The following is a 55,562-nucleotide window of genomic DNA, read 5'->3' as shown; positions in this document are numbered from 1 at the left end:
GCACCAGTGCAAATGCGGCGACAAGCGCCGTCATCAACACCGGCGTCAAGCGCTCCAGTGAGCCGCGAATAATCATCTTCGTGCCGAAGGTTTCGCCTTCAAATTTGCACAGGTTGATGTAGTGGCTGACCTTCAGGATGCCGTTACGTGTCGCGATGCCGGTCAAGGTAATGAAACCCACCATTGACGCGACCGACAAGGAAATGCCCGCGATCCACATCGCGGCGACGCTGCCGATCAACGCGAACGGGATATTTCCCATGATGACCAGTGCCAGGGCAGTTGAACGGTATCGTGAATACAGCACCAGGAAAATCATCATCAATGACACCAGCGACAAGCCGATAATCAGCCTGGTTGCCTGCTCCTGCGCCTGGAACTGCCCTTCAATGCTGATGAAGTAGCTGCCGGGCAGCGCAGTTGACGCGATAACCCTGCGGATATCTCCGATCACCCGCGACATGTCCGAGCCATCGGTATTCGCGTACACGACGATCCGGCGACGACCGTTTTCTCGGCCAATCTGGTTCGGCCCGTCGCTTTCCTCGACCGCCGCGATCTCCGACAGGGGAATCCGGCCGGCCGGCGTGTCCAGCATGACGCGCGACAAGTCCTGCGGTGAACGATTCTGGTCCGGCAGTCGGACCATCAGGTCAAACCGGCGAGGCCCGTCGACAACCTGCGTTACCCGGTCGCCTTCCGACAACGTTTCCAGTGCCTGCAGTACCTGGCCCGGCGCCAGGCCGTACTGCGCCGCCCTCCGGTAATCGACCCGGACTTTGATTTGCGGGATAAGCACTTGTCGTTCAACGGACAAGTCGACCAGCCCCGGCACAGCTGTCAGCTTTCCGCGCAGTCCCTCGGCGAGCCCGCGCAGGGTATCGAGGTCGTCTCCGTAGATTTTGAGAGCAATCTGCGCGCGAACACCGGACAACAGGTGGTCAAGGCGATGCGAGATGGGCTGCCCGATCGCAATCGACGCAGGTATGACGGACAGCTTGCTGCGCAAGTCGGCCATGACCTCTTCGCGGTTCCGCTCTGAGCGCTTCAGGTCGATATCGATTTCCGAGGAATGAACGCCTTCCGCATGCTCGTCGAGCTCCGCGCGCCCGGTTCGGCGGCCGACTTTCGACACCTCCGGCACTTCCCTGATGAGCGTCTCCGCCAGTGCGCCCATGCGGTTTGCCTCCCCGAGCGAAGTGCCGGGTGTGAACGTCATGCCCATGACCAGGGAGCCCTCGTTAAACGGAGGCAAAAAGGCGCGTGGGAAGAACGGGACCGTGGCTGCAGCGCCGATCACAACCAATGCGGCACCGGCAAGGATGCCTTTCACGCGCGGAAACGACCACTCCAGAATTCGCGTATCCCACGCCTTCAGTCGTCGGACGACAGGGCTGTCGCCGTGTGCAAGCTGCTTCATTTGCGGCAACAGGAAGTACGACAGCACGGGTGTCACGGTCATCGACACGAGCATCGACGCCAATATGGATACGATATAGGCCACACCGAGCGGCGCGAAGAGCCTGCCCTCGATGCCAGGCAATGCAAACAGCGGCACAAACACCAATACGACAATGACAGTCGCGTAGACGATACCGGACCTGACCTCGACCGAAGCCTGCCAGATGACGTGCATGACGGACGGCGGGCCTTCGCCAGCCTTGCGCTGCTTGAGTCGGCGCAGGATGTTTTCCACGTCAACCACCGCGTCGTCGACCAGCTCGCCGATTGCAATGGCCAGCCCTCCGAGGGTCATCACGTTGATGGACTGCCCGAGAAGGTGAAACACGACCGCGGTAACGGCAAGCGACAACGGGATGGCAATGAGGGAGATTGCAGTGGTCCGGAAGTTCAACAGGAACGCGAACAGTACGATGGCAACCATGATGGCGCCGTCTCGCAATGCTTCGGCCACATTGCCGATGGACGCCTCGATGAAATCGGCCTGTCGGAACAGGACTTCGGGCGTGGACAGCCCTGCGGGCAGGCCCTGCTTCAGTTCCTTCAGTGCGTTTTCAATTTCCCGCGTCAGCTTGACCGTATCGGCGGCCGGCTGCTTCTGCACGCTTACGATAACCGCGGGCAGGCCGTTCATGCCGCCATCACCTCGCTTGAACGCTGGCGCATATCTGACGGAGGCCACTTGTTCCAGCAGAACCGGAGTACCGTTCCGGAAGGCGACGGCAAGGCCTTTCATATCCTCCACCCGGGTGGTCCGGCCAAGGTTGCGGATCAAGTATTCTCGACTGTGCAGGTCGATAAAGCCGCCGCTGGTGTTGGTCGCAAATCCCTGGAGGACCGTTGCTATCTGGTCGAGGGTGACATTGAACTGCGCCATTCGCGCCGTATCGGGTTCGACGCGAAGCTGGCGCACCTCGCCGCCAATCGGAATGACCTGGGAGACACCAGGAATCGACAGCAAGCGCGGGCGCAGGACGAAGTCGGCATACTCCCGTGCCTGCATCGGGCTTGCTTTTGAAACGTCGATTGGCAGGGCAATCAACATGATTTCGCCCATGATGGACGACACCGGCCCCATGATCGGGGTGATTCCGCCCGGCAGCTGCTCCTTCACCAAGGCAAGGCGCTCGGCCACAAGCTGGCGGTTGCGGTAGAGGTCCGTCCCCCAGTCAAACTCCGCGTACACAATAGAGAGTCCGACGCCGGATACCGAGCGAACCCGCGTCACGCCCGGCATGCCATTGAGTGACGTCTCAATCGGGAATGACACAAGCTGTTCGACCTCCTCCGGGGCCATGCCGCCTGCTTCCGTCATGACCGTGACCACCGGTTTATTCAAGTCCGGAAAGACATCCACAGGAGTACGGGAAGCCATCAGGGTGCCGTACACCACCAGGAGTAATGCGGCAACCAGCACGAATAACCGGTTACTCAGACTGAATCGAACAATCGAGTTAAACATTTGTTCGACCTCACCTGATCTGGTTGATTAGTGCCGCGCCAGAGCTCACAACACGGTTCTCGGCGGACAGCCCCTTCACCACAACAACGGTCTTTGCATCAAGCGGGCGCATTTCCACGGGCTGGGCGACGAAGCGCTCTGCGCCCGCCTTAATCCATACAACCGGTTCGTTTGAAGGATTGCGAACAACGGACTCGGCAGGCAACGCAATTCCCTTCACCTTCTCGGTCAGTTTCGCCACAACTGTCACCGGCTGGCCAACGGCCAGCGCCGCATCTTTAACGGAAGCACGAAAGTTAAGAGGTAATGCTCCCTCGCGAAGGCTTCGACCTCCGCCTAACAAGCTGAGGCCGACGCCAGGGATACCGGCAAGCGTGGCACTATCGATACGTCCAGCGAGTGCCGGGTCCGTCGTGAGTGCCTCAACCATCATCCGGCTGGGGTCGACGATTTCAAAAAGGACATCGCGTGCCTCGACAATCTGGCCTGCGAGGACGTTTGCGGCAGCAATGACTCCAGAGGCGGGCGACGTGATAGCCTCGTTGCCCCCAATACTGCTTGCAACTGCCTTTTCCCGCCCCGTCAGGCTTGTCAGCTCGGCTTTTGCCGCCTCGATTTCCTTTTGGGGAACGGTACCTTCAAGCGACTCGAGCCGCCTTACTCGTTGCTCAGCCAACTGACGGTTGGACCGAAGTTCGACGAGCTGGGCCTGCTGATTGCTGCGCTCGATGGCGCCCGCCACTGGTCGAACATGTACGAGAACCTGACCTTTCTCCACGCGCTCGCCAGCTACCGGCAGCCCCTTTGGTCCGGCCTCAACCCGGCCGGCAAACGGTGCTTGCACCCGGCCACCGGCATTGGGGTCGATGCTGATGCGGCCGTTCAGTTCGACGGTGCGCGGATGCTCGGCTTCGCCCGCCATGACGGTGCGAATTGCCATTCTCCGTTGTGCGAGTTTGGGCACATTCACGCTCCCGTCCGGCAAACGCGCCAATCCGGTTACGCTTGATGCCGCCGGGCCGTCCAAATGCTCGCCATTCGGCCCGTGGGCCCCTGGCCCCGCGATTGCTGCCGACGAGAGTGCGGAAACGATCAAACCAATGATTGAATATGAAATCTTGTCAAGCATGTTTATTTCCCCGTCGGATGTGTGGAACGGCGGCGCTTTGCGGCCAGGGCTATCAAAGCAAGCGCAGCAAGCAGTCCTGCGCCTGCCCATGCCAACGGAAACTGTGTGTTTGTTTCATGCTCGACGGCCGGTTGGACTTCAAGTGTGCCCTCCAGAAGGTCAGTTTCCTCCGCCGCCGACAGTGTGAAGACAAGTGCATGCTTGCCTGGCGCAGCCAGCGCTTTGATGAATCCCTCGTCGGCAATGACATAGTCACCACGCTCCGGCCGATACTTTCCCACCGACTTCAGGCCGTTCAACTCGACTTCGAGCTTGCCGTTCAAGACGGGCTCGTTCGTCTCGTATTTATCAATAAAGACAGATAGCTCTTTTCCCTGCAGTTGGCCCACCAGTTCAAAGGCCTCGGTAAACGTTTCGACACGCGGCTGTCCCGCACTTTGTGCTTGGGCGGCCGGCGTGCCGTCCTTGGAGTGGTCCTCGTCACCATGGGCATATGCAGTAGAAGTCAGGGCAAAGAAGAGCCAGATGATGTTCAGGATTTTCATGGTGAGATTCCTAATGCCTGATTCAGGCGAGCGTGTGCAAGACCAACGGCCACGCGCTGCTGGCGCTCCGCAACTTCGGCTTCGTGCACGGCGGTCCGGGCACGGAGCATCTCTGCAAGTCCTCGCTCGCCGACCCTGAACGCTTTTTCTATCAGGCGCGCATGTTCACGGGCCAATGCGGCGCGCGAGGACGCGGTTTCCAGTGTCTGTTGCGATGCCAGCACTTTTCGGCGCGCAAGGTCGACTTCATCCCGCAGTGATGCTTCTACCTGGGCATATTCCGCCGACGCTGTTGCGATCAGGGTTCGAGCAGCGGCTTCCAAAGGCCGGTTTCGGGCATTCGTCCCAATCGGAATCTCTACTGCAAACGTAATGCTTGAAGCGGCATCGACTGCAGCTCCGTCCCGTTCCCTTCGCATTGCCACGCCAACCGTCGGTGGCTCGCTGCGTGACTTGCTCACCACGTTCATTGACGCCTGCGCGTGCCGGACAGCTGTTTTCGCCGCGAGCAGCCTTGGATGCGGGTCTCGCATTTCGGCGCCGATTCGTTCTGGCTCGAGCTGCGGAACGTCGCTCAGGCCGGTCAACGTCGTGTAGTGCGTCAAGGCTTCCTGCAGCTTCACTTGGGCTTCAACGACGGCAGCCTTCCCGGCAAGCGCTTCTTGCTGCGCGAGCATTCCGTCTGTTCTTGCCAGGTCGCCTGCATTAACACGTCGCATGACCTCCTCAGTCATTGCTTCCAAATGTTCTTGGTGGGATTTCGCCTCGTCCAATGTTTCCCTGGCAGCCGCTACTGCCCAAAGCCGCTCCCGTACTTCGCCTGCCAGCGAAAGTCGTGCATTGGCTATCTGCGCCTCCAGGTCTTCGGTGCCTATGTCGGCCTGGGCGCGGCGGACAGCCTTTTGAGAGGGCAGCCAAATAGGTGTTGAAAGGGAAACCTCCGTTTCGCGCACCCCTTCGCGCTTCGTCCAACGGTCGGTTCTTTGGGAAAGGCCAACTGCAGGCGAACCCGCTATCCAGGACTGCGCGGCTTCTCTGCCCGCCGCTGCTTCGTCCCGTCGCGCTTCCAGTGTCCTGGCTTGCGGTGACCGTTGCCATGCAGCTTCCAGTACCGCCTTCAGGTCAGCCGGTCGGCTCTGCGCCAGCGCCGGCGCCGACGCTGCGCCCAGTGCAAGTGCTAGCGCAAAGCACAGATGATGCTTTGTTAATTCTTTACGCATATGTTCTCCATTCGGGATCCAGAAAAACTGGCCGAAGGCAAACGGACTAAGCGCGTACTAAGCGCGTACTAAGCGCGAAAACGCCCAGCGACGCTCAACGGGTAAAACTCGGAAAGTGCGGAATGCCCTCGGTGAATTAACCGAGGGATTTTGGGGGGCGCTGCAAGCGCTCGGGAATGGGATCCGGGATGAACTGACGGGCTTCGGGAACAGCTGCGCTGGACAACGCAATGGCCAGGGGCGGGCAAACCGTGCTCGGCAGCGCCGCGCACGAATGACCTGCAGAGTGTTCGGCGAAATGACTGCTGGAGTCGCTCGAATTATCGTAATGAACCGAACCATGGTGGTCATCATGGTGATGCGCGGCACCTGTCAGGTGGTCCACCTCATGGCTGATGTCAAATGCACTTGCGGACGAATACCAGCCGCCCTGCATAGCAAAACTATGCAGCGGCAGCAGCAACATCATCAAAATGCAAAAAAAACGTCGCATATAAATCGAACGAGAAACTTCCAATAGGTTACACCGAGAAGGGCCAGCACGCCAGCTTTGGGGGACAAGTCAAGGAGCGCCCGGATTCTTCTTGACCTTCCCCCCGTAGCAAGGTTTATTCTTTTCGGAAAAGCTGACCGACGCTTTCGTTGCAGCCACTTGCCCGGTAATGAACCGCATATTCAAAACACTGTTGATTCTGCTCGTCATTGCTTCTCTCCCATTGAGAGGGATGGCGGCTGGCGACATGTTTTGTGCGACCGGTCCTCACTCGCCGTCAGAAATGACTGCCGAGATGAAACATCATCAGGACCGTTCCCATCATCTTCAAGCCCATGATGAATTATCGGCAAGCGGCAGTGACCACTGCAGCAATAAAGGGCAGGCCGATGGACAAAGCCACCTGAAGGGCACTGGCTGCGGTACTTCGGCATGTTTTATCGGCGCTGTTGCGCCGCCGTCAAGTCTTCTCCGGGCAGAGCGTTTCGCCGGCTCTGAGGCAGTGACCTCTCGCCCTCCGATCGCGTTTACCGGCCATATCCCGGCCGGCTTGGAACGGCCTCCTCGGTACTTCCACGGTTAAAGCCAGCTTGTGCGGGATGCGTTCGCGCATCCCGGCAACCTAGCTCGACGCCCCAGCTTCACCCGTCACCGACATTCCCGCTATAGCCAGCGCATGGTCTGCCGGTGGTTCCATACCCCGGGTGGCGACTGCATTCGCAGCGAATCGCGCCCGAGTACCAATATGACCAGGAAGGACTTCTGATGACTCAAACGAATACCGTTGCCGCTGTGATTTCGCCTGTCGTAATCGCTTTCAGCTTTGCCTCGACCAATGCCCTTGCCGTCGCCGGGTCTCACGGCCAAGGCACGTCTCATAACGCTGCGCATGCCCCGGAAGCCGACATGTTCGGCAAGCCGGGAAATGCGAGGAAAGTTAGCCGCACGCTTCCTGTCGAGATGACTGATGACATGCGCTTTGGTCCGGCCGCCGTAAGCGTGAAGCAAGGAGAAACCATCCGCTTCGTTGTGACGAACAAGGGAAAGCTTTTGCATGAAATGGTGCTCGGCACGATGGACGAGTTAAAGGCTCACGGCAAGGCAATGTCCCAGCAGCGTCAACTTCGACACGATGACCCGTCATCCGCGCATGTAGAGCCAGGTCAAAAGGGTGACATTGTCTGGCAGTTCACGAAGGCGGGCGATTTCTACTTCGCATGCCTTATTCCCGGGCATTTTGAAGCCGGGATGTTTGGAAAAATCAAAGTGTTGAAAGGTTAAATCATGAAATCGCAACTTCTACTGAAAGCCGCAATGGCTGCGCTACTCACCGCCCCGGTACTTGCAAGTGCCGCCGCACCTGTTATCGACGTCTACAAGAGCGCGTACTGCGGTTGCTGCGGCGATTGGGTTAAGCATCTGGAAAGTAACGGCTTCACCGTGAGAACCCATAATGTCGCGAATCCTTCTGACTATCGTGAAAAGCACGGCATCCCCAATGATTTGGGGTCGTGCCACACCGGTGTGGTCGCGGGTTATGCCATTGAAGGGCACGTTCCCGCAGCCGATATCAAGCGCCTCCTTGCAGAAAGGCCCAACGCAAAGGGCCTTGCCGCTCCTGGCATGCCAATGGGCTCTCCAGGCATGGAAGGATCCCGAAAAGACTCGTACGACGTCTTGCTGGTTGACGGAAACCGCCGGACCCGTGTCTTCAGCCATCACGACTAAAGAGGGGAATCTAGATGAGAACGCTCGTCAGTCTCGCGGCCGCGGTTGCATTTGGACTTTCCTTTGTACTGCCGGCTGGTGCCCAGCATCATAACCACGACTCGCACCGTTCCAAGCCAAGCGGACCAGTCTCCGAGGGTGTTGTGCGGAAGGTCGACAAGGCTGCAAAGAAAGTCACCATCAAGCATGGCGACTTGAAGAACCTCGGGATGGGGCCAATGACAATGGCATTCAGTGTTTTGGACCCCACACAACTCGAACGGCTGGCGGTTAGCGACAAGGTGAACTTCGTCGCCGAGATGGTGGGCGGCAAGCTCACCGTGACGATGATAGAGGTAGTCAATTAAAGGCGAACCGAGGTGCGCTGCCATCCCGGCGCCCTCCCCTCGCCTCTTTTTGCAGACTAACCGTGGTTAGTGGCGAGTGCGAACAAAACCCCGCACTCGCACTCCTGCCGCTCGATGTCTCTTTAACCACTTTCACAACGGAAGAAGCATGAAAGCCGGCACTCCGGCATACTTTCCATCGTACGAGTTCATGGCGGCGCGCAAGTAAGACAGCCCCTCGTCACGGCCTTGCCTGCGCCTCGACCACGCTCCTGGAAGCAGACATCGTTGATTGCTAGTCCTGAGAAGGATGCTGCTTGTCCCGTTGCGGGACGCCCCACAGCGCATCCAGTTCCGGCAGGATGCGGGCGAGCGCGCCGCAGTCGCGCAGCACGCCGAACATGCGCGACGGTTTCGCTTCCATCAGCCCGCGCGACAATTCCTGCCACACGCGCTCCGGCACCAGCGCATCGACCTCGCCGTCTTCGACCATGCGGCGCATGAGCGCATTGGTCTCGGGTGCAACGCTGAAATCGGTGAAGCGCGCCGCAAAGCGCGCCACGCGCAGGATCCGCACCGGGTCTTCGATGAAGGCGTCGGACACGTGGCGGAACAGCCGCGCCTGCAAATCCTTCTGGCCGCCGAAAGGATCGACAATGCTGCCGTCCTCGGCCTGGGCCATCGCATTGATGGTGAGGTCGCGCCGCACCAGGTCCTGCTCCAGCGTCACGTCGGCCGCCGCATGGAACACGAACCCCTTGTAGCCGGGCGCGGTCTTGCGTTCGGTGCGCGCGAGCGCGTATTCCTCCTGGGTGTCGGGGTGCAGGAATACCGGGAAGTCCTTGCCGACGGCGCGAAAGCCGAGCGCCGCCATCTGCTCGGGCGTGGCGCCGACGACCACGTGGTCGCGGTCCTGCACCGGCAAGCCGAGCATCGCATCGCGCACCGCGCCGCCGACGACATAGGTCTTCATCGCATTCCCGCCATTTCAGTCCGGATAGACGTCGTACTTTTCCAGCCGCTCGGTTTCCTTCAGCGCCTCGTCGATCCACTGCGCCACCGCCGGATGCGCGACCACGCGGTCCACATAAGCCTGCAGCACCGGCGGCAGCCACACGCCGTAGGTACGGAAGCGCATCACCACCGGCGCGTAATAGGCATCGGCGATCGAAAAATCACCGAACAGGAAGGTACGCGTTCCCGGCCCCGACAGGCAGTCTTCCCAGATCTCGCACACGCGCGCGATGTCTGCCTGCGACTCCGGTGTGCGCCCCTTGCCGGGGAAACTGGCGCGGATGTTCATCCACATCGCCGAGCGCAAGCCGGTGAAGCCGGAATGCATCTCCGCGCAGATCGAGCGCGCGTGCGCGCGGGCGACCACGTCATGCGGCCACAATCCCTTGTCGGGGAACTGCTCGGCCAGGTATTCGCAGATCGCCAGCGAATCCCAGACCCTGGTTTCGCCGGCGACCAGCACCGGCACGCGCCCGGCCGACGAATGCCGCGCGATCAGGGACGACGTCTCGGGACGGCCCAGAGCAATGCGCACTTCCTCGAACGGAATGCCGAACGCTTTCATCGCCACCCAGGGGCGCATCGACCAGGATGAATAATTCTTGTTGCCGATGACGAGCTTGTAACCGGCGCGGCCGGCGGCGTCGAGGGTTTGCTCCAGGGTCGGGTCGAGTTCGGTGCTTTGCATGCTTCCAGTCCTGTGAAGATTGAGTGGCCTTCGCACGGCAGCGCCGCGCGGTCTTCGAGGATAAAGCTTTTGCGCCGGTTTGCAAACCGGCATGCGGGGCCGGAGCGTTCACTGCGCCGCCTGGCCCCGCCGGGGCGTGCGCCCGCTCAGATAGCCTGGCGCGACCGCTTCCAATGCGGTCCAGCGTATCCCGAGTTCGTCGGCCGATGCGTCCTGCCGGATATTGTCCACCTTCATCGAATCGAGGTTGTCACGGCTCATCAACGTCTCGCCCGGCAAGTGCTCCATCACGAAGGCCTGCATGCGCGCGAGCGCGCCGGGCAGCCCGATCACCGGGCGCCGGTGGCCGGCATAGCTGCCGGCCAGCGCGACCAGTTCGCGCAGCGTGTAGACCTGCGGCCCGGCCAGCTCGTACACCTTGCCGACCGTGCGCCTGTCGCGCAGCGCGGTGACGAAGGCCTGCGCGACATCTTCCACATACACCGGCTGGAATTTCGCGTCGGCGCCGGCCAGCAGCATCACGGGCAGCACCCTTTGCAGGGATGCGAACAGGTTGAGGAAACGGTCGTTGTCGCCGAACACCACTGACGGCCGGAATACGGTCACCCCGACTTCCGGTCTGGAAAAAGCCGCCGCTTCGCCATCCGCCTTGGAGCGCTGGTACATCGAGGGACCATTGCGGTCGGCGCCGAGCGCGCTCATGTGCAGGAAGCGCGGCACGCGGTGCCGGGCGCAGGCATTGGCGATGCGCCGCGGCAGCGCCACGTGCGCGCGTGCGAAATCGGGACCGTAGGGCTGTCCCTGTTTCCCGTGGAGAATGCCGACCAGGTTGATGACGGCATCGCGGCCCTGGACCAGCCGGTCCAGCACCGCATCGTCATGCACATCCGCCTGCACCACCTGCTCGACGTTCGGAAGCAGCCTCAGATGCGCCGCGCGGGATGCGCTGCGGGTAGGCACGGCGATGCGGTACTCCGCATCCGCCAGCCTGGCGACAAGGTGGGAACCGATGAAGCCGGAACCGCCGATGACGAGGACAGTACGGGTTACCATGCCAGCACTCCTTTTCAGCTTATGTCGCCATGATACGACCATCAGGCCCCGCCGTCGCCCTGCCGCGACGCTTACCTCAAGGCAGCAGCAACCTGAACACGCCGCTGCGGTCCGGCACCGCGAAGGCGTTGGCGGCGGCCCGGACAATGCCTTCGGCGCGCGCAAGAGCAGCGGCTGCTCGCCCGCCTGCGCTTCGGAAGGCGCCGGCGCGCCGCAAGCTGTAAACAATCCGGACATTTTCCAGCCGCGCAAACGACAAAGCCACGTCCGTGGACGTGGCTTTGACTCTGTTGCATCTTAGGCCCGCATCCAGGCCGTAAGGCTCAGGGCAGCTCGCTCGGAACGAATCCTTTCGGCGCCACCATGCCGAGCCGGCTTTTCAGCGACTGCGGCTTGTTCTCGAACAGCGCCGCATAATACGTCGCGTTCGACAGCACCTTCTTCACGTAATCCCGCGTCTCGGTAAACGGGATCGACTCCGCGAAGATCGCGCCCTCCACCGCCCGCGAGAGCGTCGAGCGCCAGGCGCGCGGCCTGCCGGGGCCGGCATTGTAGGCCGCGGTCGCCATTGCCTGCGATCCTTCGAGGTCGTGGAGCACCATGTTCAGGTAGTTGGTGCCGAGCGTGATGTTGGTGCCGAGATCGTTCATCTGCTGCTGCGAGTAGCCGCTCAGCCCGATCTTGCGCGCGACGAACTGCGCGGTGGCCGGCATGACCTGCATCAGGCCGGAGGCGCCGACGTGCGAGCGGGCGTTCAGGATGAAGCGCGACTCCTGGCGGATCAGGCCGTACACCCAGGCCATGTCCAGCCCCAGCTTTTCGGTTGCGGCCGCCATCACGTCGCGGAACGGCGTCGGGAAGCGCTGCGTGAAGTCGACTTCGGTCTTGGTGCGGTCCGAAGTATTGACCATCCGGTCCAGCACATTCTTCTGGCGCGCATACTCGGCCGCCGCCAGGTGCTGGCGCTCGTTCATCTTGCGCAGCTCCCAGTTCCACTCGCGGTAGCCCTCGAACCGCATGTTCAGGTCGAAGAACTTCAGCGCGCGGCGAAAGCCCGCGTTGTCCGCCATCGGCGCCAGTTCTTCCGGCGTCACCGGCTCCGCGCGCTGCGGAATGCTGATCTTTTTGCCTAGTTCCTCCAGCGCAAGCTGGCCGTAGAAGTTAGTCTGGTCGGTGATCGACGAGAACAGCTTGCGCGCGGTTTCCTGGTCGCCTTCGGCCAGATGCGCGCGCCCCAGCCAATAGATCCAGGCGGGATCGTTGCGCAGCGACGCCGGCATGGCTTCGATGGTCGATTTCACCAGCTTCCACTCGCCGGCGCGCAATGCGGTGCGCGCTTTCCATTGATATGCGTCGTTGGACAGCGGCGCGCCGTTGGTGCGATGCCAGTACACGATCGCATCCGGGGCCAGCTTCATCGATGTCTGCAGCGCGATCTGCGCCCACGCATGCTCGCGCTCGCGCTCGTTCAGGCGCTCGGCGCCGGCAACCAGCGCATCGACCGCACGCGACGGATTGTTCTTCGCGCTGCGTCCGAGCGCGACGATGAACACTTCATGCGAGGCGCGGTTGCCGCCCGGCCCGCGCGCCAGCACCGCGTCCGGCTTGTCCAGCGCCTGCATCAGTGTCGTCTCGCTGGCCTCGGTGACCGGCGCCAGCCGCTTGATGGTGCCGGCGAAGCCGGAGTCGGCGATCAGCCGCACCTGGGCCCAGACGTCATCCAGCGTGAACTGGTTGGCCTGCACCAGGGTGGTGATCAGCGCCGGGCAGGCTTCGCCGTAATTCTGCGGATTGACCAGCACGCCGCGCGCGTCGTCGGCGACATTCTGGCCCTTCAGTGCCTTCGACATCAGCGCATAGCACTTGACCTGGGTATCGTCGTTGAGCACGAACTGCGGGTACTGCTCGTCGAACAGCATCCAGTTGCGGGCGCGGCCGAGTTCGAGCAGCCAGTCGTTGCGCAGGCGGTCGGCGATCGCGCTGCCTTCGTAGCGGCTGAGGAAGTCGCGGATTTCCTGCTCCGGCGCGCTGATGATGCGCGGGCGCAGCCGGAAATAGTCGACGTAGGACGGCATGGCATAGTTGCCAAGGCGTCCGGCGAGTTCCGCGGCGCGCGCGGCATCGCCGTTGCGCGACGCGTCGCGCAACGCCAGGAAAATATCATCCTCGCTGGCAAAGGTGGCAACAGGTTTTTTCGCCTGCGCCGCCGGGACAAGCAGAACTGCCGATGCCGCGGCAAGCGCAAAACCGGCAATCCGTTTATTTGAAAACATGGGTAACGCCTCAGAACGATTTACTCTTGTAGGATAGCATGTGGTTCCGAGAATTTCGTCCCGTCATCATGCCGAAAACAACTGCACAAAAAGCCGCCCTGCGGCGCGAGCTGCTTGCGGACAGACAGGCGATCCCGCCTGAAGTTCGCGCGGCAATGGACGCCGCCATCGGCGAGCGCGTCGCCGCGTGGTGGGAGACGCAACGGCCGGCGATGCTGGGCGTGTACTGGCCGATCCGCGGCGAACCGGACCTGCGCGCCGCCTACGAGGCGTTGTGCGCCCGCGGTGCGCGGCTGGCTCTGCCGGTCGTGGTCGGCAAGGACGCGCCGTTGTCGTTCATCGAATGGAAGCCGGGCGACGCAATGACGAAGGACGGCTTCGGCGTCGCGATCCCGGTGACGGGCGCGACGGTGCAGCCGGCCGCGCTGCTGATTCCCTGCGTCGGCTTCAATGCGCAGCGCTACCGCCTGGGCTACGGCGGGGGATTCTATGACCGCACGCTGGCCGCGGCGAAGCGGCCGCTGGCGATCGGCATCGCCTACGAATGCGCGCGCACCGAATTTCCGTCAGACGTGCACGACGTCGCTCTGGACGCGATCATCACCGAGGCGATGACGAACTGACAGGCAAAAAAAAGCGCGGCCGCAGATGCGGTCGCGCTCGGCCCTGCAGTCCTGCAGACGGACGCCTCAGCGGTTCGACAAATCGAGCCGTTTCCACAGCGCGGTCGTGGCCGCCGCCTGGTTCAGCGTATAGAAATGCATGCCCGGCGCGCCGCCGGCCAGCAGGCGTTCGCACAGTCCCGTCACCACATCCATGCCGAAGGCCTTGATCGACTCGGCGTCGTCGCCGAAACTGGCCAGCTTCAGCCGCACCCAGCGCGGGATCTCGGCGCCGCACATGTCGGAAAACCGCATCAGTTGCGTGTAATTCGTGATCGGCATGATGCCGGCCACGATAGGCACGTCCACGCCGGCCTTGCGCGCGTCGTCGACAAAGCGGAAGTAGGCGTCGGCGTTGTAGAAATACTGCGTGATCGCCGCGTTCGCGCCGGCCTTCACCTTGCGCGCGAAATTCTGCAGGTCGTCCTGCGGCGATTTCGCCTGCGGATGCACCTCCGGATAGGCGGCAACCTCGATCTGGAACCAGTCGCCGGTCTCGGCGCGGATGAACTCCACCAGTTCGTTCGCGTGGCGGAACTCGCCGGATGCGCCATAGCCGCTCGGCAGGTCGCCGCGCAGCGCGACGATGCGCCGGATGCCGCTGGCCTTGTATTCGCCGAGGATTGCGCGCACGCTCTCGCGCGTGCCGCCGATGCAGGACAGGTGGGGCGCGGCCTCATGGCCTTCGCGCTGGATCTCGAGCACGGTTTCCAGGGTGCCCTTTTGCGTGGTGCCGCCGGCGCCGAAGGTCACGGAAAAATACTTCGGCTTCAGCTCAGCCAGTTTCGCGCGCGTGGCGCGCAGCTTTTCCACACCCTCGGGTGTCTTGGGCGGGAAAAACTCGATGCTGAAATTTTTCTGCGTCATGATTATTTGAGTATCAAAGCGGACAACGCCCAGGAAATAAGGCTGTAGAGCAGCGCCGCCAGCAGTGCCGTGCCGAAGCCGGCGACATAGAAGCCGCCGACGAAATTGGCGACCAGCCAGAACATCACGCCGTTGATCACGAAGATGAACAGCCCCAGCGTCAGCACCGTCACCGGCAGCGTCAGCAGGACCAGGATCGGCCGGATCAGCACGTTGACCAGGCCGAGCGCCAGCGCCGCGAGCAGCGCTGTGCCGAAACCCTCGACATAGACCGTCTTCATCAGCCAGGGCAGCGCAAACAGCGCGGCCGCGTTGATCAGCCAGGTGACAAGCAGGCGCATGTTTTCCTCCGCTCGACGAATGCACCAGGCGCCCCGCGGGGGCGCCTGGTGCTGCCGCAAACCGTACTTCACATGGTGCCCTCCCCTTCCCCAGGGAGGGCGCGCGTCTTAGTAACGGTAGTGGTCAGCCTTGTACGGGCCTTCCTTCTTCACGCCGATGTACGCAGCCTGCTCGTCCGTCAGCTGGGTGAGCTGCGCGTTCAGCTTCTTCAGCTGCAGGCGCGCGACCTTCTCGTCCAAGTGCTTGGGCAGGGTGTACACGCCGACCGGATAGGCGGCGGTGTTCGTGAACAGTTCGATCTGCGCAATGGTCTGGTTAGCGAAGGACGAGCTCATCACATAAGACGGATGGCCGGTACCGCAGCCGAGGTTGACCAGGCGGCCTTCGGCCAGCAGGATGATGCGCTTGCCGTCCGGGAAAATGATGTGGTCGACTTGCGGCTTGATGTTCTCCCAGGTGTACTGGCGCAGCGCGGCAACTTCGATCTCGTTGTCGAAGTGGCCGATGTTGCAGACAATCGCCTGGTCCTTCATCTTCTTCATGTGCTCATGCGTGATCACATGGTAGTTGCCGGTCGCGGTCACGAAAATGTCGCCGTGCTCGCTCGCATAGTCCATGGTCACGACGCGGTAGCCCTCCATTGCCGCCTGCAGCGCGCAGATCGGATCGATTTCGGTGACCCACACCTGGGCAGAGAGCGCTCGCAGCGCCTGCGCTGAACCCTTGCCCACGTCGCCGTAGCCGCACACCACCGCAATCTTGCCCGCCACCATTACGTCGGTCGCGCGCTTGATGCCGTCGACCAGCGATTCGCGGCAGCCGTACAGGTTGTCGAACTTGGACTTGGTGACCGAGTCGTTGACGTTGATTGCCGGGAAGGCCAGCTTGCCTTCCTTGTGCATCTGGTAAAGGCGGTGCACGCCGGTGGTGGTCTCTTCGGTCACACCCTTGATCTGCGCCAGGCGGGTGGAGTACCAGTTCGGGGACTCGGCCAGCTTCTTCTTGATGGAATTGAACAGGCACACGGCTTCGTCCGAATCCGGATTGGCCAGCACGCCCGGATCCTTCTCGGCACGGGTGCCAAGATGCAGCAGCAGTGTGGCATCGCCGCCGTCGTCGAGGATCATGTTGGAATAGCCGCCGTCCGGCCATTCGAAGATGCGGTGGGTGAAGTCCCAGTACTCATCCAGCGACTCGCCCTTGAATGCGAACACCGGCGTGCCGTTGGCGGCGATGGCCGCGGCGGCATGATCCTGGGTGGAGTAGATATTGCAGGATGCCCAGCGTACCTGCGCGCCCAGCGCTTCCAGCGTCTGGATCAGCACGGCGGTCTGGATGGTCATGTGCAGGGAGCCGGTGATGCGCGCGCCCTTGAGCGGCTGCGCGGCGGCGAATTCCTCGCGGATCGCCATCAGGCCGGGCATTTCGGTTTCGGCGATCTTGATCTCCTTGCGGCCCCAATCGGCCAGGCTGAGATCGGCGACAAAGAAATCCTGCTGGGAAGTTGACTTCGAGATAACGGCGCTCATCACGCCCTCCTTTCCTGGAAACATAGAAAAAAAGTAACGTGAGCGCCGTTGCGAAAAGAAATCCAAGCCTGACGCGGCCATGAAAACCGCGCTGCAACGCTCCTTGGAACCGAGAATTATACCTTAGTCAGCCCGGAGTGATCTGCCAAATCTCAATGCGCGGCCAGCGCCTTGTTCGACGCCCGCTGAATCTGCGCGGGCTGCCCGTCCGGCGTCATGCTGCGCGCGATCCATGCCAGCATGTCCTGCCAGATGCGGCGCACCTCGTCCGGCGACGGCATGGAGCGCGCATTGGGCAGCTCGATGGTAATTACCGGGACATTCTTGTGCATGCCGCCGTAATTGCCGAGCGACCCCGGATACACGCCGACGCGGCTGAAGTACAGCCGGCCGAAGCGGCGCGGCGCCTTCTTCGCCGGTCCGTCGAAATCAAGCACGCCGAACGGCGCGTGCACCGAAATGATCACATGCGGCTTGAAGCGCTCCATCTCTTCATTCAGCCAGCGGCTTTCCGGCTCGGACAGCGGCGACTGGCCCGGGAAGCGGCGCGGGTCGCTGCCGGTGGTCTTCATCCAGTAGCGCTTCGCATCCTGCTCCCAGCCGGGCGTGGGGAAATTGCGGTTCAGGTCGACGCCGTTGGCATTGACGCGCTGCGGCTTGGGTGCGAGCAGGCCGTCCGGATTGACGACCGGAGCCACGTGCCAGCTGAATTCGCGCGCCTCGGGCGACTGCATCCACTGCATCCACTGGAACACGATCGCGCCCGCGGTCAGTTCATCGCCGTGAATGCCGCCCAACAGCAGCACGCGCACCGGCTCACCCTGCTTGCCGCCGCGGGCAGCGGGGATGGAACGCATCAGAATGGGAAAACCGTTGCGCGAGAGCGCGCCGGTGGTGGACAGCGCGGCGCGCTGGCACTGGGCGGCCGACACGCCGGGAAGGCGTGTGGTCAGGCGCCGGCACCAGTCGGCATGCTGCGCCGGGGTTGCCGGCGCGGCGAAAGCCGGGATGCTTGCCGCAACGGCAAGCAATGCAGTGACATGGCGGAGTATTTGCACAATCGATTCATCCTGTCAGTTCAGCCACTGCATCACCAACGCACGCAGGGAATTACAGACCGGCAGCCGCCTTCAGCGCCGCTGCCTTGTCGGTGCGCTCCCAGCTGAATTCCGGCTCCTCGCGGCCGAAGTGGCCGTAGGAGGCGGTCTTCGCGTACACCGGGCGCAGCAGGTCGAGCATCTGTACGATACCCTTCGGACGCAGGTCGAACAACTCCTGCACCAGCATCGCCAGCTTGTCGTCGCTGATCTTGCCGGTGCCGAAGGTGGTGACCATCACCGAGGTCGGCTTGGCGATGCCGATCGCATACGAGACCTGGATCTGGCAGCGCTTGGCCAGGCCGGCGGCGACGATGTTCTTCGCCACGTAGCGGCCGGCATAGGCGGCGGAACGGTCGACCTTGGACGGATCCTTGCCGGAGAAGGCGCCGCCGCCGTGCGGCGCAGCGCCGCCATAGGTGTCGACGATGATCTTGCGGCCGGTCAGACCGCAGTCGCCCTGCGGGCCGCCGATCACGAAGCGTCCGGTCGGATTGACCAGGTAGCGGGTATTCTTCAGCCACGCGGCCGGCACCACCGGCTTGATGATTTCCTCGATCGCGGCTTCCTCGATCGCCTTGTGTTCCATGTCGGGGCTGTGTTGCGTGGACAACACAACGGTGTCGATCGCAACCGGCACGCCGTCCACATAGCGCAGCGTGACCTGGGACTTCGCGTCCGGGCGCAGCCACGGCAGACGGCCGTCCTTGCGCAGCTGCGACTGGCGCTCGACGATGCGGTGCGCATAGTAGATCGCGGCCGGCATCAGTTCCGGCGTTTCGTCGCAGGCGTAACCGAACATCAGGCCCTGGTCGCCCGCGCCCTGGTCGAGGTCGAGGCCGCGGCCTTCGTCGACGCCCTGCGCGATGTCCGGGGACTGCTTGTCATAGGCGACCAGCACCGAGCAGCTCTTGTAGTCGATGCCGTAGTCGGCATTGTCGTAGCCGATGCGCTTGATGGTGTCGCGTGCGACATGGATATAGTCGACATTGGCGGTCGTCGTGATTTCGCCGGCGAGCACCACCAGGCCGGTGTTGCACAGGGTTTCGGCGGCGACGCGCGCCTTCGGGTCCTGCGCCAGGATGGCGTCGAGAATCGAATCGGAAATCTGGTCGGCGACTTTGTCGGGGTGACCCTCGGAAACAGATTCCGAAGTAAAGAGATATTCATTTGCCATCGCGGGCTCCTGTTGTTGAATTGTTGGACCATGTCGCGGCCAATTCCAGTGAGCCTGCGACGCTTTAGCGAAATTTGTAGGCCGCCTCGCAAGTTGTCTGTTAACTCGGCGGCTGATTCAAGGTACGAATATGATATTTTACGCCTCTCCAAAAGTTTCTCAACATTTCAACAGTTTTTGATGCTCGTCAGACTTTTTCGCCTGTTGTCCGGATTGCCGCTCCCCGTCCTGCACGGTTTGGGCGCTGCGCTGGGCTGGGTGGTCTATCTTGCGTCGCCGTCCTACCGCCGCCGCCTGAAGGACAACATTACCCGCGCGGGCTATGCCGGCTCGCTCAACGCAGCGGTGGCCGAGGCCGGCCGCAACATCCTCGAACTGCCGTTCGTCTGGTGCGCCGAGTCGGAACGGGTGCTCAGGACCGCGCACGTCGAAAACTGGGACGCGGTGCAGGCCGCGCTGGATGCGAAGCGCGGACTGATCTTCCTGACGCCGCACCTTGGCTGCTTCGAGATCCTTGCACAAAAGGTATCGACCATCACGCCGCTGACCGTCATGTACCGTCCGCCGAAAAAGCAGGCGCTCAAGCCGCTGGTGGAAGGCGCCCGCGCGCGCAACACCCTCGGCCTGGCGCCCGCCACGCTGTCCGGCGTGCGCACGCTGCTGAAGAAACTCAGGCAGGGCGAGCCGATCGGGATCCTGCCCGACCAGGTGCCGCAGGAAGGCGAAGGCGTGTGGGCCGACTTCTTCGGCAAGCCCGCTTATACGATGACGCTGCCCGCCAAGCTGCACCAGATGACCGGCGCGCCGATCGTGCTGGCCTACGGCGAGCGGCTGCCGCACGGCCGCGGCTACGCGCTGCGCTTCGTGCCTTTCGAAGGCAGCCTGGAAGGCACGCCGGAGCAGCAGGCGCGCGCGATCAATGCCGCGATGGAAGAACTGATCAGCCGCTGTCCCGCACAGTACTTCTGGAGCTACAACCGTTACAAGAAACCGGACGACGTGGAAGCGCCGCCGGAATCGGCCGCATCCGCACAGGAAGGGAGCCGATGAGACTGCTGCTGGGGATGATGTGGCTGCTGCACTGGCTGCCGCTGCCGGTGCTCGCGCGCATCGGCGAAGCGGTCGGCGCACTGCTCTTCCTCACCGTGCGCACGCGCCGGCATATCGCGCTGACCAACCTGCGCCTGTGCCTGCCGCAGCTGCCGGAAGCGGAACGCACCGCCATTGCGCGCAGACACTTCCAGGCGTATGCGCGCAGCGTGCTCGAACGCGGCATCCTGTGGTGGGCGCCGGAGGCGCGCCTGCGCCGCCTGATCCGGGTCGAACCGCGCGTGCCGCTGGACGCAATCGAAGCCGGACCGACCATCCTGCTCTGCCCGCATTTCGTGTCGCTCGACGTGGCCGGCGTGGCAGTGATGCTGGAGACCGCGCTCTGCTCGATCTATACGCGGCAGCAGAACGCCGTGTTCGACGAAGCGCTGCGCAAAGGCCGTTCGCGCTTCCGCCCGGTGCGGCTGTTTTCGCGTGGCGAAGGCGTCAAGCCCATCATCCGCGCGATGCGCGAAGGGCTGCCCTTTTTCATGCTGCCGGACATGGATTTCGGGGAAAAGGATGCGGAATTCGTTTCCTTCTTCGGGGTGCCGGCGGCCACGCTGACCGCGCCGGCCCGCATTGCCGCCGCCACCGGCGCGAAAGTGATTCCGGTGATCGCAACCTACCTGCCGGGATACCGGGGCTGGAAGGTCACCTTTCATCCGGCCTGGGAAGACTATCCGGGCGGCGACATCGTGGCCGCCACCCGCCGCATGAACGCCTTCATCGAGGAACGCGTGCTGGAAGCGCCATCCGAATATTTCTGGGCGCACAAGCGCTTCAAGACCCGGCCGCCGGGCACGCCGGGCATCTACGCGCGCCGCTGAGCTCACCAGTATAATTTCCGCATGAAACTCAAATTCACGAAAATGCACGGCGCCGGCAACGACTTCGTCGTGATCGATGCCATCCATCAGCACATCGACTTCAGCCCGGAGCAATGGAAGAAGCTGGCCGACCGCCGCTTCGGCGTGGGCGCCGACCAGATGCTGGTGGTCGAGAAGCCACGCCTGCCCGGCGTGGATTTCCGTTACCGCATCTTCAATGCCGACGGCGGCGAAGTGGAACAATGCGGCAACGGCGCGCGCGCCTTCGTGAAGTTCGTGACCGACAAGAAACTCACCGACAAGCAGGCAATCAAGGTGGAAACCATGGCCGGCGTGATCGAACCGCGGCTCGAAGCCGACGGCCGCATCACGGTCGACATGGGCGCGCCGGTGCTCGACCCGGCGCGCGTGCCGTTCGACGCCGGCGGCCTGACGGGACGCCAGGAAGGGACCGATACGCTGTGGCCGCTCGACATCAATGGCAGGACGACCTGGTTCTCGGTGGTGTCAATGGGCAATCCGCATGCGGTGCAGGTGGTCGACGCGGCGCAGGACGCCGCCGTGCACCTCGACGGCCCGGTGATCGAAAACCACGCGCGCTTTCCGAAGCGCGTCAACGCCGGCTTCATGCAAGTCGTCGACCGTCATGCGATCAAGCTGCGCGTGTACGAGCGCGGCGCCGGCGAAACGCTGGCATGCGGCACCGGCGCCTGCGCGGCGGTCGTCGCCGGCATCCGGCGCGGACTGCTCGATTCGCCGGTCAAGGTGAGCACCCGTGGCGGCGAACTGTCGATCGCGTGGGGCGGCGAAGGCGCACCGGTAATGCTGACCGGCCCGGCGGTCAGCGTCTTCGAAGGCGAAATCGACATCTGAGCAGCCTGCCCGCAATTTCTTTTCGGTAGCATCGAGCGGCGCCTGTGGGAAAAATGCCACAGCCTGCGCCGGCGGAACGCGATTCCCGCGCGGCGCCCGCACGCTATCCCTTCCTTCCCTTACCAGAACCGGTTTTGCGGCCTATGCTTTGATTGTCAGGCCGATCAGTCTGGATGGGAGTGATGGCGATGAACCGCTCAGTACTTGTCCTCGCAACAACCGGCGTCCTCGGTGCCCTGTCCGGCAATGCTCATGCGCAGACATCCCTCACCCTGTACGGCATCGTCGATGCCGGCGTCGTCTACGAACGCGGGGCAGCCGCCGGCAATGTGACGAAACTGACGGGCGGCACGCAATCCGGCTCCCGGCTCGGCTTCAAGGGGATCGAGGATCTTGGCGGCGGCCTGTCGGCGAAATTCGCGCTCGAGGCCGGCTTCAACGAGGATACCGGAACGCTGGGACAGGGCGGCCGCCTGTTCGGACGCCAGGCCTGGGCCGGTTTGGGCGGACGCTGGGGCGACCTCACTTTCGGCCGCCAGCACACGCCGCATTTCCTGCTGCTCGACCAGGTCGATCCCTTCGGCACCGGCCTGGCGGGCGCCTCCACCAACCTGATGGCCACCGTGACGCGCACCGACAACACCATCAAGTACAGCTCGCCGGCGTGGAGCGGATTGAGCGGCGAACTGGCGTATGGGCTGGGCGAAGTGCCCGGCGACACCACTGCCAATCGCCAGCTCGGCGCATCGATCGGCTATGCCGGCGGGCCCCTGGTGCTGAAAGTGGCGCACCAGCGGGTGGAAAACGCGATCGGCACCGACAGCACGCGAAACACCCTGGTCGGCGGCCGCTTCGACTTCGGCATGGCCGCGGCAAGCCTCGGCGTCGGCCTGAACCGCGGCACCGGCGCGGCGGAAAGCCGCGACTACATGCTCGGCGTGACGGTGCCGGTCGGCGCCGGCGCTCTTCTCGCTTCCTGGATCCGCAAGGATGACCGCAGCGCCTTCAATGCGGACGCCGACCAGTGGGCCGTCGGCTACACCTACGCGCTGTCGCGCCGCACCAACCTGTACACGTCATTCGCGCGCATCAACAATGATCCGGGCGCGGCCTATACGGTGGGCAATGCGAGCGAGGCGGGCACCGGCAACCGCGCGTTCAACTTCGGCATCCGCCACAAGTTCTGAAAACCGCTGGCCGGTCTGCCAATACCTGCGCCGCGCGGGAGACGCGGTTTGCATCTTGTCACGCGATCCTGGCGGCAACTTTCGTCCTTTGTCGGGTAAAATCACGGCTTGGCCAGCCTTTCCAACCCGCGCATATGACCTACCAACTGGATTCCAACGCCGTTGCCGATTTTCTTTCGGACAATCCGCATTTCTTCGAAGAGCACAGCGAACTGCTAGCGCGCATCAAGCTGGCCAGCCCGGTCGCCGGCCGCGCGGTATCGCTGCAGGAACGCCAGATGGAAGTGCTGCGCGAAAAGATCAAGTCGCACGAGCTGCGCCTGGCCGAACTGCTGCGCATCGCGCAGGAAAACGATGCGATCACGCAGAAATTCCTGATGTGGACCCGCGCCCTGCTGCTGTCGCGCAACGACGTCGACATGCCGCACACGCTGATCGACGGTCTGCAGACGATCTTCTCGGTGCCGCATGCCACCGTGCGCCTGTGGGGTGTCGCCGAAGACTATGCGCACACCTGGTTCGCGGCCGAGGTGTCGGACGACGCGAAGCTGTTCTGCAACGGCCTGACTGCTCCCTATTGCGGCCCCAACCAGGACTTCGAAGCCGCATCCTGGCTCGACCGCGCCGAACCGGTGCAGTCGATCGCGATGCTTCCGCTGCGCGCCGGCGAAGCGCCGGAAGCCTTCGGGCTGCTGGTGCTCGGCTCATCCGACCCGCAGCGCTTCTCCGCCGACATGGCGACCGACTTCCTGTCGAAGATCGGCGAGACCGCCAGCGCGGCGATGACCTGCCTGCTTGACTGAATCGGGTGTGAGCGCCGACGCCAACCGCCAGCTGGTTCATCGCTATCTCGATAGCCTGGAAACGCAGCGCAAGCTGTCGCCGCACACCGTCAACAACTACCGGCGCGACCTCGACGCGCTGCTGGCGTTTGCCGACGCGCTCCCCGGCGCCCCGGCGCTGGCCGCCGTCACCCACTACCATATCCGCAAGCTGGCGGCGCAGTCGCATGCGCAGGGGCTGAACCCGCGCTCGATTGCGCGCAGGCTGTCTGCCTGGCGCGGCTTTTTCGAATGGCTCGCCGAAAGCGAGGCGATGCCCGCCAACCCGGTCGCCGGCGTCAAGGCGCCCAAGCGCGACAAGCCGCTGCCGAAAGCGCTGTCGGCGGACGACGCTGTCAGCGTCGTATCGCAGGCCGCGCCCGGGCGTGACACTCGGTCGGCCACCCAGCTCTGCAACCGCGCGATGTTCGAGCTGCTCTACTCCAGCGGCCTGCGGGTGTCGGAACTGGCATCGCTCGACGCGGGCTATGTGAAGGAAGGCGCTTATGAATCGTCGGGCTGGGTCAGCTTCGACGACGGCGAAGTCGAAGTCACCGGCAAGGGCAGCAAGCGGCGCCGGGTACCGGTCGGCGGTCCGGCGATGCAAGCCCTTGCCGACTGGCTCGCGGTGCGCGGCACGCTGGTGAAGCTCGATCCGCACCCGCTGTTCCTCACCGAACGCGGCACCCGGATGTCGCCGCGCGTGGTGCAGCTGCGCCTGAAAGCGCATGCCCAGGCACTCGGCATTCCGGCCAAGGTGCATCCGCACGTGCTGCGCCACTCGTTCGCCTCGCATGTGCTGCAGTCCTCGGGCGACCTGCGCGCGGTGCAGGAAATGCTCGGCCACGCGTCGATCGCCGCCACCCAGGTCTATACCTCCCTCGATTTCCAGCGGCTGGCGCAGGTGTATGACGCGGCGCATCCGCGGGCAAAAAAAACCGGCGGCAAATAGCGCGCCCGCCACCGCCTCAGGAATCCTCGCGCTCCGTCACGCCTTTGCTGTGCGGCTTTCGCCGTACAAGGCGTCCGAGCGAAGGCAATATCGACGGATGCCAGACGTCATTGTCATCAACGTAGCCGAAATACAGGGCGAAGCCCATCGAGGCGAGCGCGGCTACCAGAGACATCAGCACATCGAGCAGCACCGCGAGCACATGATCGCGCGCGTTGTACCAGTCGGCGAAGAGCGACGGCCAGCGCTCCGATAGCTGCCAGGGTTCGCCGCGCAAAATATCCGCCGCCAGCAGGCCGAGCACCAGCAGGCCGTAGGCAAACAGGAGGTTCGCCGCGATGCTCCACTTCCAGTACGCCTTTTCGCGCGGGTCGGTCGCGCAGCGCAGGCGGACGAGCTTTGATACGATCGTGCCGATGATGAAACACAGGCCCAGCGGTACCATCAACAGCGACAGAATCATAGAACTCTCGACAAGCGCGTGAACAGGTTCGGCACGAGCGACGCCGCCGGCGCGGCAGCCGTAAGCGCTCGTACAGCGCGGTTTCCCCTCTGCATCACCGCGTCGTTGAATGGTATCCGAAACGGGGAAGGATTTAAACCGTGCACGTTATAATTATCCCGATTGGTTGACATGCTGCAACACCACGTATCGGAGAATGCCGGCATGCCTACCTCAGAAGAAAAAGCAGCATTCTCCCAACGGCTGTCGCTCGCCCTGCGGCGCAGCCAGGAACCGGTGCAGGGAGCCACCGACCTCGCGTTGCGCTTCAACCTGCGCCATCGCGGCGATGCGATCTCGGTGCAGACCGCGCACAAGTGGCTGACCGGGCGCGCGATACCGACCAACGAGAAGCTGGCGACGCTGGCGGAATGGCTGAACGTGAACGAGCATTGGCTGCATTACGGGCCGGCACCGAAATCGACGCAGGCGAACGAGCAGCGCGCGCCCTACGGCACGACCGGCGGAAAGACCGGCGCCGCCAAGGGCGTGGGCAAGCCCTCGCCCGAAACCCTCGCGCTTGCCGCCAAGATCCAGGCCCTGCCGCCGCACCGGCGTTACCTGGTGGAAGAACTGGTGGAGCAGTTGCGCCAGGATACCGACTGACAAGAATTCCTCATGCTGACCATCACCTTAAAGCCGGGCAAGGAAAAAAGCCTGCTGCGGCGCCATCCCTGGATTTTCCCGACCGCCATCGACCGCATCGAAGGCAAGCCGGAAGAAAAGAACAAGCCGGGCGCCACCGTGCTGGTGCGCGCCGCCGACGGCCGCTTCCTCGCGCGCGCCGCGTACAGCCCGAAGTCGCAGATCCGCGCGCGGGCGTGGAGCTTCGACGAAAACGAACCGGTCGACCATGCGCTGATCAAGCGCCGCGTCAAGCATGCGCTCGCGTACCGGATGGCCGCGGTGCGCGACACCGATGCGATCCGCCTGATCTTCGGCGAAGCCGACGGCTTTCCCGGGCTGGTGGTGGACTGGTATGCGGGCAGGGACGGCTACCTGGTGTGCCAGTTCCAGTCGGCCGGCGTCGAAGCCTGGAAGACCGCGATCGTGCAGGCACTGATCGCCGAGACCGGCTGCCCGAACGTGTACGAGCGCTCGGATGCGTCGGTACGCGAACGCGAGGGACTGCCGCTGGTCACCGGCCCGCTTGCAGGGCGCGAGCCGGACGGTGAAACCGTGGTCACCGAAAACGGCGTGCGCTACGCAGTCGACATCAAGACCGGACACAAGACCGGTTTCTACATCGACCAGCGCGACAACCGCCGCCTGGTGATGGAACAGGCGGCCGGCCGCGACGTGCTCAACTGTTTCTGCTATACCGGCGGCTTTTCGCTGGCCGCGCTGAAAGGCGGCGCGCAGAGCGTGGTGTCGATCGACTCTTCCGGCGAAGCGCTGGCAATCGGCGAACGCAACGTCGCGCTCAACGGCTTCGACGCGACAAAGGCGGCGTGGTGGGATGCGGATGTGTTCAAGACGCTGCGCGCGCTGCGCGAGCAGGGAAAGTCCTTCGACCTGATCGTGCTCGACCCGCCGAAATTCGCCGCCGCGCCCGACCAGGTGGAACGCGCCGCGCGCGCGTACAAGGACATCAACCTGATCGGCCTGCAGCTCCTGCGCGCCGGCGGGCTGCTGTTTACCTATTCCTGCTCCGGCGCGATCAGCGCCGACCTGTTCCAGAAGATCGTCGCCGGCGCCGCGAACGACGCCAGGGTCGATGCTCGCATCCTGCGCCGCCTGTCGGCCGGCGCCGACCACCCGATGACCACCAGTTTTCCGGAAGGCGAATACCTGAAGGGTTTGATGCTGCACAAGCCTTGATACGGAAAATATTGCAATCCGATTAATTTTTGCAACTCGATTGCAGATTTGCGTCATAATTTTCCGTCACGTTTTTTCATTGCATTTCATTAATGAGCAGTAAAGCCAAGCCTGCCGCGCGCGGCGCCGGACCTGACGTCTCACTGGAGGCAATGGCGGAGGCGCAGCTGCGCGCCGCATCGGTGCGCATTACCGCGGCCCGGGTCAAGGTGCTGGCGGCATTGCTCGACGCCGGCCGCGCGTTCTCGCACCAGGACGTGCAGGAGGCGTTCGCCGACATGGACCGGGTGACGCTGTACCGCGCGCTCGACTGCCTGACCGACGCCGGACTGGCGCACAAGATCGCCGGCGACGACCGCGTGTTCCGCTACAGCGCCGGGGCCGAGCATGTGCCGCACCACCAGCACGGGCATTTCAAGTGCACGCGCTGCGCGAAAGTGTTTTGCCTCGACAGCATCGGCGAGGCCGAGACGCTGCAGCAGGCGTTGCAGCAAACGCTAGGCGAGGGCTTTCGCAGCCACGACATCGAATTCACGATCAAAGGATGGTGCGCCGAATGCGCGCACTGACATAACAGACCATGACACTCGTTCCAGCAACCATACTCACCGGCTTTCTCGGCGCCGGCAAGACCACCCTGCTCAACCGCATCCTGCGCGAGCCGCACGGCATGCGCATCGCGGTGATCGAAAATGAATTCGGGCAGGAGAATATCGACAACGAAATCCTGGTCCAGGACAGCAACGAGCAGATTGTCGAGATGAGCAACGGCTGCGTGTGCTGCACCGTGCGCGGCGACCTGATCCTTGCGCTCGGCGCGCTGGCGCAAAAGCGCAACGCGGGCGAACTGAACTTCGACCACGTGGTGATCGAAACCACCGGCCTGGCCAATCCGGGCCCGGTGGCGCAGACCTTCTTCATGGACGACGAGGTGGCGACCCACTACATGCTCGATGCCGTCGTCACCGTGGTCGATGCGCGGCACGCGATGCAGCAGCTCGACGAGCACGAGGAAGCGCAGCGCCAGGTCGGCTTCGCCGACCGCCTGCTGCTGTCCAAGACCGACCTGGTCGGCGCCGGCGAGGTGGAGGCGCTCACCGCCCGCCTGAAACGCATCAACCCGCGCGCGCCGGTCGCCCGCGTCGATTTCGGCCAGATCCCGATCAGCGAGGTGTTCGACCTGCGCGGCTTCAACCTGAACGACAAGATCGAGATCGATCCGGATTTCCTTGCCGGCGAGGAGGAGCACGAGCACCACCACGAATGCGGCGAGCATTGCGGGCATGACCACGGCCACCACGACCACCCCCACGGCCACCGGCATTCGAACCATTCGGACGAGATCGCCGCCTTCGTGTTCAGGGCCGACCGCCCGTTCGATACCGCCCGGCTGGACGAATTCCTCGGCCAGGTGGTGCAGGTTTTCGGGCCGCGCATGCTGCGCTACAAGGGCGTGCTGTGGATGGACGGCGCCGACCGCAAGGTGGTGTTCCAGGGCGTGCACCAGATGATGGGCACCGATATCGGCGCGAAATGGGCCGAAGGCGAGGCGCGCGGCAGCAAAATGGTCTTTATCGGGAAGAATCTGCCCCAGGAAACGATTATTGGCGGTTTGGAACAGTGTTTGGTATAAACTAATGGCAATGTCTTTGATGTAGATTCAAGCAGTGGAGGTAGTCGTTTGGCAAGATGCGTCGACTGAAGTCGCGCGGCGCCCGATGGTATCCAACCCTGCCTGGAAACGGTAGGAGACGGTTTTCGGGGCAAGGATCGAGCATATCGGGCTGTTCATTCATAGAGGGAGCCATGAACGCAACCGTAACAAGATCCGCCACCAAGAGCGCAGCGGCAAAGAGCGTCAGCAAGACAGCGGCAAAAACCGCCGCCCCGGCCAAGGGCAAGACTGCCGCTCCAGGCGCTGCGAAGGCCACCCTCAATACCGTCGCGAACAAGCTTGCAAAGACAGTTTCAGGTACGCGCAAGCCAGCCGCGAAGACCGCGTCGACCGCAGCGAAATCCATTGCCAAACAAGGTAAAACCACGGTAAAAAGTAATGTGACATCCGCCGCCGGACCGGCGGCAAAAACAAGCGCCAAGGGGGCAACCACCAAGAAGACCGTACCCGTCGCCGCGCGTGCAGCTGCAGCAAAAAGCACCGCGCCCGACACGCCAAAGGGAGCAACAGCAGCGAAGCCGGTGGAAAAAACCACGGTTTCGGCCTCGAGTTCCAAGGAGACATCCGGCGCGCCCATGAGCAGCAGCAATGCAAGCGCCGGGTTAACAGCTAAAATGGAAAAACCCGTAGTTTCGAAAGTAAGCGAAGTGGCTACCAAAACAACTAAACCGACCGCCGCCCCCGCTGAGGGCAGAGTGCTCACCGAAGAGGAAATCCTCAAGATGAGCGACAAGGACTACATGAACGAGGCGCAGCTGGCCTTCTTCAAGGCGCGCCTGCAGCAGCTGGAACGCGACCTGCTGAAGAACGCCGGCGAGACGACCGAGCACTTGCGCGAAACCGTGCTGGTGCCGGACCCGGCCGACCGCGCCACGATCGAGGAAGAACATGCGCTGGAGCTGCGCACGCGCGACCGCGAACGCAAACTGCTGAAAAAGGTGCAGCAGGCGATCGCCAGCATCGACGCCGGCGAATACGGCTGGTGCGAAGAAACCGGCGAACCGATCGGCATTCCGCGGCTGCTGGCACGTCCGACCGCAACGCTGTCGCTGGAAGCCCAGCAGCGCCGCGAACTGAAGCAGAAGCTGTACGGGGACTGATCCGGCCAGCGCAGGCCGCCCCGTTCCGCCGCCGGCAAGCGCACGATCCGTCGTGCGCTTGTTTGCTTTTTGGGCCCGCTCTTTGCGGACCGGCGCTTTTCAGCCCGTTTTTCAGCCCCCGTTCTTTTCCACCCCATTCTTTTCGCTCCCGTTTCGCTCCATTTTTCCCGCGTTTCCACGCGCCGGGCCGCGAATCCGCTGCTGCAACGCGGCCGTCGTCCACGGTACAATGCAACCATGTTGCAACTCTCCGGACTCTCCTACCGCTATCCGAATGCCGCCGGCGCGCAATTGTCGGTGCCGGCATTCTCGCTCGCCCGTGGCGAGCATGCGGTCATCCTCGGCCCGTCAGGCTGCGGCAAATCGACCCTGCTGCACCTGATCGCCGCCATCCTCACGCCGCAGCAAGGCACGCTGCGGGTAGCGGGCACCGACCTCGCTGCCCTGTCGCCGCGCGCCGCCGATGCCTGGCGCGGCGCGACCGTCGGCTTCCTGCCGCAAAAACTGGCGCTGGTGGCCAGCCTCACGGTGCGTGAAAACCTGCTGCTGCCGGCTTATGCGATTGGTCGCGCGGCGGACACGACACGTGCCGACAAGCTCCTGGACACGCTCGGGCTGGCGGACAAGGCGTCGGCCAAGCCGCATCAGCTGAGCCAGGGACAGCAACAGCGTGTGGCGATCGGCCGCGCGCTGTTCAACCAGCCGGCGCTGCTGCTGGCTGACGAACCGACCGCGAATCTCGATGACGAATCCTGTACGGCTGCAATCGGCCTGTTGACGTCGCAGGCGGAAGCCAACGACGCCTCGCTGGTGATCGCCACCCATGACGCGCGTGTGCTGGCCGCCCTGCCCGGCGCGAAGGTGCTGCGCCTGCAGGCCCCCGCGAAGGAGGCGGCATGCCCCGGTTGAACGCGTTCGCGCTGGCATTGAAATCGTTGCGCCACAAACCGCTGACGACGGCAGTCAACCTGCTGCTGATGGCGGTCGGCGTAGCGATGATGTCCTTCGTGCTGTCGGCATCGCAGCAACTCGAGGACAATGCCTTGCGCGATGCTCAGGGTATCGACCTGGTGGTCGGCGCCAAGGGCTCGCCGCTGCAGCTGATCCTGTCGTCGGTGTACCACGTCGACATTCCGACTGGGAACATCCCGCTGGCGGCGCAGGCGCAGCTGCAGCAGAACCGGCTGGTGAAGAAAGTGATTCCGCTGGCGCTGGGCGACAGCTTCAAGGGATTCCGCATCGTCGGCACCACGACGGAGTACGTCGCACACTACGGCGGCGAAATCGCGCAGGGGAAGATGTTCGACGGTCCAATGCAGGCCGTCCTCGGCGCTCACGCCGCCGCAACGACAGGGCTGACGGCCGGCTCGCGATTCGTCGGATCGCATGGCCTGGGGGGTAACGGCGACAGCGACGGCCACGGCGACCAGCCGTTCGAGGTGGTCGGCGTCCTCAGGCCGACCGGGTCCGTCCTCGACCGGCTTGTGCTGACGCCGGTGGAGTCGGTGTGGCAGGTGCACGAAGCAGCGCACGGCATCGATCCCAACGACGAGGAAGCAAAGGAGGCGATGGACGCGGATCGCGAGCTGACGTCTTTGCTGATCCAGTACGCATCTCCGCTGGCGGCGGCAATGCTGCCGCGCGCCGTCAACGCCCAACCCGAACTGCAGGCCGCGCAGCCCGCCTTCGAATCCGCCAAGCTCTTCCGCATGCTTGGCGTGGGCGTCGACGTACTTCGCGGGATCGCCGCCATCATGCTGCTGTCGGCCGCGCTGTCGATGTTTGTCGCGCTCTACAGCGCGCTGGAAGAACGCAAGACGGATCTTGCCATCCTGCGCACGCTGGGCGCGCCGCCGCGCAAGCTGCTTTCTTTGCTGCTGGTCGAGGGCCTGCTGCTGGCGGGCGCCGGCGCGGTGCTGGGCTGGCTTGCCGGGCATGCGGCGCTGGAGATTCTCGGCCGTCTGGTTTCCGATGACCGGGGCCTGTCGCTCACCGGCCTGCATGTGGCGCCGGCAGAAGCATGGCTGGTGCCGGTCGCACTCGCAGTCGGCCTCGCAGCCGCGTTGTTGCCGGCGTTGCGCGCCTATCTCACAGATATCGCCACAACCTTGTCGCGTTGAATGAATCCAGGGAGAACGATTTGAAACACCTGCTGTCCTTAGTTCTGGCCGCAACAGCGCTGGTCGCGCAGGCCAAGGAAGATCCCGCCCACAGGAAAGCCCTGATCGAGCAGCACAAGGCGATCGCCGCAGCACATGAAGCGGCAGCGCAGTGCCTCGCCTCGGGCAAGGACGAAGAAGCGTGTCATGCCGAACTGGCAAAAGCATGCAAGGGTCTCGCGATCGGCAAGCTGTGCGGCGCCAGACACAAGCACTAGGCAACGTTAGAATTGCCGTGCCCGGATCAACTTTTTCGGACGACTCATGAAGACATCCTTGCCACTACTGGTCATCGCCATGCTGGCCGCATCCGGCACGGCATTCGCCGCGCCGCAGGTCCCCCCCGCCCAGGGGGCGCCGATAAGCGGGCACGTCCCGCCGCCGAATGCCCCGCCGATGCCGATGCAGCCGCTACCGGAGATCAAGGGCGTGGTGTCCTGGGACACGCTGGCCAAGGTCAAGCAGATCAAGACCAAGGACCGCATCCTGCCGGAGTTCTCGAAGGAGATCACCGCGCTCAATGACAAGGAAGTCAAGGTGCAGGGCTTCATGATGCCGCTCGAACCCGGCGAAAAGCAGAAGCATTTCCTGATCTCGCTGAGCCCGCAGGCCTGCTCGTTCTGCCTGCCGGCAGGTCCCGAAGGGGTGATCGAAGTGAAATCGAAAACGCCGGTGAAGTTCACCTTCGATCCGGTCATCCTCTCCGGCAAGATGACGGTATTGAAAGATGACCCGATGGGCTTGTACTACCGCTTGAACGACGCCGCGCCGGTGTCGGGCAAGTAGGTCGCGACAAAGCGCGCGGCCCGGGAGCACCAAAGGGCGGGGCCGCTCCCGTTAATGGGCGCGTGCCGGCCATGCTGCGTCGCACACTGCATGTTGCAGCGCCGACAAGTCGCGTTTCGTCGCGACGCTTTGCCGTTTGACAAACCTCACCATCCCGCCGCGCGAATGGCCAGCCCGGCTTCCATTTGTGTTACCTTAAGGATAGAAGCGCTGGCAGCGCGCCTCCGCGTTCGCGGAGCAGAAAAAATAATCGGGGCAGGAATATCGTGGGGATTTTTTCGCTTTTCGGGAAGAAGGACCGTCGGCAGGCAAAGCCCGCCGAGAAGGACGCTTCTCGTTCAAAGTCCGCCCCGTCCGGCTCCGCGCGCAACACCGCGTCCCGCGCGCCCGCCGTCAAGCGCGACGCGCAGGCCGCGCTGGCGACGGCACTGAAGATCGATGCGATCGAATCGGAGATGTCGTCGGAATTCGTAAATGTGCCGACCAACCCGCCGCGCCCGGTCCCCACACAGAAGAAAACGGCGCCGTCGAAGTCGCCAGCCGTAGCACCCGCCGCACCTGCGGCACGGGAAAAACCGCGCACCGGCGCCGGCAAACCCGCCGCGGAACCGGCGCGAATGCAGCCGGCCGAGCAGGACGACGGCACCACCACCGCCTTCCTGCTGGACGGCCACAGCGCCGTCTTCGACCTCGCGGCGCCGGCCTCCGAAGCGACAGCGGTCGTCGAGGAAGCGGCCATCCTGTATGCGAACGGCCAGAATGAACTGGTCGAGCAGATGCTGAAATCGGCAATCGAAGAAGACATGCTGGGCGACGTCACCCGCAACGCGTGGTGGATGCTGTTCGACCTGTACCAGATCACCGGCAAGAAGCAGGAGTTCGAAAACCTGTCGATCGATTACGCGAGCAAGTTCGAGACCTCGCCGCCCGCATGGGACACAGGGCACGACGACACGCCCGACGCCGCGGCGGCACCGGGGGCGACACCGTCGGTGCCGTTCTCCGGCAGCCTCGACGCGTCCTGCGTCAAGCAGGTCGACCGCGCGCTGAAGCTGGGGGAAAACTACCGTGTGCTGCGCCTGGAGTTCGCCCGCGTCACCAAGGCCACGCCGGAAGGCTGCAAGCTTCTGCTGGGGCTGCTGAAGACGCTGCAGAAGACCGGGCATGCGCTGGTTCTGGTCGGCGCGCCCGAGCTGGCCGACAAGATTCGCGCCATCGTCGAGGTCGGACGCCGCGAGGACACCGAGGATTCCTGGCTGCTGCTGATGGAAATCCTCAGGCTCCTGAACCGGGAAAAGGAATTCGAGGAAGTCAGCATCGACTACTGCGTCACCTTCGAAGTCTCGCCGCCGGCATTCGTGGCGCCCGAGAGCAAGGTGACCACCGCCGCCGCGCCCGACCAGGCGCCGCCGGCCGAGGGCTTCATGATGCCCGCCGTGGTGGACGGCCGCATCGACAACCTGATCGTGGCGATCGCCGCCTATTCCGACGAGCACAGCCCGGCGATCATCGACTGCACCCAGCTCAAGCGCGTCGACTTCAGCTCCGCCAGCCGGTTGCTGACCGGCCTGGCGCCGTTTTGCAGCGTCGGCAAGACGATCGAGTTCCATCATGTCAATCATCTCGTTGCGGAACTGTTCAATGTGATCGGGCTGAAAGACATCGCCCGCATCCTTCCCCGTAAAAACTGAACTGCGGCGGCCCGACCGCATGCAGCATCCCGCCTTGTAATCCTTCACCGCGCCCTCATCTGCGGAGGAATACCAGTCCACAGGGGAAAGCATGGAACAGTTTCACGGCACCACCATCCTGTCCGTACGTCGCGGCAATCTCGTCGCGCTTGGCGGCGATGGCCAGGTAACGCTGGGCAATATCGTGATGAAAGGCAGCGCGCGCAAGGTGCGCCGCCTGTACCAGGGCAAGGTGCTGGCCGGATTCGCCGGCGGCACCGCCGATGCGTTTACGCTGATCGAGCGCTTCGAGGCGAAACTGGAAAAGCACCAGGGCAACCTGATGCGCGCGTCGGTCGAACTGGCGAAGGACTGGCGCACCGACCGCATCCTGCGCCGCCTGGAGGCGATGCTGCTGGTGGCGGACAGGGAATCGACGCTGGTCATCACCGGCAACGGCGACGTGCTGGAGCCGGAAGGCGGCATCGGCGCGATCGGTTCCGGCGGCGCCTACGCGCAGTCGGCGGCGAAGGCGCTGATCGAAAACACCGAGATGACGCCGGTGGAAGTCGTGAAGAAAGCCCTCACCATCGCCGGCGAACTGTGCATCTACACCAACCTGTCGCACACCATCGAAACCCTCGAATAACGCGCGGCAGCGCGCACCGACATCAGGCACGACATCATGAACATGACTCCGCAAGAGATAGTTTCCGAACTCGACAAGCACGTGGTCGGCCAGGGCCGCGCCAAGCGCGCGGTGGCGATCGCGCTGCGCAACCGCTGGCGCCGGCAGCAGGTGGAAGAACCGCTGCGCCATGAGATCACACCGAAGAATATCCTGATGATCGGTCCGACCGGCGTCGGCAAGACCGAGATCGCGCGCCGCCTGGCAAAGCTGGCCGATGCGCCTTTCATCAAGATCGAGGCAACCAAGTTCACCGAGGTCGGCTATGTGGGCCGCGACGTCGACACCATCATCCGCGACCTGGTCGACATCGGGATCAAGCAGACGCGCGAATCGGAAATGCGCAAGGTGCGCACGCGCGCCGAAGACGCCGCCGAAGACCGGGTGCTCGACATCCTGCTGCCGCCGCCGCGCGACTTCGGCTTCAGCGCGTCGCCGGGCGGCGGCGACGCCGACGCGCCCGCCGGCAACACCACCCGCCAGACCTTCCGCAAGCGCCTGCGCGAGGGCGCGCTTGACGACCGCGAGATCGAGATCGAAGTGGCCGACGCCGGCCCCAGCATGGAAATCATGGCGCCGCCGGGCATGGAGGAAATGACCGAGCAGATCAAGTCGATGTTTTCCGGCCTGGGCGCGTCGCGCAAGAAAAAGCGCAAGCTGAAGATCAAGGAAGCGATGAAATTCCTGATCGAGGAGGAAGCCGCGAAACTGGTCAACGAGGACGAGCTGAAGCAGAAGGCGATCGCCAACGTCGAGCAGAACGGCATCGTGTTCCTCGACGAGATCGACAAGATCGCGAGCCGCTCCGAGGTCGGCGGCGCCGACGTGTCGCGCGCCGGCGTGCAGCGCGACCTGCTGCCGCTGGTGGAAGGCACGACGGTCAATACCAAGTACGGCATGATCAAGACCGACCACATCCTGTTCATCGCGTCGGGTGCCTTCCATCTGGCCAAGCCGTCCGACCTGATTCCGGAACTGCAGGGGCGCTTCCCGATCCGGGTCGAACTGGAGTCGCTGTCGATCGCCGATTTCGAGCGCATCCTGACCAGCACCGATGCCTGCCTGACGCGGCAGTACGAGGCGCTGCTCGGCACCGAGGGCGTGCGGATCGACTTCACCGAGGACGGCATCCGCCGCCTCGCGGAGATCGCGTTCTCGGTGAATGAAAAGACCGAGAACATCGGCGCGCGCCGCCTGTACACGGTGATGGAGAAACTGCTGGAAGAGGTGTCGTTCTCCGCCACGAATGCGACCGACACGACGGTGGCGATCAATGCGGCCTATGTCGACGAGAAGCTCGGCGCGCTGGCGGTGAACGAGGACTTGTCGCGCTACGTGCTGTAGTGCATTACGCGCCTGCCGGCGTGCATGTGCCGCGCGGCAGGCGCATGCCCTGGTTGGCGGCGCGGGAAGATGAACACCGGTTCGCGCGTTGCGACCGCGGCCGGCGGCAAGGATCAGGAAACCGCTCCTTTCACAACCATATCATGGCAAACAAGGCACTCGCGAAGCGACAGAAGATGATCATCCGGGTCGAACCGGCGCAGCGTGCATTGAAGCCGCGTAACCCGATCGCGCTCGCTGCGAAGCAGCGCGTCGCCGGCACGCACCGCAAAGGCAGCAGTACCGAACGTCAATTGCATGAACGACTGCTGAAGAAGGCGCTCGGCAATACGGAAGAAAGCTGATCCCCGGCCGGGGTGCCCCACTTTGCCCGCCGCGGCCTCTGCTGCGCGCGGCGCGGCGCCTTACCTTCCGGTCGGCGGTTGCGTGCCCGGTACGCCGGGCACCTGCGGTGCGCCGGGAACGGCGGCCGCCGGTGGCGTGGTTTGCGGCGGGATACCCATCGAAGGCGGAAGTTGCGGCGCGGGCGCTGCCGGCGCTACCGGCACGTTCCCGGGGATCGCGCCCGGCGGGGCAGGAACGGCGCCGGCTTGCGGCACCTGCTGGGGTACCGCCGGGCTCACGCCGCTGACTGGCGGCGCGGTGTTCACCGGTGGCGGCGCCTGGCCGGGCACCGGCTGCCCCGGCACTGGTGGTGCGGCAGGCGCGGGCACGGCCGGCGGCTGCGGCGCCTGCACCGCAGGTGACCCCGGCGGTATGTATTGCTGCTGGCCGGGCGCACCGGTCTGCGCCGCGGCCGCAGCCTGCGCGGCCGCCTGCGCGCGCGTGGACATGGCGGCACCCGGCAATTGCCCCGGCTGAGGCGCCGGTGGCGGGGGCGGCGGCGGGACCGCGCGCGGCACCGGGGACGGCGGCGTCGGCGCAGCGGCGATGCCTTCCAGCCCCTTCGCGCTTTCCGGCAGCTCCACCCGCTTGGTGCCGCCGCCTTCGTCCACCAGCACATGGTCGCGATGCACTTCCTTGATGGTCACGCCCGGCGCCAGTTCGGCGCGGGCGCGGATCGCCTGTGCCGGCTTGCCGTCGATGCTGATGATCGCCACGCTGTCGCGCGGATTGCCGGAGAAAATCACGCCGCGCAACTGGTAATTGCTGGCGACCGCCGCGCTGCCCGTGCTGCGGCTGCCGAACAGCGTCGCGGCGGCATCCGCGCGTATCTCGGCCTGCGCGGCGCGCGGCGGCGCCGCCACCGGGCGCAGCGGCGGCTTGAACAATTGCATTGCCCAGTAGGCCGCCGACGCGCACAGCGCGATGAACAGCAGGAAACTCACAAGTAGCGGGAGGCGCCTCATTCCATTCCTTTTCTTCTTTTCTAGCGCACGAGCTGGTTGATCTCGATGATCGGCATCAGCACCGCCAGCACGATCAGCAGCACCACCACGCCCATCACCAGGATCAGGGCCGGCTCGAGCAGGCCGGCGATGGTCATCGCGCGGCGCTCCAGGTCCTGCTCCTGGGTGTTCGACGCGCGCTCCAGCATCGCCGGCAGTTCGCCCGTCACTTCGCCGGCGCGGATCATGTGGATCAGCATCGGCGGGAAATGCTTGTGCGCCGACAGCGCGCGCGCCAGGCCCACGCCCTCTCGCACGCTGGTGGTCGCTTCCTCCACCTGCTGCCGCATCGCGACGTTCGACAGCGTGTCGCGGCTGGTCTGCAGCGCGCGCAATATGGGCACGCCGGAACCGGTGGTGATCGCCAGCGTGCTGGCGAAGCGGGCGGTGTTCAGGCTGCGCTCGAACTTGCCGTACAGCGGCGCGTTCAAGAGCCAGCGGTGCCAGCGGAACTTGATGTCGGGATTCTTCAGCGCGGCGCGCCAGGCCAGGAAAGCGCCGGCCAGCGCAATGGCGACCAGCCAGCCGTAGGCGCGCACGAAATCGGAAATCGCCAGCATGATGACGGTGAGCATCGGCAGCTTCTGCTTGGTGTTGGCGAACACCGACACGATCTGCGGCACCACATAGGCCAGCAGGAAGATCACGATCGAGAATGCGACCACGGTGACGATGGCCGGATAGGTGAAGGCCAGCCGCACCTTCTGCACCAGTGCGTTGCGGCGCTCGATGTAGTCCGCCAGGCGCGACAGCACGCGCGACAGCTGGCCGATCTGTTCGCCGGATGCGACGAGCGCGCGGTAGATGTCGGCGAAATCGCGCGGATGGCGCGCCAGCGCATCCGACAACGAAGAGCCGCCCATCACTTCGGCCCGCACCGACGCGACCAGGTCGCGCACATACGGGCGTTCCGCCTGTTCCAGCAGCGCGGTGAACGCCTGCTCCAGCGGCAGGCTGGCTTCCAGCAGGCTGGCGAGCTGGCGGGTAAACAGCGCGAGCTCGTTGGTCGACAGGCGGTCGCCGAACAGGCTGCGGCGCGCCTGGCCGAGTTCATCGACCTGGGCGGCGATCGCATCGACCGCGATCGGCACCAGGCCCTGCGAGCGCAGGTCGGAACGCGCGGCGCGTGCGCTGTCGGCGTTGACCACGCCCTTGCGGGTCGCGCCCGCGTCGTCGACGGCTTCGTAGCGGAATGCCGGCATGATTCTGTGTCCTTACTCTTTCGTCACCCGCAGCAGTTCGGCCTGCGTGGTGGTGCCGTCGGCCAGCCAGCGCTCGCCGTCCTCGCGCATCGTGCGCATGCCGTTGCGCTGCGCCGCGGCACGAATCTCCGCTTCGGACGCGCGGTCATGGATCTGCGAGCGGATCTCGTCGGTCGTCACCAGCAATTCATAGACGCCGACCCGTCCCTGGTAGCCGGTATGGCCGCACTTGTCGCAGCCGACCGCATGCCAATGCTGCCCGTCGTGGCGGCGGCACAGCGGGCACAGCTTGCGCACCAGGCGCTGCGCGACCACGCCCAGCAGCGAGGACGACAGCAGGAAGGGTTCGATGCCCATGTCCAGCAGGCGGGTGACGGCGGAAGCGGAGTCGTTGGTATGCAGCGTCGCCAGCACCAGGTGGCCGGTGAGCGATGCCTGCACCGCGATCTGCGCGGTTTCCAGGTCGCGGATCTCGCCGATCATGATGATGTCCGGGTCTTGCCGCAGGATCGCGCGCAGCGCCTTGGCGAAGGTCATGTCGATGCGCGGGTTGACCTGGGTCTGGCCGACGCCTTGCAGCTCGTATTCGATCGGGTCCTCGACGGTGAGGATGTTGGTCGCCGGCGCATTCAGCTTGGTGAGCGCGGCGTACAGCGTGGTGGTCTTGCCGGAACCGGTCGGGCCGGTGACCAGCACGATGCCGTGCGGCTGGCTGATCAGGTGGTCGAAGGTATCCTGCACCTCGGGACTCATGCCGAGATGGCTCAGGTCCATGCGTCCGCCTTCCTTGTCGAGCAGACGCAGCACCGCGCGTTCGCCGTGCCCGGTGGGCAGCGTGGACACGCGCACGTCGACCGGCTTGCCGCCCACGCGCAGCGTGATGCGGCCGTCCTGCGGCAAGCGCTTCTCGGCGATGTCGAGCTGGGCCATGATCTTGATGCGCGAGATCAGCGACGCGTGGATCGCCTTCTTCGGCCGCACCACGTCGCGCAGCGCGCCGTCGACGCGGAAGCGCACCACGGACACCTGCTCGAAGGGCTCGATATGGATGTCGGACGCTTCCTCGCGCAGGGCCTGCGTGAGCAGCGCATTGATCATGCGGATCACCGGCGCGTCGTCAGCCGACTCCAGCAGGTCTTCGATGGCCGGCATGTCCAGCATCAGCTTGGCGAGGTCGAGGTCGGATTCGACCTCGTCCACCACCTGGGCGGCGTCGCCGGTGGAGTTCGCATAGGTGCGCGCGATCGCCGCTTCGAGCTCGTCGCGCGGCAGGGATTTCAGCTTGACGCGGCCGAAACGGCGCGACACTTCCGCGATGGCGGAAGGCGCGGTCGCCTCGGATACCCAAACCTCGATGGCGTTGTGGGACACCTCGCTGCGCCGCGCCAGCACGGCGTGGTCGCGCGCGAACGCGTAAGGCAGCAGGCGGGCGTCGGTCATTACAATACTCATTGCTCTCTTCTATCTTGGCTGGTTCTGCCCCGGTTGCGGTGCAAGCGGGGCGGGCGCCGGCACGGTGGGCGGCGGATTGTCCACGGTGCCGGCAGGATTGCGCGGATCGATGCCGGCGGGCGTGCGCGGTTCGGCGTTCAGCAGCGGCGGTCCCGCCGGCCGGCCGCCCTGCAGCGGCGGCAGCATCGGTGTCTGGCCGTAGGGCAGGATGTTGGGCGCCGGCTGCGCCGCGGACTGCACGCCGCGGATGTATTCATAGCGGTCGGTGACCACGTTGTTGCTCTGCTCGGCGGTACGGATCACGGTCGGCCGCAGGAACACCATCAGGTTGGTCTTGGTGTTCTTGCGGGTCTGGTACTTGAACAGGTTGCCGACCACCGGGATGTCGCCCAGGCCGGGCACCTTTTCCGCGCCATCCTGCAACTGCTCTTCGATCAGGCCGCCGAGCACGATGATCTGGCCGTCGTCGACCAGCACGTTCGATTCGATCGAACGTTTGTTGGTGATGATGCCGGCGGTGTTGGCGGTGTCGCGGATGGAGGAGGTTTCCTGGTAGATCTGCAGCTTGATCGTGCCGCCTTCCGAAATCTGCGGCCGCACGCGCAGCGACAGGCCGACATCGCGGCGCTCGATGGTCTGGAACGGATTGACGCCGGCCGCGCCGCCGGACGCCTGCGTGGTGTACTGGCCGGTGATGAAGGGCACGTTCTGGCCGACGATGATGCGCGCCTCTTCGTTGTCGAGGGTGATCAGGTTCGGGATCGACAGAATGTTGGCCTTGGCATCGGTTTCCAGCGCGCGCGCGATCGCGCCGAGCGTGAGGTCGCCGTTGATCTGGCGGAACACGCCGAGCGTCAGGCCGGGGCCGGGCGCGACCTGGCCGTTGCCGATTGCGAGATTGACGATGTTGTTGCCGCCGGTGGAAAACGAGGTGCCCCCGCCGACGCGGTAACGGCTGGTCGCATCGCCGGACAGCCCGAGCCACTGCACGCCGAGTTCGGCGGCCTTGTCGGCCGACACTTCGACAATCAGCGATTCCACGTACACCTGCGCGCGGCGCGCATCGAGCTGGTCGATCACCGCGCGCAGGTTGCGGTACACCGACTCGCTGGCGGTGATGATCAGGGTATTGGTGGCGGCGTCGGCCTGGATGAAGCCGCCCGGCCCGCCGGTCGGCAATGCCACCGGCGGGGCTTGCGTGTTCAGTGCGCCCTGGCCGAGCTGGCCCTGCTGCGCGGCCGCCTGCTGCGCCTGCGGCTGCGCCGGCTGCTGCTGCGGCTGGTTGGCGCCCTGCGCCGATGCATCCGATGCGACCACCGCGCGCAGCGTCTGCGCCAGGCGCACCGCATCCGCATTGCGCAGGTATACCACGTGCACGTTGCCGGGCTGCGCCGTGGGCTGGTCGAGCTTGGCGATCAGCGACTTGGCGAGGTTGGCGCGCGCCACCGAGGGCGCGCGGATGATCAGCGAATTGGTGCGGGCATCGGCCAGCACCGTGGTACGGCCGGCATCGCCGCCCGGCACCGCCTGCCCCTGGTCGAGCAGCCGGTTGACCATCAGCGCGATGTCGGTCGCGATCGCATGCCGCACCGGCACCACGTCCATGTCGCCGGTCGCCGGCGAGTCGAGCGCGGAAATGATTCTGCCCAGGCGCTTCAGGTTGTCCGCATAGTCGGTAATGACGATGCTGTTGTTGCCCGGGTTCACGTTGATGGTGTTGTTCGGCGAAATCAGCGGGCGCAGGATCTGCACCAGGTTGTTGGCCGATTCATAGTTCAGGCGGAAGATCTGCGTGGCGATCTGGTCGCCGCGCACTTCGTTCGGCTGCGTCGGACCCGCCTGCAGCTTGGCGTCGGCCTCCGGCACGACTTTCAGGAAGCCTTCCGAGCGGACCACCGCGAAGCCTTGCAGGCGCAGCGCCGAGGTCAGCATCTGCAGCGCCTGCGCCTTGGTGACCGGCCTTTCCGACACCAGGTTGATGGTGCCCTTCACGCGCGGATCGATGATGAAGGTGTTGCGCGTGTAGTGGCCCACTGCCTTGATCACCGACTCGATGTCGGCGCCGACGAAATTGAGCGTCGCCTGGCTGGCCGAAGGATCCTGGGTCCAGGCAGTCGGCGTGCCGGCGATCGCACACAGCAGCACGGCGGCCGCTCCCAGCCGGCGCAGTGCTGCCGGACGTTGCAATGTTTCTGCTGATCGATTTTTTGTCATTTGAACTCTAGCGCGATAACATTCTTGTCGCCTTCTCTTCGGCGTTGTCCCAGCAAATTCATCAGATTTGCCAACCTTTCTTCCTGTCCTGCTTCCGCTTCTGCCTTCCCGGAAAACTGCAATCTTCCATTCGCGAGCGTACCGTTACCACTCAACAGCAACGGCCCTTTGACCGATGTCAACGCCATTTGCGCCTGTTGCCCGCGCCAATCCATTATCAGTTGGTAAGCCCCAAGCGGCTTCACCGGCGACAGGCGCGACGCGATGTCGTCCATGTGCAGGGTCGTCGTTCCCGCCACTTCCAGCGCATCGCCCTGCCGTGTCACCTGCAGCGGCGTCCACGTCAGGCGCATCTGCCCGGAGGGCTGGATCGTGTTCAGCGGGGCGCCGAGGCCAACCAGCCGTTCCGCCGGCAATGCCACCGATGCCGCGCTCACCTGCCATTGCTGCCAGCTGCCGGTGATCTGCACCGGTTGCGACAGCGCGTCCGGGTTTTCCAGCGTCAGGTCGACCTGCCCCAGCAGCGCCAGCGGCGATAGCCGCCAGGAAAATCTGCCCGGCAGCAAGGGTGTGACCGGATCACTCCCGCTCGGCGCGCCGCCGATGAAGGCGGAGCCGCGCCACAGCGAACCCTGCGCATCGCCCAGCGTCAGTCGCCCGTTGGTCTGGCGCTCCACCACAACCGCCATCCAGGCGGCGGGGCAAAAGACCACGACCGTCAGCAACGCGACGAAGACGCCCGCCAGCAACCATATCACGAGTCGGCGCACCGGGTCGGCCCCTCAGCGGGTGTCGCCGCGCTGCTGGCGCAGCGTGAAGCTGGCGTTGACCGAATCCGGCTCCGGATTCGCCTCCACCACCGCCTCCGCGACCGCCAGCCGCGCGGTGCGCTGCATTTCATTCAGCCATTCGGTGGTCGCGGCGAACGACGCGGTATTCAGCTGCACCCTTGCCAGCTCGCCGCTCACGGTCACGTTCTGCGCCTTCAAACCTTTCCTGGCCAGCGAGTTCATCAGGCTCTCGCGGGTCATTGCGGGCGGCGCCGCGGCCGTCTTGCCCGACAGCGCGCCGGCCTCCTTTGCCAGCGCCTGCACTTCGGCGCCCTGCTGGCGCAGCGCGGGCAATGTCTTTTCGAGCTCGGCGCGGCCGGACAGCGCGGGATCGATCAGCAACGCATAGACCAGGCCGACCAGGATCACCACGACGGCGGCGATCAGCATGTTCTGCTCGCGCTTGTTGCGTTCGCCCCAGAACGCGGACAGTGCTTGTTTCAATCCGTTCATTTCGCGCTCCTGATTTCCCAGATTTCCGGCTTGGGCTGGGTGACTGCCAGGTTGCGCGAACTGAGTGCGCCGGCCAGCTGCTCGGTAGTAACCTGGCTGCCCGGCTTGAGCTTCACGGTCAGCGTGCCCTCGCGGTACTCGAGGCCGCCCACCGGCGGTTTGCCCTGCCCGGTGCCGGCCCAGGCTTCATTGAATGCGGCGGCCAGCGCGAGGAAATCGTCGGGCGCGAGCTGGCCCGATTCGCGTTGCGCACCGGCGAGTTTCTGACGCAGTTGCGCGAGCGGATCGACGATCACCGGGTCCTTCGGGAACGTATTCCTGTAGGTCTGGGTCATGCCGTTGCGCAACGCTTCGGCTTCGCGCTTCATGCGCAGCCAGTCGACATTCAGGCCGATGACATTGATCAGCAGCAGTAAGGTGCCGAGCACCAGCGGCCAGCGCCAGGGACGCCAGTTGAACTGCGGCCCGGCGGCGGCGCCGAGTCCGGACATCAGGTCGAGCCCGGTACGCTCCGCGTTGCCGGTCCAGCGCTGCCAGCTGTCGGCCTGCAAGGTGATGCGCTCCTGCAGCGCGGGCGCGATGTGCAGCGATTCCTGGTAGTCGCGCTCGCGGGTTTGCGGCACGTAAAGCACGATCGCACCGGTGGGCACCACGGCCGCCAGCGACTGCATCGCTTCGAACGCTGCCGACTCGGGCTGGTCAGCGACGACGGACAGCCCAAGTCCCTCCTGCTCCGAAAGGCGCACCGCGAGTTCGATGTCGGTGCCGTGTTCGGACACGGCGGCGGTGGCGGCGTCGGCCTGATGCGGCAGGCACAGCTGCGACGGCACTGCGACGACGCGGCGCGCGCCGAGCGCGACCATGGTGCGGTTCAGCAGCTCCATCCACGTGCGGCTGACGACGGCAACGGTGCGCACGCCTGCATGCATCTCGCCGGCCACCACCACGCATTCCGCCGGATCGCTCATCAACTGGTCTTCCACCAGGTTGGGCAGTGCGGCGCGCAGCTTCGCGCCGGACAGCGGCGGCATTTTCACGCGCAGCAGGGTGACGTCGCTTGCGGCCAGCAGCAACACGACGCGCTGCGCCTTCTTCACATGCTCGGCCATGTCCGGCAGCGCTGCCACGCCATCCCGTTCCACCGCGCCGGCGTTGCCGGTGACGGCATACTGGCAGTACAGCGGCACGCCCGGTTGCAGGCCTTCGGCGGCAAGATGGGACGGCAGGCGGATATACAGTGTGCTCAAGGTCTCTCTTTCTTGTTTTGGCGGGCGGCGTTCGTGCGCCGCCCTAGTATTCGTGTATCCAGAGAATGGAGGTCGCGCCGTTGTCTGCGCGGGACAGCAGCGCCTGCATCTCCATGCCGGCGCGGTTCATCCTCACATTCCCGTTGACCAGAAAGTATCCGGTCTTGTAATCGATTCCGTCGAGATTCAATTCGGCGCGCGGCAGGAATGGCCTCAGGTCCTCGTTGCGCTCGAAGAACCGGTTTCGCCTTGCAGCAACCAGTGCCGACGCGTCGGACAGCGACAGTGTAGCAATTTTGGCTGCGATCACTTCCGCCGGCGCAGTGTTGACATTGATTTTTGTCGCCTTCGGCAGCACGATCACGTAGTCCCTGATCTTCGCCAGGATTTCCGGCGTGAAGCCCGGCACCGCCAGCAGGTCGTCCACATGCTGGATGTCCATCGGCAACGGAGCAGCGTTGTCCGCCGGCGCGGCAGGCGCGGCAGGCGCGGGGGGCGTGCCGGTGCCGGAGCCGGAAACCGGTTTCGGCTGCGCCGACTGCATCAGCGCCGCAGTTGCCGGTGCCAACTGGGGATTGACCTGCAGCAGCGTCAGCAGCGTCGTGAATGCCGCAAGCTCGCCGGCATTCACATTGCCGTTCTGGATCAGGTTCCTCAGGTTAAAGCGCGCCTGCGCGTCAACGATGCCACCGGACAATGCGGCGTCCGGCGCATCGCTCGCGCTGTCCTTGTCCACGTACTGGTCAAGGCGCGTTTCCGCCAATGGCACCGCCCAGGGTTCGCCCAGGTGATCGACCGTCTTTTTCGTACGGAAATCCTCACGCAGGATCAACCGCGTCCAGTCGAGCGCGCCGCGCAGGATCCATTGCTTTTGCAACTGCAGGCGCTGGTTCTCGATCGAGCGCACCTGCACCTGCTGCTGCCAGAACAGGCTGGCGACGATGGTGACCGCCAGCGTGGTCAGCAGCAGTGCGGTGATCACCGCCACGCCGCGCTGCCGGGATGCGGTGCGCCGCTTCATGCCGCCCCCAAGAGGAAAATCTTGACCAGGCTGGCGGGCCGGTCGCGCAGGCGCAACGACACTTCCACCCCGGTCGGCTCCTCGACGCCGCCGCCCGGCTTCTGCACCGGCTCCGCGCCGGCGGGCCGCCAGTTGCCGCCGGCCCAGGTGCGGATCGCCATCTCGCTCACATTGTTGTGCAACACCACCGCAGGCGCTTTCGTGCTCGGGCCCAGCGCCTCGATCCACGCCGCGTCGAGTTCGCGCAGGTTGCGCGTCGGCACCGACTCGCGGCGCATGAGCACGCCGTCAGCAATGCGGTAGGAAACCACCTGCGCGCGCGCAGGCTGGTTTTCCGCGAATACCATGCGCACCATCGTCAGCCGCCCCGGCTGCGCCAAAAGCATGCTGCGCCCGCCGATATCTTCCTTCATGGCAATGCGGCCGCAGTCGGCCTGCATCTGCGCGAACGCAAGCTGCAAGCCGCGGGTCTGCTCCAGCTCCTCGTTCAGCGCGGCGCGCGAACGGATGATGGTATCGAGCCCGCGCCAGCCGAGCACGGCGACGATGGCGAGCACCGAAATCGCCACCAGGAGTTCGACCAGGGTAAAGCCGCGGCGCCGGGTATCCATGATCATTGGCTCGACACGATCTGCGCCAGCTTGATGATGCTGCGCCCGGGGTTGTCGTCCTCGAATACGCTGACCTCGACGCGGCGGAAGAAGGGATTCGGCGTGACGAACACTTCTTCTTCGCAGGTCAGGCGCAGCTCGCCCTGCGGGCAGGCGAAGCTGCGCCTGCCGAGCGCGGGGTATTCGCGCGCCAGCCGGATCTGCGCGAGGCGGTTTTCCGCCGACCAGGTCGCCATCATCGATGCGCGCAGGCCGCTGCTGTTCTGCGTCAGGCTTCCGACCGCGCGCAGGCTCGCGCCCAGCGCCGTGCCCACCACGACCAGCGCCACCAGCACTTCGAGCAGCGTGAAACCGGCTGCGTGGCGAGAAAGGGAGAGTGGGCGGCGCATGGTCACTCCACCGTGAAATGGCCGACGCCGTCGGCGCGGATTGCGACGCTGGCGTCGCCGGCGGAAAAAGTGAGGACGAAAGGTTTGTCGACCGGTTCGCGGCCGAACACGATGCGCATGGGGTCGGTCTCGGCGGCACTTGCCGGCGCAACCGATACCGCCACCGGCGCGCGCTTGAATTCGCGCTCGCGCAGCAAGTCGTCCTGGGTGATCGACTGCCACTTGTTGCCGTCTCGCATGAGAAAACGGTAGCCGCCGGAATCGGCCTCGAAGGCGATCGGCCGGTTGCGCACGATCGCCTCGTCGCGCGCCAGCTGCAGCAGCAGTGCCACGCGCTGCGCTTCGCCCTGCAGTACCTGGCGTTCGCCCGGCATCGCATTGAAGGCGACCATGCCGATCAGGATGCCGGCGATGACCAGCACCACCAGCAGTTCAAGCAGGGTGAAGCCGCGCGCGGCGCGATGCGTCGAAGTGCGCGCGCGCGCGGCGGATGCGGTGATTACAGATCCCACGACCCGATGTCTGCATCGTTGCCGGCACCGCCGGGCTGGCCGTCGGCACCGAAGGAAAACACATCGACCTCGCCCTTCACGCCCGGCGACAGGTACTGGTAGGCACTGCCCCACGGGTCCTTGGGCAGCTTGTCGACGTAGCCGCCCTGCTTCCAGCCGTTCGCGGCCGGACCGCTGGTCGGCTTCGCAATCAGCGCCTGCAGGCCCTGCTCGGTGGTCGGATAACGCTGGTTGTCGAGCTTGTACAGCTTGAGCGCCTGCATCAGCGTGGCGATGTCCTGCCGCGCTGCGGTGATGCGCGCGTCGTCGGCGCGTCCCATCAGCTTGGGCACGACCAGCGCGGCCAGGATACCCATGATGACCACCACCACCATGATCTCGATCAGGGTGAAGCCGCGCTGGACCAGTCCGGCGCGGGCGCGGCGGGAAGAGGAAGCGTATGTATGCATGAACTCGTTTTCGGATAATGACAAAGAAACTATTAGTATAAGGCCATCGGGCATGCAGAACTTACCAGATCGGCAAGGTCGCCGGTTTGACATGGCACGACAGAAATACGGCCGGGGCGGGAAAGAGTTAGTGCGCCGCTTGCTTGCGGCATTGCCCGATGCTGGGCTTGAGACAGGCTGCAGGGACTGCGGTTCCCATGCGCAAGCAATTCGGTGCCGGAACAAACCGGTGCCGCGAGCAGTCTTTCTGACAACGGCAGTCCGTGCCGATGCGCAAAAAAGGAGAGTTTCCATGTCCCTGCCCCGTCCAGCTCCCGGCGACATCATCGATATCCACCCGCTCGGCCCGGCATTGGCCGACGCCGCTTCCATCGCCCTGGTGCGAACCGATGATGTCGAAGTGATGCGGCTGGTGCTGCCGAAGGGAAAATCCATCCCGGAACATCACGTGCCGGGGGAAATCACGCTGCAGTGCATAGAGGGAACGATCGAGGTCCAGGCCGGCGACCGGACGCAGAACCTGCGCGCCGGCGAACTGCTTTATATCCAGGGCAATACGCCGTATGCGCTCTATGCGCTGGAAAATGCGTCGGCGCTGATGACGATGCTGCGCAAGGATGACCCGCAGGTGACGCACTAGTGACCAGAGGCCGCCAGGGCCTGTTTTATAACAGGGCACAGGCCCGGTGTCAGGACGCCTCGTCCCTGGGGTCGCGCGACAACAGCCGCTCGACCATCGCGCGCGGCGAATCGCCGTCGAACAGCACCGCCGCCACCGCGTTCGAGATCGGCATCTCGATGCCGGCATCGGCCGCCAGCGCCCGCACCGCCTGCGCGCAGCGCACGCCTTCGGCCACGTGACCGAGTTCGGCGACGATGGCATCCAGTTTCTTGCCTTGCGCCAGGCCGAGCCCGACCTGGCGGTTGCGCGACAGGTCGCCGGTACAGGTCAGGATGAGATCGCCGACGCCGGTCAGGCCCATGAAGGTTTCCGGCCGGCCGCCGAGCGCCACGCCAAGCCGGGTGATCTCGGCCAGGCCGCGGGTGATCAGCGCCGCGCGCGCATTCAGTCCCAGGCCCATGCCGTCGATGACGCCGGTGGCAATCGCAAGAATGTTCTTCACCGCGCCGCCGACTTCGACGCCGGTCAGGTCGTCGGTCGAATACACCCGCATGCTGCGCCCGTGCACCGCGCCGACCACGCATTCGCGCAGCGCCGGGGCGGCGGAGGCCACCGTCAGCGCGCACGGCAGGCCCTGCGCCACCTCCTGCGCGAAGGACGGCCCGGAGAGCGCACCGTGCGGAAGGTCCGCACCGAGCACCTCGCGCACCACCTGGTGCGGCAGCAGGCGGGTTTTTTCTTCGAGGCCCTTGCACAGCCAGACCAGGTTCGGGATCGGCCTGCCCTGCAGCCGCTGCGCCAGCGGGCGCAGCCCGGCCACAGAGGAGGCGACGATCAGCAGTCCGCTGCCGGCGACATGGGCGACGGCGGCGTCAAAATCGGAAGTGGCCTGCAGGCCCGCGGGCAGCGCAAAACCGGGCAGGTAGGCACTGTTCTCGCGCGTGGCGGCGGCGTTGCGCATCGCGCCTTCATCGCGCCCCCACAGCATGACGCGATGGCGGTCCGCGAGCAGGATGGCGAGCGCGGTTCCCCAGGCGCCTGCGCCGAGGATGGAGATATGCAGGGGATGATGCGGGCGGGGCGTGGCGGTCTGCACCTTACTCGCCCCAGACTTCGGTTGCGCGCACAAAGCCACTCTGGCCGTCGCGGTGCCTTACCCTGACCCAACCGGCGGTCACCGGATCGAGCATGTCGAGCAGTACGCCCTTGTCGGCGGTAAACACGATCGGCGCCGATTCTTCCGCCGCCGCCCGCACGCGGGCGCTGGCGGCATTGACCACGACATTGCGACGCGGCACCAGCAGCCGCGACTGCACCCAGGTGAGATCGCCGGCCATGTCGCGTACCTTCATCCATTCGCCATAGGTGAGCACGACTTCCAGCGGCATGCCGCGCGGCGCGACGAACAGCTTGCGCCCCTTGAGCGAGGGCGCATCGTACAGCACCGCGGGGGCGGCGCCGACGGAACGGTAGTCGAGCGCCTGCGCGGCGCCCGCGGCCAGCAAGGCAGCCGGCAGCATGAACAGGCGCACTGCTTTCATCACACCTCCCTGCATGGACAACCCGTTTCTTAGTGTTTTGCCGGGGTGCCGTCGGGCATCAGCAGGCCCGAGCCTTGCTGCTGTTGCTGTTGCTGTTCGGCCAGTTGCTGCAGGCGCTGCTGGTAGAAGGCTTCGAAGTTGATCTCGGCCAGGTGCACCGGCGGAAAACCGGCGCGCGTGATCGCGTCGGCGATGTTGGCACGCAGGTAGGGATAAATGATATTGGGGCAGCCGATGCCCAGCAGCGGATCGAGCTGTTCGGCCGGGATATTGGCCGCTTCGAAGATGCCCGCCTGCTTGCCTTCAACCAGGAAAGCCACCTTGTCCTTGATCTTCGCCGTCACGGTAATGGTGACGGTCGATTCGTAAATCGTCTCGGCCAGCGCTTCGGCGCCGACGTCGACCGCCACTTCGATATTCGGCCCATCCTGCTCCAGGAAAATCGCCGGCGAGTTCGGCTGCTCAAGCGACAGGTCCTTCAGGTAGATGCGCTGGATCTGGAACACGGGTTGCTGGTTTTGCTCGGACATGGGCGTCTTTCGTTATGTAGGATAGAAGGAAAAAGGACGGCGCTCGCCGTCCCTTCATGGAAGAATTGCCAAGTTTAAGCGCCTTGGAGCAGCGCGTCCAGCTTGCCTTCGTGATCGAGCTTGCTGAGCTCGTCGAAGCCGCCGACGTAGGTTTCGCCGATATAGATCTGCGGCACGGTGCGCCGGCCGGTCTTCTGCATCATTTCCGCACGCTGCTCCGGCTGCAGGTCGACGCGGATCTTCTCGATGTTCTGCACGCCCTTCGCCGTGAGCAGCCGCTCGGCCATCACGCAATAAGGGCAGACGCCGGTGCTGTACATCAAAACATGCGCTGTCATGATCGCTGCTCCATCATTTCGTCAGCGGCAGGCCTTGCGCCTGCCACGCGGCAACGCCGCCATCGAGGCAGGCCACCTCGCCGAATCCCGCCTTCTTGAACTGGCTCGCCGCCTTCGGGGAACGGGCCCCGTTCTGGCAGACGAGGATGATCGACTTCGACTTGAACTTGTCCAGTTCACCGATTCGCTTGGACAACTCACCCAGCGGGATGTTCTTTGCGTCGCGCAGGTGACCCGCGCCGAATTCGTTCGGATCGCGCACGTCGACAATGACGGCCCGGCCCTGGTTGATCAGCTGCGTGGCTTGCAAGGTGGAAACCTGGTTGCCCCTGCGACGCAGGCTCGGCCACAAGAGCGCCCCGCCGGAAACGAGAGCAATGCCGAACAGCCAGATATTATCGATAAGAAATTTCACAGTTACTTTCCAAGGTTGACAGGGTATTCTGGACGGGGGAAACAGGCCGGACGAGCCGGTTACCGCGTTCGGAATGCCCTCTAAGCAATCCCGCCATTATAAAATAGAAGCCGAAACCGCATTCCGAATCCTGCAATCCTTTATTTTGCCCATATCCAACATGTACAAAATCGTATTCATGCGCCACGGCGAATCGACGTGGAACCTGGAAAACCGTTTCACCGGCTGGACCGACGTCGACCTCACCGAAAAAGGCATCAACGAGGCGCGCCAGGCCGGCAAGATCCTGAAAGAAGCCGGGTTCGACTTTGACCTGTGCTACACCTCGGTGCTGAAGCGCGCCATCCGCACCCTCTGGCTGACGCTGGACGAGATGGACCTGATGTGGCTGCCGGTGGTGCACGACTGGCGCCTGAATGAACGCCACTACGGCGCGCTGCAGGGCCTGAACAAGGCGGAAACCGCCGCCCAGTACGGCGACGAGCAGGTGCTGGTCTGGCGCCGCAGCTACGACGTGCCGCCGAACCCGCTCGAAGCGAACGATCCGCGCACCTCCTACAACGACCCGCGCTACGCCGGCCTGAAGAAGGAACAGATCCCGCTGACCGAGTGCCTGAAGGACACCGTCGCGCGCGTGATGCCTGCGTGGGACGAGTCGATCGCGCCCGCCATCCGCGCCGGCCGCAAGATCCTGATCTCCGCACACGGCAACAGCCTGCGGGCGCTGATCAAGAGCCTCGACGGCATCAGCGACAAGGACATCGTCGGGCTGAACATTCCCAACGGCCAGCCGCTGGTCTATGAGCTGGACGCGGACCTGAAGCCGATCAGGAGCTACTATCTCGGCGACCAGGAAGCGATCGCCAAGGCGATGGCCGCGGTCGCCAGCCAGGGAAAGGCGAAGTAACGCTTTTCGATGCCGTTCCTGCGCCGCTCCGGCCCCCATCCCGCATCTCCCCCGGACGACCGGCCCCGCACAGGCGCCGGCTGGGGTCTTGTCGCGGCGTTCGGACTGGCTGCTCTGATCCTGGCCACGCCGGCGATCGCCGCCAAGGTCTCCGAACGCACCCGCCAGAAGCGGGCCGCCGAAGCGGAACGGGCCGAACTGCAGCAGAAGCTGGAAGCCCTCAAGCGCGACATCGGCAAGACCGAAGTGGCGAAAAGCCACGCGGCCGACGCGCTGGCCAGTTCCGAGGCGGCGATTTCCGAAGCCAACCGCGCGCTGCATGAACTCGACCGCGAGCAGCGCGACGCCGAAGCGCGTCTGGCGCGGCTGGCGGAGGAGCAGGAAAAGCTGTCGCGCGCGATCGCCGGACAGCAGAAAAAGCTGTCGACGCTGCTGCGCGAGCAGTATGTGGCCGGCAACGAAGACCGGATCAAGCTGCTGCTGTCCGGCGACAATCCCAACCGCATCAACCGCGAACTGCAATACATGGGTTATGTATCGCAGGCGCAGGCCAGGCTGATCGAGGCGTTGCGCGCCAACATGAAAGCGGTCGAGGACAATAAGGCCGCCGCGCAGGACGCGCGCGACGAACTCGAGGAAATCGCGCAGGAGCAACGGCAGCAGAAGACCCAGCTGGAAAAGGAAAAGGCGCGCCGCGCGACGCTGCTGGCCCAGCTGTCGAGCAAGCTGGCGGCCCAGCGCAGGGAAGCCGGCAACATCGAGCGCGACGAGCAGCGCCTGGCCGGCCTGGTCGACAAGCTGGCCAAATTGATCGAAGAACAACAGAAGGCCGACGCGGCGGCCCGCGAAAAACGACGCCAGGAACAGCTGGCGCGGGCCAGCAAGCTCAAGAACGATGCGCAAGCCGACAAAAAAGTGAGTTCCGTCAAGACGGCGCCGCACAATCCTGATGCAATTGACAATGACGAGCCGCCAGCCAAATTGACGACTCGTAATGAACTCGCACCGGATGCGAACGTCCAAGACGGTCATGCACTGGCCTTCGCATCCCTGCGCGGCCAGCTGCGGCTGCCGGTCAAGGGCGACGTGGTAGCCAGGTTCGGCAGCAAGCGGGGCGAAGGGCCGAGCTGGAAGGGCCTGTTCATCCGCACGCCGGAGGGCGCCGAGGTCAAGGCGGTGGCAACCGGCCAGGTTGTCTTCGCGGAATGGCTGCGCGGCTTCGGCAACCTGATCATCATCGACCACGGCGGCCAGTACATGACCATCTACGGCAACAACCAGGCGGTCCTGAAACGGGCCGGCGACACGGTCAGGACGGGCGAGATCATTGCAAGCGCAGGCAACAGCGGCGGCAACGAACATTCGGGTTTATACTTTGAGATGCGGCACCAGGGCCGTGCAATTGATCCCCTCGGCTGGGTCAGTACCAGATAGCCGGCGGGATCGATAACTACAGGTGAGACATGAGCAGTAAATTGAAGAACTTCGGCCTTATCGGTCTGGGCGTCGTGGCAGGCATAGCAGGATCGATGCAGTTTGAAGCAAGCGCGCAGAAACACAGCGCGCCCCTGCCGCTGGAGGAACTGCGCCAGCTGGCCGACGTGTTCGGCCTGATCAAGACGGACTACGTCGAAGCTGTCGAAGACAAGAAGCTGCTCACCGAAGCGATTTCGGGCATGGTTTCCTCGCTCGACCCGCACTCCGCCTATCTCGACAAGAAGGCCTTCAAGGAGTTGAAGGAAGGCACGCAGGGCAAGTTCGTCGGCCTGGGCATCGAGGTCGGCATGGAAGACGGCTATGTGAAAGTCATTTCGCCGATCGAGGACTCGCCCGCCTTCAAGGCCGGCCTGAAGTCCGGCGACCTGATCACCCGCCTCGACAACACGCCGGTCAAGGGCCTGACGCTGGATGAGGCGGTCAAGCGCATGCGCGGCGAACCGAACACCAAGATCACGCTGACCATCGCCCGCAAGGAAGAGGACAAGCCGATCATCGTCACCATCGTGCGCCAGGAGATCCGGGTGCAGAGCGTGAAGTCCAAGATCATCGAACCGGGCTATGCATGGCTGCGCGTGTCGCAGTTCCAGGAGCCGACGGTCGAAGACATGGCCAAGAAGCTGCAGGCGATCTACCAGCAGGACCCGAACCTGAAGGGCCTGGTGCTCGACCTGCGCAACGACCCGGGCGGCGTGCTGCCGGGCGCTATCGGCGTGTCGGCGGCCTTCCTGCCGAAGGACGTGCCGGTGGTCTCCACCAACGGCCAGCTGCCGGATTCCAAGCAGACCTTCTATGCGCGCCGCGAGTTCTACACCTCCTCGCGCACCGCTTCCAGCGACCCGCTGGCCAAGCTGCCGGAAGCGGTGAAATCGGTGCCAATCGTGGTGCTGGTCAATACCGGCTCCGCCTCGGCATCGGAAATCGTCGCCGGCGCGCTGCAGGATTACAAGCGCGCCACCATCATGGGCACGCAGACCTTCGGCAAGGGTTCGGTGCAGACCATCCGCCAGCTGTCCGCCGATACCGCGGTCAAGCTGACCACCGCCCGCTACTACACGCCGAACGGCCGCTCGATCCAGGCCAAGGGCATCGTGCCTGACCTGCTGGTGGATGAATATCCGGACGGCGACGGCCTGAACGGTTTCCGCCTGCGCGAAGCGGACCTGGAAAAGCATCTTTCCAATGACCGCGACAAGGAAGAAGCCAAGCAGAAAATCGATGAACTGGAAGAAGCTCAACGTATCGCTGCGCTCGAGAAAAAACGCAAGCCGCTCGAATTCGGCAGCAAGGACGACTTCCAGCTGGCACAGGCGCTGAACCACCTCAAGGGTCTGCCGGTGAAAACCTCCAAGACCAGCGTCGTGGAAAGCAAGAAGGAACC

Annotated in this window: 59 protein-coding genes, 1 pseudogene and 1 riboswitch (1 of these 61 running past the window's edge); of the genes and pseudogenes, 27 read left to right on the top strand and 33 right to left on the bottom strand. The window is 64.4% G+C overall.

The window, feature by feature from the left end; all coding sequences use genetic code 11:
* From VEC01_RS14245 to VEC01_RS14225, 5 genes are all read right to left on the bottom strand, one after another.
* On the bottom strand, positions 1–2,923 hold the 5' portion of the coding sequence (locus VEC01_RS14245; protein WP_324901558.1) for an efflux RND transporter permease subunit. Its footprint begins 182 nt before the window's first position; 2,923 of the gene's 3,105 nt are visible here — the first part of the coding sequence; it begins with the start codon at positions 2,921–2,923; its stop codon lies off the left edge, out of view.
* A gap of 10 nt (positions 2,924–2,933) precedes the next feature.
* Positions 2,934–4,052, bottom strand: a complete 1,119-nt coding sequence (locus VEC01_RS14240) for an efflux RND transporter periplasmic adaptor subunit (RefSeq protein ID WP_324901557.1) — start codon at positions 4,050–4,052, stop codon at positions 2,934–2,936.
* 2 nt (positions 4,053–4,054) lie between these two features.
* Complete coding sequence (locus tag VEC01_RS14235) at positions 4,055–4,597, bottom strand: hypothetical protein (RefSeq protein ID WP_324901556.1); 543 nt, start codon at positions 4,595–4,597, stop codon at positions 4,055–4,057.
* Positions 4,594–5,817 carry a TolC family protein gene (locus VEC01_RS14230; RefSeq protein WP_324901555.1) on the bottom strand — a complete coding sequence of 408 codons (1,224 nt, stop codon included), beginning with the start codon at positions 5,815–5,817 and terminating at the stop codon, positions 4,594–4,596. Before VEC01_RS14230 ends, VEC01_RS14235 begins: the two co-directional genes overlap by 4 nt.
* A gap of 136 nt (positions 5,818–5,953) precedes the next feature.
* On the bottom strand, positions 5,954–6,286 hold the full coding sequence (locus VEC01_RS14225) for a hypothetical protein (RefSeq protein WP_324901554.1): 333 nt from the start codon (positions 6,284–6,286) through the stop codon (positions 5,954–5,956).
* A gap of 789 nt (positions 6,287–7,075) precedes the next feature.
* On the opposite strand from VEC01_RS14225, the gene VEC01_RS14220 reads away from it, so the two are divergent.
* From VEC01_RS14220 to VEC01_RS14210, 3 genes are read left to right on the top strand one after another with little or no spacing between them, the layout of a single operon-like run.
* Positions 7,076–7,591 (top strand): cupredoxin family protein, encoded by a 516-nt coding sequence (locus VEC01_RS14220; RefSeq protein WP_324901553.1) that lies wholly within the window; start codon positions 7,076–7,078, stop codon positions 7,589–7,591.
* Between the two features lie 3 nt (positions 7,592–7,594).
* Positions 7,595–8,038 (top strand): DUF411 domain-containing protein, encoded by a 444-nt coding sequence (locus VEC01_RS14215; RefSeq protein WP_324901552.1) that lies wholly within the window; start codon positions 7,595–7,597, stop codon positions 8,036–8,038.
* Positions 8,039–8,052: 14 nt separating this feature from the next.
* On the top strand, positions 8,053–8,385 hold the full coding sequence (locus tag VEC01_RS14210; protein WP_324901551.1) for a copper-binding protein: 333 nt from the start codon (positions 8,053–8,055) through the stop codon (positions 8,383–8,385).
* A 277-nt stretch (positions 8,386–8,662) separates the two neighbouring features.
* Here the strand turns inward: VEC01_RS14210 and cca are convergent.
* The 4 genes and pseudogenes from cca to VEC01_RS14190 form a co-directional block, all read right to left on the bottom strand.
* Positions 8,663–9,337: pseudogene (cca, locus tag VEC01_RS14205) on the bottom strand (multifunctional CCA tRNA nucleotidyl transferase/2'3'-cyclic phosphodiesterase/2'nucleotidase/phosphatase); the annotation flags it as partial.
* 15 nt (positions 9,338–9,352) lie between these two features.
* Positions 9,353–10,066: a glutathione S-transferase family protein gene (locus VEC01_RS14200; protein WP_324901550.1), complete on the bottom strand. Its 714-nt coding sequence runs from the start codon at positions 10,064–10,066 to the stop codon at positions 9,353–9,355.
* Between the two features lie 108 nt (positions 10,067–10,174).
* Positions 10,175–11,119 carry a complex I NDUFA9 subunit family protein gene (locus VEC01_RS14195; RefSeq protein WP_324901549.1) on the bottom strand — a complete coding sequence of 315 codons (945 nt, stop codon included), beginning with the start codon at positions 11,117–11,119 and terminating at the stop codon, positions 10,175–10,177.
* Positions 11,120–11,442: 323 nt separating this feature from the next.
* The gene (locus VEC01_RS14190) at positions 11,443–13,392 is read right to left on the bottom strand and encodes a lytic transglycosylase domain-containing protein (protein ID WP_324901548.1); all 1,950 of its coding nucleotides are present in this window, start codon (positions 13,390–13,392) and stop codon (positions 11,443–11,445) included.
* 68 nt (positions 13,393–13,460) lie between these two features.
* Here VEC01_RS14190 and VEC01_RS14185 point away from each other — a divergent pair, with 68 nt between their 5' ends.
* The gene (locus VEC01_RS14185; RefSeq protein WP_324901547.1) at positions 13,461–14,015 is read left to right on the top strand and encodes a 5-formyltetrahydrofolate cyclo-ligase; all 555 of its coding nucleotides are present in this window, start codon (positions 13,461–13,463) and stop codon (positions 14,013–14,015) included.
* A gap of 66 nt (positions 14,016–14,081) precedes the next feature.
* Here VEC01_RS14185 and metF read toward each other — a convergent pair whose 3' ends face one another.
* The 5 genes from metF to metK form a co-directional block, all read right to left on the bottom strand.
* On the bottom strand, positions 14,082–14,921 hold the full coding sequence (gene metF, locus VEC01_RS14180) for a methylenetetrahydrofolate reductase [NAD(P)H] (protein ID WP_324901546.1): 840 nt from the start codon (positions 14,919–14,921) through the stop codon (positions 14,082–14,084).
* A 2-nt stretch (positions 14,922–14,923) separates the two neighbouring features.
* Positions 14,924–15,262 carry a phage holin family protein gene (locus tag VEC01_RS14175; protein WP_324901545.1) on the bottom strand — a complete coding sequence of 113 codons (339 nt, stop codon included), beginning with the start codon at positions 15,260–15,262 and terminating at the stop codon, positions 14,924–14,926.
* A gap of 108 nt (positions 15,263–15,370) precedes the next feature.
* Positions 15,371–16,792 carry an adenosylhomocysteinase gene (gene ahcY / locus VEC01_RS14170; protein WP_324901544.1) on the bottom strand — a complete coding sequence of 474 codons (1,422 nt, stop codon included), beginning with the start codon at positions 16,790–16,792 and terminating at the stop codon, positions 15,371–15,373.
* Between the two features lie 33 nt (positions 16,793–16,825).
* Positions 16,826–16,901, bottom strand: a riboswitch (S-adenosyl-L-homocysteine riboswitch).
* Between the two features lie 43 nt (positions 16,902–16,944).
* Positions 16,945–17,850: a M14 family zinc carboxypeptidase gene (locus VEC01_RS14165; protein ID WP_324901543.1), complete on the bottom strand. Its 906-nt coding sequence runs from the start codon at positions 17,848–17,850 to the stop codon at positions 16,945–16,947.
* Between the two features lie 52 nt (positions 17,851–17,902).
* Complete coding sequence (gene metK, locus VEC01_RS14160) at positions 17,903–19,066, bottom strand: methionine adenosyltransferase (RefSeq protein ID WP_324901542.1); 1,164 nt, start codon at positions 19,064–19,066, stop codon at positions 17,903–17,905.
* Between the two features lie 180 nt (positions 19,067–19,246).
* Here metK and VEC01_RS14155 point away from each other — a divergent pair, with 180 nt between their 5' ends.
* The 6 genes from VEC01_RS14155 to xerC all read left to right on the top strand — a co-directional run bounded on the left by VEC01_RS14155 (position 19,247) and on the right by xerC (position 24,818).
* A complete protein-coding gene (locus tag VEC01_RS14155) occupies positions 19,247–20,116 on the top strand; it encodes a lysophospholipid acyltransferase family protein (RefSeq protein WP_324901541.1) in 870 nt (289 codons plus the stop codon).
* Entirely contained in the window at positions 20,113–20,985 is an 873-nt protein-coding gene (locus tag VEC01_RS14150) for a lipid A biosynthesis acyltransferase (RefSeq protein WP_324901540.1), read from the top strand. Before VEC01_RS14155 ends, VEC01_RS14150 begins: the two co-directional genes overlap by 4 nt.
* Positions 20,986–21,006: 21 nt before the next feature.
* Positions 21,007–21,858 carry a diaminopimelate epimerase gene (gene dapF, locus VEC01_RS14145; RefSeq protein ID WP_324901539.1) on the top strand — a complete coding sequence of 284 codons (852 nt, stop codon included), beginning with the start codon at positions 21,007–21,009 and terminating at the stop codon, positions 21,856–21,858.
* 188 nt (positions 21,859–22,046) lie between these two features.
* On the top strand, positions 22,047–23,045 hold the full coding sequence (locus VEC01_RS14140) for a porin (RefSeq protein ID WP_324901538.1): 999 nt from the start codon (positions 22,047–22,049) through the stop codon (positions 23,043–23,045).
* Positions 23,046–23,179: 134 nt separating this feature from the next.
* Positions 23,180–23,848 (top strand): DUF484 family protein, encoded by a 669-nt coding sequence (locus VEC01_RS14135; protein ID WP_324901537.1) that lies wholly within the window; start codon positions 23,180–23,182, stop codon positions 23,846–23,848.
* Positions 23,841–24,818: a tyrosine recombinase XerC gene (xerC, locus tag VEC01_RS14130; RefSeq protein ID WP_414691451.1), complete on the top strand. Its 978-nt coding sequence runs from the start codon at positions 23,841–23,843 to the stop codon at positions 24,816–24,818. Before VEC01_RS14135 ends, xerC begins: the two co-directional genes overlap by 8 nt.
* Before the next feature lie 16 nt (positions 24,819–24,834).
* Here the strand turns inward: xerC and VEC01_RS14125 are convergent, their stop codons facing one another.
* Positions 24,835–25,281, bottom strand: a complete 447-nt coding sequence (locus VEC01_RS14125; RefSeq protein ID WP_324901536.1) for a hypothetical protein — start codon at positions 25,279–25,281, stop codon at positions 24,835–24,837.
* 204 nt (positions 25,282–25,485) lie between these two features.
* Between VEC01_RS14125 and VEC01_RS14120 the strand changes: the two genes are divergently transcribed.
* From VEC01_RS14120 to VEC01_RS14105, 4 genes are all read left to right on the top strand, one after another.
* On the top strand, positions 25,486–25,926 hold the full coding sequence (locus tag VEC01_RS14120; protein WP_324901535.1) for a transcriptional regulator: 441 nt from the start codon (positions 25,486–25,488) through the stop codon (positions 25,924–25,926).
* Between the two features lie 12 nt (positions 25,927–25,938).
* Complete coding sequence (locus VEC01_RS14115; RefSeq protein ID WP_324901534.1) at positions 25,939–27,141, top strand: class I SAM-dependent rRNA methyltransferase; 1,203 nt, start codon at positions 25,939–25,941, stop codon at positions 27,139–27,141.
* Positions 27,142–27,233: 92 nt separating this feature from the next.
* Positions 27,234–27,710: a Fur family transcriptional regulator gene (locus VEC01_RS14110; RefSeq protein ID WP_324901533.1), complete on the top strand. Its 477-nt coding sequence runs from the start codon at positions 27,234–27,236 to the stop codon at positions 27,708–27,710.
* A gap of 11 nt (positions 27,711–27,721) precedes the next feature.
* Entirely contained in the window at positions 27,722–28,774 is a 1,053-nt protein-coding gene (locus VEC01_RS14105) for a GTP-binding protein (RefSeq protein ID WP_324901532.1), read from the top strand.
* A gap of 1 nt (position 28,775) precedes the next feature.
* On the opposite strand, the gene VEC01_RS14100 is transcribed toward VEC01_RS14105, so the two are convergent.
* Positions 28,776–29,519 (bottom strand): hypothetical protein, encoded by a 744-nt coding sequence (locus tag VEC01_RS14100; RefSeq protein ID WP_324901601.1) that lies wholly within the window; start codon positions 29,517–29,519, stop codon positions 28,776–28,778.
* On the opposite strand from VEC01_RS14100, the gene dksA reads away from it, so the two are divergent.
* From dksA to VEC01_RS14055, 9 genes are all read left to right on the top strand, one after another.
* A complete protein-coding gene (dksA, locus tag VEC01_RS14095) occupies positions 29,431–29,916 on the top strand; it encodes an RNA polymerase-binding protein DksA (protein WP_324901531.1) in 486 nt (161 codons plus the stop codon). The two genes, VEC01_RS14100 and dksA, sit on opposite strands and share 89 nt — an antisense overlap.
* 237 nt (positions 29,917–30,153) lie before the next feature.
* Positions 30,154–30,825: an ABC transporter ATP-binding protein gene (locus VEC01_RS14090; RefSeq protein WP_324901530.1), complete on the top strand. Its 672-nt coding sequence runs from the start codon at positions 30,154–30,156 to the stop codon at positions 30,823–30,825.
* On the top strand, positions 30,813–32,036 hold the full coding sequence (locus VEC01_RS14085) for an ABC transporter permease (RefSeq protein ID WP_324901529.1): 1,224 nt from the start codon (positions 30,813–30,815) through the stop codon (positions 32,034–32,036). The genes VEC01_RS14090 and VEC01_RS14085 overlap by 13 nt, the downstream gene beginning before the upstream one ends.
* 20 nt (positions 32,037–32,056) lie before the next feature.
* Complete coding sequence (locus VEC01_RS14080; protein WP_324901528.1) at positions 32,057–32,293, top strand: hypothetical protein; 237 nt, start codon at positions 32,057–32,059, stop codon at positions 32,291–32,293.
* A gap of 46 nt (positions 32,294–32,339) precedes the next feature.
* On the top strand, positions 32,340–32,861 hold the full coding sequence (locus VEC01_RS14075) for a DUF3299 domain-containing protein (RefSeq protein WP_324901527.1): 522 nt from the start codon (positions 32,340–32,342) through the stop codon (positions 32,859–32,861).
* A 266-nt stretch (positions 32,862–33,127) separates the two neighbouring features.
* Complete coding sequence (locus VEC01_RS14070) at positions 33,128–34,552, top strand: STAS domain-containing protein (protein WP_324901526.1); 1,425 nt, start codon at positions 33,128–33,130, stop codon at positions 34,550–34,552.
* Positions 34,553–34,643: 91 nt separating this feature from the next.
* The gene (hslV, locus tag VEC01_RS14065) at positions 34,644–35,180 is read left to right on the top strand and encodes an ATP-dependent protease subunit HslV (protein WP_324901525.1); all 537 of its coding nucleotides are present in this window, start codon (positions 34,644–34,646) and stop codon (positions 35,178–35,180) included.
* A 36-nt stretch (positions 35,181–35,216) separates the two neighbouring features.
* A complete protein-coding gene (gene hslU, locus VEC01_RS14060; protein ID WP_324901524.1) occupies positions 35,217–36,563 on the top strand; it encodes an ATP-dependent protease ATPase subunit HslU in 1,347 nt (448 codons plus the stop codon).
* A 143-nt stretch (positions 36,564–36,706) separates the two neighbouring features.
* Positions 36,707–36,907: a hypothetical protein gene (locus tag VEC01_RS14055; protein ID WP_324901523.1), complete on the top strand. Its 201-nt coding sequence runs from the start codon at positions 36,707–36,709 to the stop codon at positions 36,905–36,907.
* A gap of 60 nt (positions 36,908–36,967) precedes the next feature.
* Here VEC01_RS14055 and VEC01_RS14050 read toward each other — a convergent pair whose 3' ends face one another.
* Genes VEC01_RS14050 through gspG form a run of 12 tightly spaced genes read right to left on the bottom strand, consistent with a single transcriptional unit; the run spans position 36,968 to position 48,331 of the window.
* Positions 36,968–37,912 carry a type II secretion system protein N gene (locus tag VEC01_RS14050; protein ID WP_324901522.1) on the bottom strand — a complete coding sequence of 315 codons (945 nt, stop codon included), beginning with the start codon at positions 37,910–37,912 and terminating at the stop codon, positions 36,968–36,970.
* A 20-nt stretch (positions 37,913–37,932) separates the two neighbouring features.
* Positions 37,933–39,153: a type II secretion system inner membrane protein GspF gene (gene gspF, locus VEC01_RS14045; protein WP_324901521.1), complete on the bottom strand. Its 1,221-nt coding sequence runs from the start codon at positions 39,151–39,153 to the stop codon at positions 37,933–37,935.
* A gap of 12 nt (positions 39,154–39,165) precedes the next feature.
* Entirely contained in the window at positions 39,166–40,605 is a 1,440-nt protein-coding gene (gspE, locus tag VEC01_RS14040; RefSeq protein WP_324901520.1) for a type II secretion system ATPase GspE, read from the bottom strand.
* Between the two features lie 9 nt (positions 40,606–40,614).
* A complete protein-coding gene (gene gspD / locus VEC01_RS14035) occupies positions 40,615–42,819 on the bottom strand; it encodes a type II secretion system secretin GspD (RefSeq protein ID WP_324901519.1) in 2,205 nt (734 codons plus the stop codon).
* A complete protein-coding gene (locus VEC01_RS14030; protein ID WP_324901518.1) occupies positions 42,816–43,589 on the bottom strand; it encodes a type II secretion system protein N in 774 nt (257 codons plus the stop codon). Before VEC01_RS14030 ends, gspD begins: the two co-directional genes overlap by 4 nt.
* 12 nt (positions 43,590–43,601) lie before the next feature.
* The gene (locus VEC01_RS14025) at positions 43,602–44,102 is read right to left on the bottom strand and encodes a type II secretion system protein M (RefSeq protein WP_324901517.1); all 501 of its coding nucleotides are present in this window, start codon (positions 44,100–44,102) and stop codon (positions 43,602–43,604) included.
* Entirely contained in the window at positions 44,099–45,349 is a 1,251-nt protein-coding gene (gspL, locus tag VEC01_RS14020; RefSeq protein ID WP_324901516.1) for a type II secretion system protein GspL, read from the bottom strand. The genes VEC01_RS14025 and gspL overlap by 4 nt, the downstream gene beginning before the upstream one ends.
* 43 nt (positions 45,350–45,392) lie before the next feature.
* Positions 45,393–46,370, bottom strand: coding sequence for a type II secretion system minor pseudopilin GspK (gene gspK / locus VEC01_RS14015; RefSeq protein WP_324901515.1), 978 nt, complete (start codon positions 46,368–46,370; stop codon positions 45,393–45,395).
* Positions 46,367–46,981, bottom strand: a complete 615-nt coding sequence (locus VEC01_RS14010; RefSeq protein ID WP_324901514.1) for a PulJ/GspJ family protein — start codon at positions 46,979–46,981, stop codon at positions 46,367–46,369. Before VEC01_RS14010 ends, gspK begins: the two co-directional genes overlap by 4 nt.
* Positions 46,982–46,983: 2 nt before the next feature.
* Positions 46,984–47,370, bottom strand: coding sequence for a type II secretion system minor pseudopilin GspI (gene gspI / locus VEC01_RS14005; protein ID WP_324901513.1), 387 nt, complete (start codon positions 47,368–47,370; stop codon positions 46,984–46,986).
* 2 nt (positions 47,371–47,372) lie between these two features.
* Positions 47,373–47,882, bottom strand: coding sequence for a GspH/FimT family protein (locus VEC01_RS14000; protein WP_324901512.1), 510 nt, complete (start codon positions 47,880–47,882; stop codon positions 47,373–47,375).
* The gene (gspG, locus tag VEC01_RS13995; protein ID WP_324901511.1) at positions 47,870–48,331 is read right to left on the bottom strand and encodes a type II secretion system major pseudopilin GspG; all 462 of its coding nucleotides are present in this window, start codon (positions 48,329–48,331) and stop codon (positions 47,870–47,872) included. The genes VEC01_RS14000 and gspG overlap by 13 nt, the downstream gene beginning before the upstream one ends.
* 292 nt (positions 48,332–48,623) lie before the next feature.
* Between gspG and VEC01_RS13990 the strand changes: the two genes are divergently transcribed.
* Positions 48,624–48,971, top strand: coding sequence for a cupin domain-containing protein (locus VEC01_RS13990; protein ID WP_324901510.1), 348 nt, complete (start codon positions 48,624–48,626; stop codon positions 48,969–48,971).
* Positions 48,972–49,020: 49 nt separating this feature from the next.
* Here the strand turns inward: VEC01_RS13990 and VEC01_RS13985 are convergent, their stop codons facing one another.
* From VEC01_RS13985 to VEC01_RS13965, 5 genes are all read right to left on the bottom strand, one after another.
* The gene (locus tag VEC01_RS13985; protein ID WP_324901597.1) at positions 49,021–50,016 is read right to left on the bottom strand and encodes an NAD(P)H-dependent glycerol-3-phosphate dehydrogenase; all 996 of its coding nucleotides are present in this window, start codon (positions 50,014–50,016) and stop codon (positions 49,021–49,023) included.
* A 34-nt stretch (positions 50,017–50,050) separates the two neighbouring features.
* Complete coding sequence (locus VEC01_RS13980; protein WP_324901509.1) at positions 50,051–50,494, bottom strand: SH3 domain-containing protein; 444 nt, start codon at positions 50,492–50,494, stop codon at positions 50,051–50,053.
* Between the two features lie 29 nt (positions 50,495–50,523).
* Entirely contained in the window at positions 50,524–51,024 is a 501-nt protein-coding gene (gene secB / locus VEC01_RS13975) for a protein-export chaperone SecB (RefSeq protein WP_324901508.1), read from the bottom strand.
* A 74-nt stretch (positions 51,025–51,098) separates the two neighbouring features.
* Positions 51,099–51,362 (bottom strand): glutaredoxin 3, encoded by a 264-nt coding sequence (gene grxC, locus VEC01_RS13970; RefSeq protein WP_324901507.1) that lies wholly within the window; start codon positions 51,360–51,362, stop codon positions 51,099–51,101.
* Positions 51,363–51,375: 13 nt separating this feature from the next.
* Positions 51,376–51,777 (bottom strand): rhodanese-like domain-containing protein, encoded by a 402-nt coding sequence (locus VEC01_RS13965; RefSeq protein ID WP_324901506.1) that lies wholly within the window; start codon positions 51,775–51,777, stop codon positions 51,376–51,378.
* Between the two features lie 160 nt (positions 51,778–51,937).
* Between VEC01_RS13965 and gpmA the strand changes: the two genes are divergently transcribed.
* From gpmA to VEC01_RS13950, 3 genes are all read left to right on the top strand, one after another.
* The gene (gene gpmA / locus VEC01_RS13960) at positions 51,938–52,684 is read left to right on the top strand and encodes a 2,3-diphosphoglycerate-dependent phosphoglycerate mutase (RefSeq protein ID WP_324901505.1); all 747 of its coding nucleotides are present in this window, start codon (positions 51,938–51,940) and stop codon (positions 52,682–52,684) included.
* Between the two features lie 9 nt (positions 52,685–52,693).
* Positions 52,694–54,118 (top strand): murein hydrolase activator EnvC family protein, encoded by a 1,425-nt coding sequence (locus VEC01_RS13955; protein WP_324901504.1) that lies wholly within the window; start codon positions 52,694–52,696, stop codon positions 54,116–54,118.
* Positions 54,119–54,147: 29 nt separating this feature from the next.
* A partial coding sequence (locus VEC01_RS13950) for a S41 family peptidase (protein ID WP_324901503.1) occupies positions 54,148–55,562 on the top strand: 1,415 nt, incomplete at its 3' end.

The sequence above is a fragment of the Noviherbaspirillum sp. genome (assembly GCF_035627455.1).
Lineage (GTDB): Bacteria > Pseudomonadota > Gammaproteobacteria > Burkholderiales > Burkholderiaceae_D > Noviherbaspirillum.
The sequence above is the reverse complement of the archived record's forward strand: the minus strand, read 5'-3'. Positions and strand labels throughout refer to the sequence as shown.

Coding starts and splice junctions, on each gene's coding strand:
- VEC01_RS14240 (WP_324901557.1), bottom strand. CDS start 4,052: ATGCTTGACAAGATTTCATATTCAATCATTGGTTTGATCGTTTCCGCA.
- VEC01_RS14235 (WP_324901556.1), bottom strand. CDS start 4,597: ATGAAAATCCTGAACATCATCTGGCTCTTCTTTGCCCTGACTTCTACT.
- VEC01_RS14230 (WP_324901555.1), bottom strand. CDS start 5,817: ATGCGTAAAGAATTAACAAAGCATCATCTGTGCTTTGCGCTAGCACTT.
- VEC01_RS14225 (WP_324901554.1), bottom strand. CDS start 6,286: ATGATGTTGCTGCTGCCGCTGCATAGTTTTGCTATGCAGGGCGGCTGG.
- VEC01_RS14220 (WP_324901553.1), top strand. CDS start 7,076: ATGACTCAAACGAATACCGTTGCCGCTGTGATTTCGCCTGTCGTAATC.
- VEC01_RS14215 (WP_324901552.1), top strand. CDS start 7,595: ATGAAATCGCAACTTCTACTGAAAGCCGCAATGGCTGCGCTACTCACC.
- VEC01_RS14210 (WP_324901551.1), top strand. CDS start 8,053: ATGAGAACGCTCGTCAGTCTCGCGGCCGCGGTTGCATTTGGACTTTCC.
- VEC01_RS14200 (WP_324901550.1), bottom strand. CDS start 10,066: ATGCAAAGCACCGAACTCGACCCGACCCTGGAGCAAACCCTCGACGCC.
- VEC01_RS14195 (WP_324901549.1), bottom strand. CDS start 11,119: ATGGTAACCCGTACTGTCCTCGTCATCGGCGGTTCCGGCTTCATCGGT.
- VEC01_RS14190 (WP_324901548.1), bottom strand. CDS start 13,392: ATGTTTTCAAATAAACGGATTGCCGGTTTTGCGCTTGCCGCGGCATCG.
- VEC01_RS14185 (WP_324901547.1), top strand. CDS start 13,461: ATGCCGAAAACAACTGCACAAAAAGCCGCCCTGCGGCGCGAGCTGCTT.
- metF (WP_324901546.1), bottom strand. CDS start 14,921: ATGACGCAGAAAAATTTCAGCATCGAGTTTTTCCCGCCCAAGACACCC.
- VEC01_RS14175 (WP_324901545.1), bottom strand. CDS start 15,262: ATGCGCCTGCTTGTCACCTGGCTGATCAACGCGGCCGCGCTGTTTGCG.
- ahcY (WP_324901544.1), bottom strand. CDS start 16,792: ATGAGCGCCGTTATCTCGAAGTCAACTTCCCAGCAGGATTTCTTTGTC.
- metK (WP_324901542.1), bottom strand. CDS start 19,066: ATGGCAAATGAATATCTCTTTACTTCGGAATCTGTTTCCGAGGGTCAC.
- VEC01_RS14155 (WP_324901541.1), top strand. CDS start 19,247: ATGCTCGTCAGACTTTTTCGCCTGTTGTCCGGATTGCCGCTCCCCGTC.
- VEC01_RS14150 (WP_324901540.1), top strand. CDS start 20,113: ATGAGACTGCTGCTGGGGATGATGTGGCTGCTGCACTGGCTGCCGCTG.
- dapF (WP_324901539.1), top strand. CDS start 21,007: ATGAAACTCAAATTCACGAAAATGCACGGCGCCGGCAACGACTTCGTC.
- VEC01_RS14140 (WP_324901538.1), top strand. CDS start 22,047: ATGAACCGCTCAGTACTTGTCCTCGCAACAACCGGCGTCCTCGGTGCC.
- VEC01_RS14135 (WP_324901537.1), top strand. CDS start 23,180: ATGACCTACCAACTGGATTCCAACGCCGTTGCCGATTTTCTTTCGGAC.
- VEC01_RS14125 (WP_324901536.1), bottom strand. CDS start 25,281: ATGATTCTGTCGCTGTTGATGGTACCGCTGGGCCTGTGTTTCATCATC.
- VEC01_RS14120 (WP_324901535.1), top strand. CDS start 25,486: ATGCCTACCTCAGAAGAAAAAGCAGCATTCTCCCAACGGCTGTCGCTC.
- VEC01_RS14115 (WP_324901534.1), top strand. CDS start 25,939: ATGCTGACCATCACCTTAAAGCCGGGCAAGGAAAAAAGCCTGCTGCGG.
- VEC01_RS14110 (WP_324901533.1), top strand. CDS start 27,234: ATGAGCAGTAAAGCCAAGCCTGCCGCGCGCGGCGCCGGACCTGACGTC.
- VEC01_RS14105 (WP_324901532.1), top strand. CDS start 27,722: ATGACACTCGTTCCAGCAACCATACTCACCGGCTTTCTCGGCGCCGGC.
- dksA (WP_324901531.1), top strand. CDS start 29,431: ATGGAAAAACCCGTAGTTTCGAAAGTAAGCGAAGTGGCTACCAAAACA.
- VEC01_RS14090 (WP_324901530.1), top strand. CDS start 30,154: ATGTTGCAACTCTCCGGACTCTCCTACCGCTATCCGAATGCCGCCGGC.
- VEC01_RS14085 (WP_324901529.1), top strand. CDS start 30,813: ATGCCCCGGTTGAACGCGTTCGCGCTGGCATTGAAATCGTTGCGCCAC.
- VEC01_RS14075 (WP_324901527.1), top strand. CDS start 32,340: ATGAAGACATCCTTGCCACTACTGGTCATCGCCATGCTGGCCGCATCC.
- hslV (WP_324901525.1), top strand. CDS start 34,644: ATGGAACAGTTTCACGGCACCACCATCCTGTCCGTACGTCGCGGCAAT.
- hslU (WP_324901524.1), top strand. CDS start 35,217: ATGAACATGACTCCGCAAGAGATAGTTTCCGAACTCGACAAGCACGTG.
- VEC01_RS14055 (WP_324901523.1), top strand. CDS start 36,707: ATGGCAAACAAGGCACTCGCGAAGCGACAGAAGATGATCATCCGGGTC.
- VEC01_RS14050 (WP_324901522.1), bottom strand. CDS start 37,912: ATGAGGCGCCTCCCGCTACTTGTGAGTTTCCTGCTGTTCATCGCGCTG.
- gspF (WP_324901521.1), bottom strand. CDS start 39,153: ATGCCGGCATTCCGCTACGAAGCCGTCGACGACGCGGGCGCGACCCGC.
- gspE (WP_324901520.1), bottom strand. CDS start 40,605: ATGAGTATTGTAATGACCGACGCCCGCCTGCTGCCTTACGCGTTCGCG.
- gspD (WP_324901519.1), bottom strand. CDS start 42,819: ATGACAAAAAATCGATCAGCAGAAACATTGCAACGTCCGGCAGCACTG.
- VEC01_RS14025 (WP_324901517.1), bottom strand. CDS start 44,102: ATGAACGGATTGAAACAAGCACTGTCCGCGTTCTGGGGCGAACGCAAC.
- gspK (WP_324901515.1), bottom strand. CDS start 46,370: ATGAAGCGGCGCACCGCATCCCGGCAGCGCGGCGTGGCGGTGATCACC.
- VEC01_RS14010 (WP_324901514.1), bottom strand. CDS start 46,981: ATGGATACCCGGCGCCGCGGCTTTACCCTGGTCGAACTCCTGGTGGCG.
- gspI (WP_324901513.1), bottom strand. CDS start 47,370: ATGCGCCGCCCACTCTCCCTTTCTCGCCACGCAGCCGGTTTCACGCTG.
- gspG (WP_324901511.1), bottom strand. CDS start 48,331: ATGCATACATACGCTTCCTCTTCCCGCCGCGCCCGCGCCGGACTGGTC.
- VEC01_RS13990 (WP_324901510.1), top strand. CDS start 48,624: ATGTCCCTGCCCCGTCCAGCTCCCGGCGACATCATCGATATCCACCCG.
- VEC01_RS13980 (WP_324901509.1), bottom strand. CDS start 50,494: ATGAAAGCAGTGCGCCTGTTCATGCTGCCGGCTGCCTTGCTGGCCGCG.
- secB (WP_324901508.1), bottom strand. CDS start 51,024: ATGTCCGAGCAAAACCAGCAACCCGTGTTCCAGATCCAGCGCATCTAC.
- grxC (WP_324901507.1), bottom strand. CDS start 51,362: ATGACAGCGCATGTTTTGATGTACAGCACCGGCGTCTGCCCTTATTGC.
- gpmA (WP_324901505.1), top strand. CDS start 51,938: ATGTACAAAATCGTATTCATGCGCCACGGCGAATCGACGTGGAACCTG.
- VEC01_RS13955 (WP_324901504.1), top strand. CDS start 52,694: ATGCCGTTCCTGCGCCGCTCCGGCCCCCATCCCGCATCTCCCCCGGAC.